We start from the raw sequence: 57,671 nt of genomic DNA, 5'->3' as shown, positions 1-57,671 counted from the left end.
CATGGTCAAATTACGGAAATTAACGTAGCAGAGACTCTCAAGGAAGTTCGAAGGGCTTTATTGGATGCCGATGTCAACTTTAAAATTGCCAAGGAGTTTACCAATACGGTAAAAGAAAAAGCACTGGGCCAAAATGTACTGACCTCTTTGCAACCAGGCCAGCTTATGGTGAAACTGGTAAAGGATGAGCTTACTCAACTTATGGGTGGTGAATCAGAAGATATAGACCTATCGGGCAACCCCTCGGTAATTCTAATGTCGGGTTTACAAGGTTCAGGTAAAACCACTTTTTCGGGTAAACTTGCCAATTACCTTAAAAATAAGAAAACAAAAAAACCACTTTTGGTAGCATGTGATGTGTATCGCCCTGCGGCAATAGATCAGTTGCATGTAGTAGGTGACCAAATAGGGGTAGAGGTATATTCGGATCGTGATAATAACGACCCCGTAGCCATAGCCAAGGCAGGTATAGCCCACGCAAAAAGTACAGGGTGTAATGTGGTGATCATTGATACCGCTGGTCGATTGGCCGTGGATGAACAAATGATGACCGAAATTTCCAACATCCATAAGGCGATAGAGCCGCAAGAAACCTTGTTTGTTGTGGATTCCATGACTGGGCAAGATGCTGTGAACACTGCCAAAGCCTTTAATGATGTCTTAAATTTTGATGGAGTTATTCTTACCAAACTCGATGGTGATACTCGAGGAGGTGCCGCAATTTCCATTAAATCCGTAGTGGATAAACCTATTAAGTTTATCGGTACAGGTGAAAAAATGGAAGCTATCGATGTGTTCCATCCATCCCGTATGGCAGATCGTATCCTTGGAATGGGAGATGTGGTATCATTGGTGGAACGTGCCCAAGAACAGTTTGATGAAGAACAGGCACGCAAAATCCAAAAGAAAATTGCCAAAAACAAGTTTGGGTTTGACGATTTCTTAAGCCAGATTCAACAAATCAAGAAAATGGGGAACATGAAGGACCTCATGGGAATGATTCCAGGTGCAGGAAAAGCTTTGAAAGGATTGGATATTGATGATGACGCCTTTAAGCATATTGAAGCCATTATCCATTCCATGACCCCGGAAGAACGATCTACACCGGCCATGCTAAATGCCAGTCGTAAAAAACGGATTGCTTCTGGTAGCGGAACCTCTATTCAAGAAGTGAACCAATTGTTGAAGCAGTTCAATCAGATGAGTAAAATGATGAAGATGATGCAAGGAGGCGGTGGCAAAAAAATGATGCAGATGATGCAGAACATGAAATAATCATATTCAGAAGTAAAACCAACACAACCCATGGAAATCCTTGACGGAAAAAAAGTATCAAATCAAATAAAAGAAGAAATCACCGTTGAGGTGGCCCAAATGAAGGAACGGGGCGAAAAAGTTCCCCATTTGGCCGCAGTTTTGGTAGGTAATGATGGAGCCAGTTTAACCTACGTGGGCAGTAAGGTAAGGTCGTGTAAAAAAATAGGTTTCGAATCCACCTTGATTCATCTTGCTGAGGAAACCACTGAAGAAGAATTACTGAAACAAGTACACCAATTGAACAACGATCCGGACATCGATGGCTATATTGTTCAATTGCCATTGCCAAAACATATTGATGAGGAAAAAGTATTGATGGCTGTTGATTCCGATAAGGATGTGGATGGATTTCATCCCACCAATTTTGGAAAAATGGCCTTGGATATGGAAACCTTTATCTCGGCAACTCCTTATGGTATTATGGAACTTTTGAAAAGGTACAATGTCGAAACGGAAGGCAAGCATACGGTAGTGATTGGTAGGAGCCATATTGTGGGTAGGCCCATAAGCATTTTAATGAGCCAAAAGGGCAACCCTGGAAACTCAACGGTAACCTTGGCGCACAGTAGAACCAAAAACCTAAAAGAATTGACACTTCAGGCCGATATTGTGATATCTGCTTTGGGAGTTCCAAAGTTTTTGAAAGCAGATATGGTAAAGGAAGGCGTAACCATAATAGATGTGGGTATTACCCGTGTTCCGGATGAGACTTGCAAAAAAGGGTATTACATTACAGGGGATGTAGATTTTGATAATGTTAGTAAAAAGGCATCGTATATTACCCCGGTACCTGGAGGAGTAGGGCCAATGACCATTGCAATGTTACTCAAAAACACATTGTTGGCACGGGAGCGTCACAACGCGTAAAACCTAGTTTACGTTTTCTTGTTTTGTTTTTAAAGCCATTTGTTGCTCCTCTTCGGGGTTCAGATGTTCAAATTCCGAGTCACCTTCATCATTGGTACAGCTGGATACCGCGAGGCCAGAAAAAATTAGCGTGATCAAGAGTAAAATTGTTTTCATAATTGTAAGATTTGGGTATAGCTTTTGAGCCTAATCGTTACTCTTATAACGAATTACAGTGAAGATTCTTGTTTTTATAGCCAAATAATCGATAACTTACTTCTTGCTAAATCAGGAAGTATGGCGCAAAAAGTTAGAAATAAAGTAGCTTGGGTGGTTTTTGTTCTACTTGCCATTGGAATAGGTCTTTATCCATTGATTTACATCTTCGCAACTGATGATTATGGACTTTTGATGAACAAATCGGACGACTTGTTATCTAGTACAACATGGAACGTTGCCTTTTATAGCCATATAAGCTTTGGAGGTTTGGCACTATTGATAGGTTGGTCACAATTTGTAAGGAAATTTCGTGCCGAACGATTGAACCTGCATAGAAACATTGGTAGAATATATGTAACAGCAGCTTTGATCAGCGGATTGTGTGGTGTGTATCTTGGTTTTTTTGCAACAGGAGGAATTGTTGCTTCATTGGGTTTTATTTGTCTTGGATTGATTTGGATCTATAGTACCCTTAGAGCGTATATTGCAATTAAAAATCAAGACCTTTCCCTTCATCAAGGAATGATGATTTACAGTTATGCCGCATGTTTTGCAGCAGTAACCTTGCGTATTTGGTTGCCAACTTTGACCATCATTTTTGGAGAGTTCCTATTGGCCTATAAACTGGCCTCTTGGTTGTGTTGGGTGCCCAATATGATTTTTGCTCATTTGTGGGTAAGAAAAAAAGGCTTGAATCTAGCCTAACTATTTAGTAAACAACTGTTCCATGTCCCTAAAAGCTTTAAACTCCAGAGCATTACCTGCAGGATCTAAAAAAAACATGGTTGCCTGCTCCCCGGGTTCACCTTTAAACCGGATATAGGGTTCAATTACAAAATCAATGCCTTTCGCAATCAGTTCTTTGGAAAATGTTTGAAACACATCCCATGGTAAAACCACACCGTAATGTGGCACAGGTACATTTTTGCCATCAACAGGATTTGTATGTGTGCTTTCCTGAGACATGGGCTTATAATGAATCACGAATTGATGACCGAAAAAGTTAAAGTCTACCCACTGGTCGGCACTTCTACCTTCTTTACACCCCAATACATCTCTGTAAAAGGTTCTACATTCATCTAAATTATGTACCGGTACGGCAACGTGAAAGGGAGTTAGATTTTGCATGGTCTATTTTTATTGAAAATTAGGACAACTTTTTCAACCTTCCAAAAAAGATATGATCTGGTCGTTTACATCGTCTTGATGCATCGAATGGCCAAGACCTTCAGTACTCACCAAACTACTGTCTTTCCAGTTTTTATTTACCGATACCGAAGCATTGTAGGGAGCGATCTTATCTAGTTTGTCGTGGAAAATCAACCCTTTTTTACTGATAGATCGTGCAAAATCTGCAGTTGAGAACTCATCTATTTTAAAACCAAAGCGCTCCAGAATATAGTTGTCCAAATGCTTCATCACTTTATTGTTCAGTTTCAGTAAGTCCTGATAGTGGTTTAAAAAATCTTGGATTTTGGCAGGGGCTCCAATGGTCACTATTTTTTCCACTGAATCGGTAGGGTTTTTATATTGGTTGTAAACAACGGTCATTCCGCCCATTGAATGCCCAATTAAGTGTTTTGGGTCATATTTTTTAACCATATAATTTACTACTTCTTCATATAGCGGCACGTATAAATGTTTTCCAGAAGAATACCCATGTGAAGGAGCATCAAATGCAATAATATTAAAATCGGCATCCCTTAATTTTTTAATCAGATTGCGCCATCTATACGTATTACTCTCCCATCCATGTACCAACAAAACGGTTTCTTTGTTGCCTTGCCAATGGTAAGATTGTATGTTGTGCCCTGCAACTTGCTCTACAGCAAATTTGGAGCCATCCAAAAATTGGGCCTGTTCCGGTTTAACCCTACCTTTTCTGACAGTGCTAAAAGTATGAAAGGCCTTATCTGCCGCTTTCTTTGGGTTTATGACCGTGTAGGCATTATAATATTGCCCATAGGCCAATGGAATTACTTTATTAAGTAGTTTTTTCATTTTTGGGGATATGATGAATCAAGGCTACTCCCAGCCCAACATTAAGTATTTAATTTTAGCCTCGTCTGGTATTTGCACTGCCTCGATATTTGAAGACGAAAACCTTAATCCTTCGGGAAGTTCTTCCTTATCAATGGTGAAATATAGGTTGCTTCCCTTTGGGAAAACCACAATACTGTTTAAAGTGGTTACAATCTTTTTGATCTCGTAGTTATCCTGAATATCCTTAAAGGTACTTTGTAACCCGATACCTTTTTCCGATACATACCGAGAATCTAAAATTCTCACATTTTCGATGGTTGGAATGCTGTCAGAGTTTGCGGTTAGCGTTAAAAGGAGCTTGCCCCCTTTTTCATAGATTTCAACCTTTTTAGGAGAAACACCTAAATTGATTTGGGCAGTGTCCCCGACCACGGAATCTTGAACAAATGTGGATTCTATTTCATTTACGGTGGTGGTCTGGGTCAAAGGCCCAACACTGGTTTCTGTAATTAAAAATCTAGTATCTTTTTTGCAAGAATAAACAAATACAATTCCAAAAATTAAGGTAACTACTTTGATTGTCTTTTTCATATGTATTATTTGATCACTTTCTTTAACACTCCTAAAACTCCTCGGATAAATGTAGCACTGGTCAACACTTTGACCACTGGATTCATTCGGGTACTCTTTCTACTTGTTGATTTGCGGGATGTTGTTTTTTCTTCTTGCTCTTTTTTGGCCTCTTTTTCGGCTTTCTCAATTTTTTCGTTAAGGATTTCATAGGCACTTTCGCGATCTATTTCCTCATTGTATTTTTTTATCAATTTGGACTTGTCCAAAACCTCTTTAATTTCTGAATCGTTTAAGACATCCATTCGGCTCATCGGAGCACGCATCATGGTTGCTGCCAAGGGCGTTGGGCGTCCTTTCTCGTCCAGAGCGGAGATAAGAGCTTCCCCGGTTCCCAATGAGGTCAATACTTCTGCAGTATCATAAAATTCTGAAATGGGATAGTTCTGGGCAGTAAGTTTTATAGCTTTTCGATCCTTGGCCGTAAAAGCTCTCAAAGCATGTTGCACCTTCAGTCCTAATTGAGCCAAAACGTCGTCTGGAACGTCAGTTGGGTTTTGAGTTACAAAATAAAGCCCTATTCCTTTAGATCGAATCAATTTTACTATACTTTCGATTTGATCTAAAAGTGCTTTGCTCGCATTGTCAAAAATAAGGTGGGCTTCATCAATGAACAGGACCAATTCAGGCCTGTCACTATCACCTTGTTCGGGAAAGGTGGCATAAATTTCAGCCAAAAGGCTCAACATAAATGTTGAAAATAGTTTTGACCGGTCTTGAATATCGGTCAAGCGGATAATGTTCACATAACCACGCCCATTTTCATCAATCCGCACCAAATCATCCACATCAAAGGATTTTTCCCCGAAGAAAAGATCGGCACCTTGCTGTTCCAGTTCTATGATCTTCCTTAAAATGGTTCCGGTGGAACTGGTGGATATTCGACCATATTCTTTTCGGAACTCTTCTTTTCCTTCACCAGTGGCATATTGTAATACCTTTTTAAAATCATTTAGGTCAAGCAACGGAAGTTTATTGTCATCACAGTATTTAAAAACTACTGCAACAATTCCTTCTTGGGTAACACTAAGATCTAAAATTCTAGAAAGTAGCACAGGTCCAAACTCGGAAACAGTGGCGCGCAAACGAACACCTTCTTGTTCAGAAAGCGACATAATTTCAACAGGAAACCCCTTGGATTCAAATGGAAAACCAATTTTTTCATGGCGTTCATCAATTTTAGGGTGTCCTGGGCTGGGCTGGGCAATACCGCTCAGGTCTCCTTTTAAGTCCATTAACAGTACAGGAATACCTTTGTCTGATAGGTTTTCCGCCAGAACTTGTAAGGTTTTGGTTTTGCCGGTACCAGTTGCACCTGCGATAAGACCATGTCGATTCATCATTTTTAATGGAATCTTCACATAGGCGTCGGTCATGGTTTCACCATCCAACATCCCGGCACCCACGGTAATATAATCGCCTTTCGTGGCGTATCCTTGTGCTATATGCTCAAAGAATTTTTCTTTGTTGCCCATCACTGTTCAATTTGCGATAAAAATAGGCTAATTTTAAGCAAAACTAAAAACGAGATTATGAAACCTTTTCAATACGCAATATTGGCTATTTTGTTGAGTGGCTTTGCAGCTACTTCTTATGGACAAGAATCCACGGAACTCATTTTTCATAATTCGCACGAGGTCAAAAAGCAAAATGCACCATTTAGCGATGCCGTTCAGGCTGGTAATATGTATTTTTTGGCTGGACAGATAGGAATGGACCACACTACACGTACTTTGGTTAATGGTGGGGTGCAAGCAGAGACAGGACAGACCATAAAAAATATTGAGGCTGTTTTGGGGCAACATGGGATGACATTGGACAATGTTGTTAAATGTACCGTGATTTTGGCCAATATTGAAGATTTTGCCGCGTTCAACGAGATCTATACCCAATATTTTACAAAGAAACCAGCTCGAACCACTTTTGCGGCCAAAGCAATTGCAGCCAATGGTGCCATAGAGATTGATGTTATAGCCGTAAAATAGGTGAAACCATTGAAGAGGGCTATCTTTGCACCATGGTAAAGGAAAATGTGATGGACTTGGTAGAAAAAGGCTTGATGTTGCCCTTAATGGAAGAGTTTTATACCATTCAGGGAGAAGGCTACCATAAAGGAACAGCAGCTTATTTTATTAGGGTTGGTGGATGTGATGTGGGTTGCCATTGGTGTGATGTAAAAGAAAGCTGGAATGCAGAAACGCACCCGCCTACCGCAGTGGATGATATAATTGCCAATGCCGAAAAATACTCGGACACCATTGTAATTACAGGAGGCGAACCACTTACTTGGGATATGGGTTCACTGACCAAAGGTCTAAAGGCAAAAAATATGAACGTGCATATTGAAACCTCGGGTGCCTACCCTTTGACCGGGATTTGGGACTGGATTTGCCTTTCCCCAAAGAAAAACAAGTTGCCTGTGGGCGACATCCATAAAAAGGCTCATGAACTAAAGGTGATTGTTTACAATAAGCACGATTTTATTTTTGCGGAAGAGCAGGCTGCCCAAGTGGGAGGGGATTGTATTCTTTACCTACAACCGGAATGGAGTGTGAGCGACAAAATGGTTCCCTTGATCGTGGAGTATGTGATGAAACATCCGAAGTGGAAGATTTCCTTGCAGACCCATAAATATTTGAATATTCCTTAGAATTTAAGGATTAACGTCCCCCGTATTTTTGAAGATCTAAAATACATTCTGCATCAAAATCTGGTATGGAACCCAAGCCTTTGGATGTATTTTTCTCCATCTGTTTTAACATTGATGAGCCAAATTCCAATTCTGAACGCATTAAACAGCCATCCACATTGCAATGGTTACTACCTTCCTCCTTATCATCATCATTTATGATAATTTCTTCGTGGTCGTTCACAGATTCTGTCGATAAGTTGACCAGTCCGAACAAATGACCAAATTCATGGAACAAAGTGGCTGTTTCAACATCTGCAATGGATACAAAAGAGCTCCTATTGGCAATCTCCAGTATGGTGGATTTGTATATAACCATAGAGGTGTTTCGATAAACTGCACCTAGTGTAACAAGCCCTTCATCTTCATCGTCGCTATCTGCAGGTGCGTCGGCAAAATAAATATAGATCGCCAAGGTGTTCCCATCATTGTATTCGCTCCTGTTTTCTTCTTCAAGATCAACAACTTCTTCCAATGTCAATGTTTCCTCCGAAGGTGAAGAAAGCGAACTGTATTTGAATTCAATATCCTCTTTGTATGTTCTTTCTCGCAAAAATGCCTCAAAGTTTACAATAGCTTCGTCTGTTGGGGCAAAACCTGTAACATAATCAATCTCGATCAAAAACTTATCATAAATATCGGTGGATAATAAATCCCTGGCCGATGCACCTGTGGATAAAAGATTCCCGGCTTTAAGGTTTGCATTGGAACCTGTTGATGAGATATCTGAATCCTTAGAACAGCTTAGCATTAACCCAAAACTAAAAAGAAGGTAAACAACGGCTTTTTTCATAATAAGGTAATATTAACTAAAACGTCCCGAACCGGAAACTATTATTTTTTTAACGTAAGCTTGGCCAAATAGTCGTAATGCTCACCGGAAATTACAAGTTCACAAACAAAACCATTCGAAATGCAAGCGTTTTCTAAGGTATTGAAATCTACATAAACCCAATCAAACGGTTCACTTTTGTGGTCTTTGTATTCCATTTCAAAAGTGACCTCACCATAGTATGATCTATCATTGGGGACCCAATAGCCTCCATCTTCGTCTTGTTCAAACATATAAACAATATCACTGGAGTCCATCAAAATTTGCCCGTTCGGTTGCAACAACGAAGATAAATGCTGTAAAAATTGACTTAAATTATTCAGCTTTCCAGTTAACCCAATGCCATTCATGAGTAGGAGTAGAGTGTCGTAGCGATCATTGTTGTAATCTAAGATATCACTCAAAACAGTGGACTGTACACCTCTTTCCTTGCAAATATTAATGCATCCTTCCGAATTGTCCAAGGCAGTCACATCTAGCCCTTTGTTTTGAAGGTGCAATGCATGACTTCCGGCACCGGCACCTATATCCAATATTTTTCCGCGTGCCAATTGCAGTGCCTTTTGTTCAATTTTTGGCATTTCATCATACGTTCGGAACAAATAGGGAATGGGTATAATATCCGCTTCATCTAAAGATGAATAGGTTTTTATGTCCTCCGAGTACTCTCCTTTTTGATAATCTATTAGGGCCATTCCAAAAACATCTGCCATGTTTGGTAATTTGTTTGTGCAAAGGTGGGACTTTAATTGGATAGAAAGGTTTAAAATGGATAAGTTTGTGCGCTATGGATGAAATACTTAGGGAATTACCACAACGAGCACGGGAAAAACATTCAGAGAACAAAAAGTTTTTTGCCAAGCTAAAAAAACGTCCGCCAAAAAATCTTGATTATACCATGCAGGAATTGCACGAGGCTGAGTTCGAACGTACCGACTGTTTAACTTGTGCCAATTGCTGTAAAACTACGGGGCCGTTGTTCACCAATACGGATGTTGAACGAATTGCAAAGCATTTTAGGATGAAACCTTCTCAATTTATTGATGAGTATTTAAGGGTTGATGAAGAAAACGATTATGTGCTGCAAAGTGTTCCTTGTACTTTTTTGGGTGAGGACAATTACTGCTCTATTTATGATGTAAGACCAAAAGCTTGCCGTGAATTTCCGCATACGGATAGAAAGAAGTTCCAACAGATAGCCAACCTTACCTTGAAAAATGTAGCTATTTGTCCTGCTGCTTTCAATATTGTGGAAGAAATGAAAAAATCCATAAAATTTTGATGATTTGTTATATTTGAAGGGATGGAACAATTAATTTCTTATTTTGAGACTATTCCAACGCTACATCGAAGTCTGATTTTGGTGGGAGGAATCACTTTTTTTTGGATTTTGGAGGGGATAGTTCCCTTGTTTAATGTGTCCTATAAAAAATGGAAGCACTCCATTCCCAATTTCTTTTTAACGCTTACCACCATTATTGTCAATTTTCCGTTGGCTTTTTTACTGCTTAAATCGTCAGATTGGGCGGTAGAGAATCAATTTGGGATAATTAATTGGTTACCGGAAATGCCTTTGTGGCTTTACGTTCTCCTCGGTGTAATGCTGTTGGATTTGATAGGGGCCTACACGGCACACTGGGTGGAACACAAGGTAAAACCCTTATGGATGGTTCATTTAGTACACCATTCCGACCATTATGTGGATACCACAACTGCCAATAGGCACCACCCGTTGGAAAGTTTGATACGCTATGCTTTTACGTTGGTAGGCGTTTTAATTGTGGGAGCTCCCATCGGAATCATCATGTTGTACCAGAGTTTATCTGTGGTGTTTTCCCAATTTAATCATGCCAATATTGGGCTGCCCAAAAAAGTGGACAAGGCCATCAGCTGGTTCATTGTGAGTCCGGATATGCACAAAGTGCACCATCATTATCAGTTGCCATACACCGATTCCAACTATGGAAATATTTTTTCCATTTGGGACAGACTCTTTGGTACTTATAAGTATTTGGACGTAAAAGATATTGTGTACGGTGTAGATACTTTCCCCGATGAAAAAGAAAACAGTAGTATTAAAGGACTGCTAAAACAACCCTTTCATAAATATCGTAGGCCTACTACCGAGGGGTGAGCGGTTATTTCTGCATCGAATATGAAACCCCGATTATGCTTGATATGACATTTTCCAATCAATCATAGATCAAATACTTCTTCCGTATTTTTTTGAAGTTTTCCAAGTCATCTTGCCAAGTAGCCTTGATTTCTTCGTTGGTCATACCCTGTTCAATTTGTTTTTGCAGCAAAGGGGTGCCGGCATGTTTGGTAAAACCGCTCGTTAAAAAGAATTTGGACTTGTCCAAGGTATTGTTATAGGCATCAATGATCCATTCCATGGTCACTTCGTTCATTCTTGGAGTTTGGGATAGGTCACGGCCATAGCAGGTTTTACCTTCTTCTTTAGGGTGTTTTGACCCAAAATTAGGATTCGGTACATAACTGAAATCGTACGCCGTACTATCCATAAACGATGCGCCATAGCGTTGAAATTGAAATTCTGTGCCCCGTCCAGCGTTCACATTGGTCCCTTCGAACAATCCTAAACTCGGGTAAAGTGTAATGGATGTGTCGTTGGGCAGGTTGGGTGAAGGTCTAATAGGCAAGTGGTATTCTGAATCGTGGGTGTAATTTTCCAGTGCAATCACAGTTAAGTCAGCTTTACTGCCATTTTCCAGCCAGCCTTCACCATTCAATAGTTGCGCGTATTCACCCATCGTCATACCATACACCAAAGGAATCGTGTTCATCCCTAAATAGCCTGCATGTTCTTCCATCATAGTAGGGCCATCCACGTAATGTCCATTGGGATTGGGTCGGTCCAAAACCATTATGGGTACGTTGTTTTCGGCGCAGCCTTCCATTACCAATTGCAAGGTCGCAATAAACGTATAGAACCGTACGCCCACATCTTGAATGTCAAAAATGATAAGGTCGAGTCCACTAAGTTGTTCTTTTGAAGGTTTTCGATTTTTACCGTAGAGCGAAATAATGGGCAATCCTGTTCGGGTGTCCAAACCATCTTTCACATGTTCTCCAGCATCTGCCGTACCCCTGAAACCATGTTCTGGAGCAAAAACTTTTTTTACGTCAATACCAGAAGAGAGTAGGGAGTCCACTAAATGTGTATGGCCATGCTCATTAAAAATAACACTCGTTGGATTGGCAACGATACCCACTTTTTTCTCTTTTAGTAGAGGAAGGTATGCTTCGGTTCGATTGGCCGCCACTTTTATGGGTGCGGGGGAAGCAACTTGAACTGTTGAAACCGAGTTGGTTTCTTTTTGTTGTCCCTTACAAGAGGAAAACACTAAAAACAACAATAAAACTGTACTTTTGAAAATAGATAAAATGGGCATCCGTTGAATTTAGAATTATTTATTGCCAAACGCCTGGTCACAGGGAAGGAACATAAAATTAGTATTTCCGCCCCGATAATAAAAATTGCCATCGCAGCGATAGCAATCGGTGTTGTTATGATGCTCATTGCCATAGCCACGGGTGTTGGCTTAAAGAACAAAATACGGGAAAAGGTCGCAGCTTTTAATGGCCATATCCAAATTTCCAACTTTGATAACAATAATTCCGAGGTTTCACTTTCCCCGGTTTCCATTAATCAAGATTTTTATCCCGAATTTAAAAATGTTGAGGGAGTAAGGCATGTGCAAGCTGTTGCCACCAAAGGTGGAATTATCCGCACTGCTGATACTTTTGAGGGGATGTTGGCCAAAGGTGTGGGCACCGATTATGATTGGTCCACTTTTAAAGAATATTTGGTAGAGGGAATATTGCCCGATTACAGCGGAAAGCTCAATGATGAGGTGTTGATCTCGAGTTTGATGGCAAACAGGTTGCAATTGAAGGTTGGGGATAGCTTCTTTTCTTTTTTTCTAAAGGATGGCGACCCCTCCCAAATGCCAAACAACCGAAGGTTCAAGATTGTGGGTATTTACGACAGCGGTTTTGAGGAGTTTGATGAAACTTATGTGTTTGTGGATATCCGTCATATTCAACGTATGAACAAATGGGAGGAAAATCAAGTCGGGAATTTTGAAGTTTTTCTGGACGATTTTGACCAACTGGAGGAAAAAAGCAATGAAATATATGGAAAAACAATATCGGTTTTGGATACCCAAAACATAAAAAGTAAGTATTACCGTATTTTTGAATGGATAGGTCTTTTTGATTTTAATATTGCTCTGATCATTGGTATTATGATTATTGTGGGTGGTATCAATATGATTACGGCCCTACTGGTGCTTATTTTGGAGCGGACCCAAATGATTGGAATTCTCAAGGCCTTGGGTTCTGCCAATTGGAGTATCCGTAAAATCTTCTTGTACAATGCCGCCTATTTGATTGCCATTGGACTCTTTTGGGGCAACTTGATTGGACTTGGCATTATCTTTCTTCAGAACAGGTACCGTATGTTCAAGTTTCCAAATCCAGAGGAATATTATATAGAATACATTCCCGTGCATATGGATGTGCCCACTATCTTGTTTTTAAATATAGGTGTGATGCTACTTTGTCTGTTAATGCTATTGATTCCGTCGTACATCATTACCAAAATTACGCCGGTAAAGGCTATTCAGTTCGAATAGAACTGAGGGTTTATCAAACTAAATTGATAACTTGTGGCGCAAAATAACCCGCCATGACAATTAAACAGTATTCAACCCTATTTGCTTTAATTCTTACAGCATCTATTTCCGCACAAAAACTTTCCAGAACCGAAAAAAAGATTGTTTCCACTATTGAGAAAAATAATGATGGCGCAATTGACTTTTTGGAGAAAGTAGTGAACATCAATAGTGGAACCCTTAATTTGAAAGGGGTCGAAGAAGTGGGGATGGTTTTTAAGGATGCCTTTGATGGTATTGATTTTGAAACTACATGGATAGAAATGCCGCAAGAAATGAACCGTTCAGGTCATTTGTTTGCCGAGACAAAGGGCACTAAGGGTAAAAAACTATTGCTTATTGGTCATTTGGACACCGTTTTTGAAGAAGACAGTCCATTTCAGACTTTTGAAATGGTAAATGATAGCATTGCCCATGCCCCGGGAGGTAACGATATGAAGGGTGGCAACGTAATCATACTCTACGCATTAAAAGCTTTGCAAGACAATGGTCTTTTAAAAGATGCACAGATTGTGGTGGCTTTTACAGGTGATGAGGAGAGTACTGGTAAACCTTTGTCCATAAGCAGAAAAGATTTAGTTGATGCCGCCAAACGAAGTGATATTGCCTTGGGGTTTGAAACTTCTACCGGAATGAACTATGCAACAGTGGCCAGACGAGGTTCATCGGGTTGGGCCGTAGAGGTTGAAGGTAAACGCGCCCATTCTTCCGGGATTTTTAACGAAGAAACAGGAGCAGGGGCTATTTTTGAAATGTCCAGAATCCTTCACGAATTTTATACGGATGTTAAAGGAGAAGACTTGCTGACTTTCAATCCGGGTGTATTGCTTGGTGGAACATTTGTGAACTATGACGAAATGACCAGCAAGGGAGACGCTTTTGGAAAAACCAATGTAGTTGCCCAAAAAGCAGTGGTAAAAGGTGGGCTTCGATTCATATCCGAAGAACAAAAAGCGCGTGCTAGGGTTAAAATGAGGGAAATAGTTGCCAATAACCTACCGCAAACCTCGGCATCTGTTAGTTTTACAGATAGTTACCCGGCCATGCAGCCTACGGAGGGAAACCTAGAATTGTTGAGTATTTTGAACCAAGTGAGCCTAGATTTGAATCAGGGCGAGGTTTTGGCCTATGATCCAGGAAAAAGGGGCGCAGCCGATGTTTCCTTTGTAGCCGAATATGTAGATGGATTGGATGGATTGGGCACAATGGGCTCCCATGCACATACCCCACAGGAAACCGTTAACCTGAACACCATTGAGGCATTGACGAAACGTACCGCTCTTTTAATTTACCGATTGATAAACACGAAATAATGATCGTGCTTAAAAATGAAAATTCCCAAGTAGGTATTGATGCCGGCGAATTGGTAAGCTACGTGGTCAATGATCATGAGTTCATTCATCAAAAAGGAAGTCCTGGATGGGGAAGCGCTGATACAGAAATGTTTCCTATCATTGGTCCGGTCAACGAGGCAGGCTTCAGAGTTAGTACACCAAAGGGAGATGCCATTCAAGATCAGCATGGACATCTGCGCCAAATGCAGTATCAATTGGAATCTCAAACAGATGCTTCAGCCGTTTTTACAAAGCAATACAAAACTGGAACCGAGGTTTTCAATGCAAAATTCCCTGAAAAATCTACAGAGGAAGCACTTACATGGCCTTATGATTTTCGATTTGAAAAATCGTTTAAGTTGAAAAGCGATTCATTGGAAATTAATTTTAAAATTACTGGTGAAAAGGGAATGCCGTTCATGCTTGGTTATCATCCTACTTTTAAATTGTACTCGCAATCACCCATTATAGAAGCCAATCGCAATGAAATTACATTGGATGATATTTTAGCTGTTGGCAGCAAGGCCTTTCAAGTGCCGGATTGTACTTCCATAACACTGAAAGATACCAAAGAAATAACCATTGAGACCGAAGGTTTTGGTAATTTTATGTGTTGGACAGAGGTGAGAAATATGGTATGCATCGAACCCATTTCATTTTATCCTAGCGCAGTAGACCAGAACGAACTGCATAGCGGGTTTCAAAAACTGGGTGATTCAGCACATTTTAAAGTAGTTTTGAAACCCGAAGTATAGCTTAATACGCTATAGGGTGAGCACTTGACTCATATTATGTTTTAAAAAATACTGTGCAAGAATACTTTCGGTTTCCACCGTGTTTTTTTGTGGTGATATAAATGCCTCAACATCATCTAGGGTTGATATTTCGATATCGGTATCAATGAAACCAAACCCTTTGTAGGTGCCGTCAGCAATTAAAATGACAGCACTTTCAGTATCGTTTCGTCCTTTTTCTTTGATGACTCTGACTTCAGAATGTAGCATTTTCATGTGTGCAACAGCTTCGCCAACTTTTTTATTATAATTGTCCACACTTTCCATATTCCTGCAAATTCCTTCACATGTATTAATTTCATGATGGGAACATGCTGCGCTCGTTTGTTGTAAGTGACAGTATCTGGGGCAGAGCGAAAAACTTTTGCATACTTCTTCTAAGTAAGCGCGACATTCTGTTTGGTTATGGAATATTTTCAACGGGTTCGGAACCCCTTTATTAGTATTGTAAGCAATGTGCATAATCCCATTTCTATCTTCGTAAGAAAAAATGGCATAATGTTTCCCGGTTCTTTTTTGCGCACGATTATAATTCGGGAACAGTCTTTTAATCTCGGCAGATTCCATAAGCAGGGCAACCAGTTCACTACCGGTAAGTTTAAAATCTATATTAACCGTCTCACCGCACATTTGGATTTCTTTACGCTTCTTATCGTAAAAATGCCCCAACACCCTTTTTTTTAGGTTGATTGCTTTCCCTACATAAATGACCTCCCCTTTTTGGTTCATAAAATAATAGATGCCCGGTTTTTGGGGAATCTTATCAAAAACCGATTTAGGCAGGTGAGGTGGCAAAGTGGCTTCTTGACTACGTGCATTTAAAAACTTTTTGAATACCGGCTCCGAATCAGGTTGACGTAAAAGTTTTTCAAACAAAAGGACTGTAGCATGTGCATCTCCACGGGCACGGTGGCGATCCACTAAGGGAATTTCCACTGCGGTACACAGTTTTCCCAAACTATACGAATGGAGACCAGGTATCAATTTACGGGATAAACGCACCGTGCAAAGCTTTTTTCGTGTAAAGTCGATACCGATCTGTCTAAACTCCTCTTTGATTACCCCATAGTCAAAATTAACGGAGTGTGCTACAAAAACACATCCCACAGTAATTCGTTGAATAGTACCTGCAATTTCTTGAAAGATAGGTGCGTTTTGCACCATTTGGTCATCTATTCCTGTAAGTCCGGTTATAAAATAGGGGATAGGACTTTGAGGGTTTACCAAAGATGTAAATTCATCCACGATCTGGTGACCATCATATTTAAAAATGGAAATCTCGGTAATCTTGTTTCCCTTGATTCCGTTTCCCGTGGTTTCTATATCGATTATCGTGTACATCTTGTATTTTCCGAATTAATATCGAGTTATATATAAAGTTTCCAGCAAGTAAAACCCAAGTGCATTGGTATTAAAATTGGTTGCGGTACTGCGTCGGGGTACAACACTTAAAGGCTTTAAACTTGCGGTTAAAATTTGCAATGTTGTTAAATCCACATTGTTCCGCAATGGAGGCAATAGATAGTTCAGGTTTGTTTAATAAAAACTTACAAGCATTTTCAATACGTATTTCAATCAAAAATTGAAAAAACGTCTTGTTTGTTCGCTTTTTGAAATATCGGCAAAATGCATTTTTGCTCATATTGGCCTTTTCTGCTATTTCATCTAAAGTAATGGGTTCCGGATATCGTTCCATGGCGTAATCATAAACTTTACTCATCCTTTTTCCCTCATCGTCCGAAAATGATTTACGGTAAACAAAAGAAGAAAGTGGACTTGTTTTCGCTTTACTGATTTGACTAATGATCATAAGCAATGATGCAATTTGCTCTACCCTGTTTTGGTTGGACAAAGCAAGGAACAATGGAGCGATATTGCTTCTCCTTGAGAGAACGCGCATGCCAAATTCCGATTTTCTAAAGAAGTTTTGTAAAGGAGAAAGATCAGTCAGTTGGAAAAATTCTTGTCCAAAAGAACCCTGGTTAAAAAATAGAGTGTGCATTAAAGATGCTTCTTTGATTCGGGTATCACTGCGAAACACATGTGGAATAAAACTACCTATCACCAAAATATCTCCCGCTTTGTATTTATTAATGCTATCCCCAACAATAATTACTCCAGCTCCTTTTTCTATATAGCTGATTTGAATTTCCCCATGTTGGTGCAACTGATCATAAAACACCTGTTCCCTATCAATTTGATAGACAAGAGCTTCGTTCTTGGGTTTAGGTATTTTAAAGGGGAGGACTTTCATGTATGAACCTAAATTGCATTAAAAAAACATCTTCACAGCTAAATTAGGGTAATATAGTATAAAAATACGCTAATAATTGTACAAAAAACAGCCATGGACTCTTCGTAATTTTAAATTAAAATAATGAAACGTATTATGGTGAAATGGGAAGGTGTAATGCCTGCAGTTACAACAAAGTTTACTAGTGATGATGAACTGGATCTTGTAATGTTTGAAAAAAACATCAAGGCACAGATTGATGCCGGTGTGCATGGGATTATATTGGGCGGTACCTTAGGCGAGGCAAGTACCTTGGAACAAGATGAAAAAGAAGCATTGATAAAGAAATCCTTGGAATTGGCCGATGGACAAATTCCGGTGATTATGAATGTGGCCGAACAAAGCACTAAAGGTGCTATTGAGGCAGCACAACAGGCAGAAAAAGTTGGAGCCCATGGATTGATGCTGTTGCCACCAATGCGTTACAAATCCACCGATTACGAAACCGTGGCTTATTTTAAAGCGGTGGCAAAAAGTACTTCATTGCCCATTATGCTTTACAATAACCCCGTTGATTACAAGATTGAGGTGACATTGGAAATGCTGGAAGAACTCATTGAATGTAAAAACATTGAAGCCATTAAAGAATCTACACGGGATATTACTAATGTTATACGAATTCAGAATAAATTTGGAGACAGGGTAAAAGTGTTCACGGGTGTGGACACCCTTGGTTTGGAAAGCCTCGTTATTGGTGCAGTAGGTTGGGTAGCGGGACTTGTTTGTGCTTACCCTGCGGAAACCGTTGCCATATACGAATTGGTAAAAGCGGGTAGAATCCAAGAAGCATTGAAGATATATAAATGGTTCATGCCACTTTTGGAGTTGGATATTAGTCCACAGCTGGTCCAAAATATAAAGCTGGCTGAGGTAGCCACGGGAATTGGAACGGAACATGTACGAGCACCAAGATTGCCTTTGCAAGGTGCGGAACGTAAACGGGTGCTAAAGGTTATTGAAACCGCAATGAAGAATAGACCGGAATTACCGGATTATAAAAACATAAATAGTGTAGTATGATTACAGGTAAAAACTGTATTGGAGGAAAATTTAAAGCCACTGGAACTCTTGAGTTTAGAACAATAGATCCAAAGAAGAACCAACATAACCCAACAGTGTTTATAGAGGCCACAAAGGAAGAAGTGAATAGTGCTGGTGAACTCGCTTGGGAGGCTTTTAAAACATACAGAAGAATACCGGGTATACAGCGGGCAAAATTTCTGAATTCCATCGCGGATGAAATCATGGCTTTAGGTCCGGAACTTTTGAATATGTATATGTTGGAGTCTGGATTGCCTGAAGGACGGGCGGTTGGAGAAAGGGGAAGGACCATATTCCAATTGCGCTCGTTTGCGGAACTGGTATCCAACGATGATTGGCGTGGAAACACCTTTGATGCAGCTCAACCGGATAGGAAACCATTGCCCAAGGACGATTTAAGAAAAACCATGATTCCCTTGGGCCCCGTAGCTGTTTTCGGTGCCAGTAATTTTCCATTGGCCTATTCCACGGCGGGAGGGGATACGGCTAGTGCCTTGGCTGCGGGTTGTCCAGTAATCGTGAAATCACACCCCATGCATGCAGGTACCAATGAGTTGGTGGCCTCGGCCATTGTAAAGGCAGTTGAAAAAACAGGGATGCCAAAAGGTGTGTTTTCCAGTATAAACGGTAGCGTGCAGGTTGGTATTGATTTGGTGAATCACCAAAAAATAAAAGCAGTTGGTTTTACAGGTAGTATTGGGGGAGGAAGAGCACTTTTTGACCTTGCGGCCAAACGGGAAGAACCAATACCTGTTTTTGCCGAAATGGGGAGTATCAATCCTGTGATTATGACTCCAAATGCCATTTCTAAAAGAGGTAGCGAACTGGCAAAGACCTATGCAGGTTCCATTACATTGGGCACGGGTCAGTTTTGCACCAACCCAGGACTTTTGTTAACGGTGAAAGGTGAAAGTACGGCGGCTTTTGTACAAGAGTTGGCCAAAGAAACCATAGCCATAGTCCCACAGACCATGCTGCACCCTAACATTAAAAAAGGTTACGAGTCCAAAGGCGGGGATGTTACCTCTCAAGATGGAGTTGAAGTTGTTGGAAAATATAAAGGTGATTTGGATGCAAATGAAGCTGCTTCGGTCATTGCCACTGTGTCAGGAGAGGCATTTCTGAAGAACCCTAAGATGCACCAAGAAGTTTTTGGGCCATTTTCCATAGTGGTACAATGTAAGGATGAAATGGAGTTGATTCAGATTATCGATGGATTGGAAGGTCAATTGACAGGAACATTGATTGCTGAAAAAAACGATGACCTAAATCTTGTTGGAATCGTGGATTCCCTTCAAAATAGAGTGGGAAGAATTATTTATAACGGAGTGCCTACGGGTGTGGAAGTATGTCCCGCCATGCAACACGGAGGGCCTTATCCGGCATCCACGGATTCTAGATTTACAGCGGTTGGAACCCATTCCATTAAACGTTGGGTAAGACCAATAAGCTATCAATCGTTTCCAATGGGATTGTTACCGGACCATCTAAAAAAATAACGAGTGGCCAGAAAAACTTTTTTTTGTGTAGATGCTCATACCTGTGGAAATCCAGTAAGAGTAGTTGCTGGAGGCGGGCCCAATTTGATGGGTAAGGATATGAGTGAAAAACGTCAACATTTTTTAAAAGAATACGATTGGATTCGTAGAGGGTTAATGTTTGAGCCACGAGGTCACGACATGATGAGCGGTAGCATTTTAATGGCACCTCATGACCCAGCAAATGATTTTGCAATATTGTTTATAGAAACATCGGGCTGTTTGCCAATGTGCGGTCACGGAACCATTGGAACCATTACAGTCGCCATTGAAGAAGGCATAATTACACCACGGACGCCGGGAAAAATCAGGATGGAGGCTCCCGCAGGATTGGTGGAGATAACATATGGACAAACAGGGAAAAAGGTGGATTGGGTAAAGTTGGTAAACGTAAAATCGTACTTGGCGGCGGAAAACCTTAGTATTGATTGTCCTGAATTGGGTGAGTTGTCTTTTGATGTGGCCTACGGGGGGAATTTTTATGCCATTGTAGACCCACAAAAGTTTTTTTCGGGATTACAAAACTATACTGCCGGACAGCTTATTCAATATTCACAAGTAGTTAGGAGATTGATCAATGAAAAATATCCGGATCTATTTGTCCATCCAGAAAACCCGACTATAAAGGATGTAACCCATATGATGTGGACTGGGGACCCATTGGATTCACGTTCATCAGGTAGAAATGCTGTTTTTTATGGAGAAAAAGCGATAGATCGTTCCCCTTGCGGAACAGGAACATCAGCAAGAATGGCGCAATTATATGCTAAAGGGAAGTTGAAGTTGGGAGAGTCTTTTGTTCATGAAAGCTTTATTGGGAGCAAGTTTGTGGGAAAGATTGAAAAAGAAACCATTTTGGACGGAAAACAAGCCATTGTTCCAAGTATACAAGGTTGGGCGCAGGTTATAGGATATAATAATATAATTATAGATGATGATGATCCTTATGCCCATGGTTTTCAAGTTATTTAAGCTGAAATCATATAGAAACATAGCTGAACAAGTATTTTACACAGAACACTATTGATTAGCTATTGATACTGGGATAAGTGTGCCACAACTTAGTGGATTAAAGGTATGCTCGATACGTTGAGGGCCGTTCGGAAAGAACCACTTCAAATCAAATTTTATGATTTTTGTCCAAAATCAATTTTAATATGTTGCTCCAACAAGATTAGGAGTACATTATTCTTTTACAATAGCAAAGTGCCCATCTAAACAGGTTTAAAGAAAGGGTATTGTTTGTGATGAAAATATCCTTTCACTATGCTTTATTCTTCATGTGACTTGACCAATATCATTTCTTGTCAGCATGTTTCATCATATTTTTGGACAAAGCCAGAAGGATATGAAAGCCATATTGATTCCTACAGATTTTTCAAAAAATGCCTTGCATGCACTGCAATATGCACAAGAACTTTTTAAGTGTGAGAAGATTTGTTTTTTTGTCTTGCATGCTTATTCAGAAGAAGTATACGGACAGTATAAAACTGCGGAAAAAGAAAGTATAGAAAAACTGAAGCAAGAAAAAAAGGAACAAACCCAGAAAAAACTGGATGCATTATTGGGCACCGTTATCGGTACACCTCCAAATCCCCTGCACAATTTTGAGACCGTGCCGTGTTTTGATAACCTTGTTGATGGAATAAATGACTTTGTTGATGAAATGAACATTGATATGGTTGTTATGGGAACCAAAGGGGAGACCAGTAACCACAAAACTACATTTGGCAGTTATACCGTAGAAGTTTTTAAATATGTAAAGTGTCCAGTACTTGCGGTGCCAGAAGGTTTTGAATATCAACCACCTAAGTCCATCCTTTTCCCTACGGATTATTTGCTTCCATACAAACGAAGAGAACTAAAACTATTGGATGAGCTGGCCGGCAAATTCAAGTCCAAGGTACATTGTTTGTATATTACTGATTTTGAAGGACTCAGTCCTAGACAAGAGGATAATAAACTTTTTTTGGAAAATACACTCAATCGGCCCTATTTATATTTTGAAACGGCTCCCATCAGGAATAAAACAGAGGTTATTTTGGAGCATATTGAGAAGAAAGGGGCGGAAATGCTTGTAATGATGAATTCGAGACATTCCTTTTTTGAAGATATGCTTTATAGGTCAACCGTTGATTTGTTAAGCCTGAAGATTAAAATACCTTTTTTAGTGATGCAAAATTTAAAGCGATAAGAAAATGAAAAAAAAGCGAATTATATTACCAACTGATTTTTCCAATAATTCTTGGAATGCGATTGTCTATGCTTTGACCGTTTTTAAAGATGTGCCCTGCGATTTCTTTATTCTGAACTCATATGAGATTGGAGCATCTGGTCTGTCTACCAAAATGGCTGGAGCCAACGAAACTCGTTTGTACAATTTAATAAAAGAGCAATCTGACCGCGAATTAAAACGCGAATTGGAAAAAATACAAGGCATAAGCAAGAATCCTAATCATGAATTTATAATACGCTCTGTTGCAGGCACACTTGTTAATGCTGTTGGAAAAACGGTGTATAACGAAGAAATCGATTATATCATAATGGGTACCAAGGGGTCGTCTGGGTTAAAAGAGGTATTCATGGGAAGCAATACCTATAAGCTAATCAAGGAAATAGATTTTTGCCCGGTTATAGCCGTTCCCGATGATTACCAACCAGATGGGAAAATAGATTCTATATTATTGGCAACAGGGTATGAACATCTCTTCGAAAATTACGAACTAAAACCAGTATTGAACATAGCGGAACACTTCAATGCCAAATTATGGATTACACATGTGGGTAGCTTGGATGAACTTACTTCTACACAAGAAGCATCCAAACTTGCATTGGAAAAACGACTGAAAAGCATCAATTATGAGTTTGTTGAGGTGGAAAAGGAAACTTCTGTTAACCAGACCATCCAAAAAGTGGTAGACACAGATAGGGCTATTGATATGGTTGTTATGATCAATCAAGATCATACTTTCTTTGAAAGATTAACACGGGAACCTGTCATCAAAAAAGTTACCTTTAATACTACAGTGCCATTTTTGGTAATTCACTTATTTGAGTAAATAATGGTAAAAGAAATATTATAGGAACGATTTTGCCAATTGTACCAGTTCTGCTTTTTGGAGCACCCCGGATTTTCTCCACAGTTGTTTACCGTTTTTGAAGAATATAATGGTTGGCACTCCCTTAACTTGATAGGTGGTGGCTAGGTTTTGGTTCTTGTCAACATCTATTTTTACAATTCTCAAGGAATCACCCATCTCGTCCTTTACCTGTTTTAATATAGGTGCCAGCATTTTACAGGGTCCGCACCACTCGGCGGAAAAATCAATTAGTGTTAATTGGTCGGCGTTGATCAACGTTGCAAAATTTCCTTTCATGGTTTTAAAAGTTTACAGTGCAATTTATAAAAACCCATTTTTTTAAAAAGTGACTTTAGTCACGTTATAATTAAGAGGTCTAAGTATAATATCCAGATAATAGTCAGAAAAATTCTTTTTTCTATCTTTAAAAACTGCACAATCAAGCAACTGATATTATAAATGAACACTAGAATTATTGGATTAATTATTACGTTTCTGGTATTGGCATCTTGCAAGAACGGAAATAAAGAAGAAGAAAGCGAAACGTGGCGAACCAAAAAAGCTGCGGTCGAAAACGCCGTTCATAACCAATTATTGGAGGTGGAAAAAGAACAGGGCTGGAAGTTACTATTTGATGGCGAGACAATGAAAGGATGGCATGTATACAACAATCCTAAAGGTAGTTCGGTATGGGAAGTGGTAGATGGTGAACTTCATAGCAATGTGAACGACGAATCTTTGGTGGCAGGTGATTTGGTTACCGACACTACTTATTCCAATTACGAACTTTCATTGGAATGGAAGATAGCTGGAAACGGAAACAGTGGAGTTTTTATAAATGTACAAGAATTGCCAACTGTACCAACGGCATGGCAAAGTGGTCCAGAATATCAGATTTTGGGAGCAAGCCACATGGATTACAATGTTCCTGAAAAGCGGCCAGGGTGTTTGTATGTTTTCTCACCCCAACAGCACAGCGTAGAAATGAAACAAGGCAAGTGGAATAAAACACGTATAAAACAAGCGGATGGTAAAATAGAATTTTACTTGAACGGAGTTCTCACTGCAACCGAAGATTTAAGTAGCCCTGAATGGAAAGAAAAAATTGCTGAAACCCATTTCTCCAAATACCCCGAATTTGGCAAAACCGCCCAAGGTAAAATAGGATTGCAATATTGGTATTTTGAAACTTGGTTTCGGAATATAAAAATTAAGGAGATATAGGCCTAGTTCCACAACCTAATAATATTGAAAGTATTTAGCGTTAAACTTTTATTTTGGTTTGGTATTTTTTGTTCTTAGTGATAGCTAAATAAAAGAATGAAAGAAATGTTGCAGAAACTTGATACTTCTCATTAAAGTTTAATTGATCATTTCAAATGCTATATCCGCATTTTTCACAGTAGATAATGGGAAAATTATCAGGATTTTAATGCCTTTTATATAATCAACTTAATTTTAACATTTTGTTTAAAATCCAAAGGGTTTACTTCTTATTCATTTTTTGATTCTATTTTTACCCTATCGGTTTTGTTGTCTACAATATTTTTCTACAAAATCACCTTGCTAAAATATGTCGAATATCCTTAATAATGATTTGATATTACAAGTTTGGTGCAACTAAAAGATAGTATATATTGTGGATGTAAAATAGGTTGGAAATTATATGATAATCAGCCATGGTTTAAAACCATTTGTTTCACTGATATTCATATGTCAAAGCAGTCAGTATTTATAAGATAAAAAACACCATGGAGATTAAAAAAGTATTAGTTGCCAATAGAGGGGAAATTGCTATTCGAATTTTTAGGGCATGCGTAGAAATTGGATTGAAAACCGTAGGTATCTACACCTACGAGGATAGGTATTCCCTACACAGATATAAAGCCGATGAATCTTACCAGATAGGGGAGGACTCCGACCCGTTGAAGCCATATTTGGACATGGATGGCATTATTGAAATTGCAAAAAAAAATGGAGTGGATGCTATTCATCCAGGATATGGATTTTTATCCGAAAATTCGGAATTCGCTCAAAAATGTGCTGATAACAATATCATCTTTGTAGGTCCAAAAGTTTCAGTTTTAAGAGCTTTGGGCGATAAAATAAAAGCTAAGGAAGTGGCCGTCTCTCAAGGGGTGCCCATTATCCAAAGTAGTCAAGAAAATCTTGATAGTTTAGCAATTGCCGTAACCGAAGCGAACCGAATAGGTTATCCAATTATGCTAAAAGCTTCTTCTGGCGGAGGAGGTAGAGGAATGCGTGTGATTAGAACTCAGGAGGATTTGGAAAAGGCGTACCCCGAGGCAAGGAGGGAGGCATTGAATGCGTTTGGGGACGATACCGTTTTTCTGGAAAAATATGTTGAGAATCCCAAGCATATTGAGATTCAGATCATGGCCGATATGCACGGCAACATAGTGCACTTATTTGAACGGGATTGCTCGGTACAACGACGATATCAGAAAGTCATTGAATTTGCACCCTCTATTGGATTGGATGATGAAAGTAGAAACAAACTTTATGAATATGCTATAAGTATATGTAAAAAAGTAGATTATAATAATATTGGTACCGTAGAGTTTCTGGTAGATGATGACGGAAGCATCTATTTTATTGAGGTAAACCCCAGGATACAGGTAGAACATACGGTCACTGAAATGATTACCCAGATTGATTTGGTGAAAGCGCAGTTGTTCATAGCTGGGGGATACAAACTTTCCGATGAGCAAATCAAAGTAAAAAATCAAGAAGCGGTGGTAGCGACTGGATATGCCCTACAATGTAGGGTAACCACCGAGAATCCACTTAATGATTTTAAACCGGATTATGGCGTGGTTACCACCTATCGAAGCGCCTCAGGAAATGGAATCCGTTTAGATGCGGGAAGCATATATCAAGGCGTGCGTATTTCTCCGTTTTTTGATTCCATGCTGGTAAAGGTATCGGCACAAAGTCGGACCTTGGATGGTTGTTGTCGGAAAATGAGAAGGGCACTAGCTGAATTTCGTATTCGTGGTGTAAATACCAATATTGCATTTCTAGATAACATTCTGACCCACCAAACATTCCGAAAAGGAGAAGTGACGGTTAACTTTATTAAGAACGAGCCTGGTCTTTTTGAAGTAAAGGAGTCTCGGAATCGTGCCAATAAATTAGTAGCATATTTGGCAGAAATCATTGTCAATGGTAATCCTGATATTAAAAAAGTAGACCCAAGCCATACGTTCTCAAAAGCCCATGTTCCAAGCTATCCAAAGAGTTCGGACTACCCAATGGGAACTAAGGACTTACTTACCGAAAAGGGGCCGGAAGGTTTTGCTCAATGGCTTAAAAATGAAAAGAAGGTACATTTCACGGATACCACAATGCGGGATGCCCATCAAAGTTTGTTGGCAACACGGATGCGAACTATGGATATGCTCGCAGTGGCAGAAGGTTATGCCAAGAACCATCCTGAAGTATTTAGCATGGAAATATGGGGAGGAGCCACATTTGACGTATGCCTCAGGTTTTTAAGGGAAAACCCATGGGAACGATTAGCACTTCTTAGAAAAGCTATGCCCAATATATTGACCCAGATGTTGATCAGGGGATCTAATGGTGTTGGCTATACTGCTTACCCAGACAACCTTATTGAAAAATTTGTTGAGCAGGCATGGGAAACCGGAGTGGATATTTTTAGAATATTTGATTCGCTAAACTGGATGAATTCTATTGCCCCATGCATTGAACATGTCCGCACCAAAACCCAAGGGCTTGCAGAGGGGTCACTTTGCTATACTGGAGATATTCTGAACCCCAAAAAAAGCAAGTATGACCTAAAGTACTATGTACAATTGGCAAAGGATATTGAGAACGCTGGCGCTCATATTTTAGGGGTAAAGGATATGGCCGGACTTCTTAAACCTCAGGCGGCCTTCGAACTTATAAGTGCTCTAAAGTCAGAAATAAATATTCCAATTCATTTACATACCCACGACACTTCCTCCATTCAGGCCGCAATGTATTTAAAAGCTATAGAGGCTGGGGTGGATGTGGTGGATGTTGCCCTAGGTGGTTTGTCCGGACTTACATCACAACCCAATTTCAATTCTTTGGTGGAGATGCTCCGTTTTAATGATCGGGAGAATCCATTGAATAGAGAAAAGTTGGCAGAATATTCCAATTATTGGGAAACTACACGTAATTATTATTATCCTTTTGAATCTGGGTTGAAATCGGGTACAGGCGAGGTGTACTCCCATGAAATACCCGGAGGACAATATTCAAACTTAAAAGGACAGGCCATTGCATTAGGACTTGAAGACAAATTTCCAGAGGTTACCAAGATGTACGGGGAAGTGAATGAATTGTTCGGAGATATAATTAAAGTAACGCCCAGTTCCAAGGTAGTTGGAGATATGGCACAATACCTTATTAGTAATCAGCTTACCATTGAAGATGTAATAAATCGTGGAGATACTATTTCTTTTCCAGATTCCGTAAAAAGCTTTTTTAGAGGAGATTTGGGTCAGCCCGTAGGTGGATTTCCCAAAAAACTCCAAGAAATTGTCCTTAAAGGGGAGAAACCATACACAGAAAGACCCAATGCTCATCTAGAACCGATTGACTTTGATAAAGAATTCAAAACTTTTAAGAGAAAATATCAAAAGGATATGGGAAGGTCATTGGAGATTACTGATTTTCTTTCATATAAATTATATCCAAAGGTATTCCAGCAAGCACATGAACACCATGCACTTTATGGAAATGTGGTCAATATCCCAACAAAAAACTTCTTCTATGGTATGGAGATCGGTGAAGAAATCATGGTTGAACTTGACCAAGGTAAAAGGATATTGGTGCAACTACAACTTGTAGGAAAGCCGGACGAAAACGGAAATGTTAGTCTATTTTTCAAAGTCAATGGACAATTAAATCATGTTATTGTAAAGGACAAATCCATCAAAGTTGACAAAAAAGAAAACGTCAAGGCCGATTCTGATGATCCAAAACAGGTAGGTTCACCGTTACAAGGGCTTCTTTCCAATGTTTTGGTAAAAGCGGGAGATGAAATAAAAAAGAATCAACCATTATTTATTATAGAAGCTATGAAAATGGAATCGACCGTTACGGCTGTTACAGAAGGTGTAGTTAAAAAAATACATTTATCTGGCGGAAGTATGGTAGACAGTAATGACTTGATTTTGGAAATCAAGTAAACATGATGTTATCAAGATGAAGAATGTCAAATAGAGTTATGTGTGGAAGAATATCAGCCTTGTAATAATAACACCTCCATTTGATTAGATATACGATGTACAACAAAATTAGAAACAGTTAACTAAATACAAATGGGAAAAGCAATTGTTCAGATTATCGATTTAGGGAAAATCAGAAAAAAAAGGTTGGTAAAAGGAAAACATAATGCGCTAGTTGCAATGGTAATGCTATTGGTGATTGCCTCTTGCAAGAATTCCGATACACTATTTCAAGAAAATTCGAAAAATTGGGATGCTTATGGTGATGCTAATTGGAGCTTTTCAGATAATGAACTTATTGGGGAAATTAGCGGTGAGGTTGGATTTGTTATGACCAAACAGTCCTACAGCGATTTTATCTTAGAGCTAGAATTTAATCCAGATAATACCATCAATTCAGGAATTTTTGTTCGTTGTCAGAACACAGAGATTAGTGAAGTGGATTGCTTTGAAATGAATATTTGGGACTCAAATCCAAATCAAGACTACAGAACAGGGGCAATTGTGGGAAGGACAAATCCTCTCGAATTTGTAGAAACTGAAGGCAAATGGAATACTTACAAAATTAAAGCTGAAGCAAATCATATTCAAGTTTGGGTAAATGATAAATTAACTTCGGATGAAAACTTTGGAGAACTTAAAGCCGGATTTATTGGTTTACAAGCCAGTGGAAATGGCATAATTAAATTTCGAAATATAGTAGTGACGCCATTATAGAAAAAGTCAATTTGTTCGATTTCTTTAGTCGTTGAAACTAAATACTCTAGGTATATTTGAAGATATGGAGAATATACTTAAAATCAACGCGGACTTTATTGAAGAGAACACTGGTTTTCTTGATTTGATTAACGCTTTGGAACTTGGGTTCTCAGAACAACAGGCCATTGTTCCCATGCGACATCATCATGACTTCCCAAACCCAGAGGTCGGCAAGGAGTCAACCCTATTGCTAATGCCCGCATGGAATCCTAGTAAAGAAGCTGGAGTCAAAATTGCAACCGTAAGTCCAGCCAATGGAGAATTTAATCTTCCTGCTATACAAGGATTATATGTTTATCTGGATGCACTAAATGGGAGTATTAAAGCTTTGATTGAAGCAAAAAGTTTGACAGTAAAACGTACTGCTGCGGCTTCTGCCCTTGCATCCAAATTTTTGAGTAGGCTCGATACTAAAACTATGCTCATGATTGGAACAGGGGCATTGGCGCCAAATTTAATTAAAGCCCACGCCTGTATACGACCAATAGAACAGGTGTATATATGGGGCAGGGATTTCAAAAAAGCAGCACAAATTTGCGCTAGCCTGAAAGAAGAGAACTATACAACAACCCCCGTAAAGAACATTGAAGGCATAATAGGTCAAGTGGATATTGTTTCTGCAGCTACTCTTTCTAGCACACCACTTGTTTTAGGAAAGTATTTGAAACCGGGTCAACACGTTGACTTGGTGGGAGCATATCGTCCTGATATGCGGGAGGCAGATGATGAGGCCATAATCAAGTCCGAAGTGTTTGTGGATACCTTTGAAGCTGGACTGAAGGAAAGTGGAGATATAGTCATTCCATTAAAAAATGGAGTTTTGAAAAAAGAGGATATCCATGCCGATTTATTAGAATTAAGCTCAAAAAAACACCTTGGTCGGGATAATGATAATCAAATTACCGTTTTTAAATCAGTAGGACATGCGCTGGAGGACTTGTCCGCGGCTTCGTATTACTACAGTTTGTACAAAAACATGGAAAAATAAACTTGTAGACACCACGCTGTAACCTAAATCAAGTTAATCAAGCTTTTTGATTACTTGTTAATTTGTTGTAATTCAAGAATTGTAAAGAGAATATGGTAAATGTTTTGTTTCTTAATTTTTGGAATCCATCAAATAAAAAGAGCGGCCAATGATATTCTTTTCCATTGGCCGACCTTTCAATACCTCATTTAATACAATTAAAATGTTACTTTAACTTAATCATACAAGAGTATTTTTAAAACAACCACTACCATAAATTTAGGTTAGTGCTACAAACCTTTTCTAGATTTACGCTTTTTCATTTTCTTCTCCTCAAGTTTGCGTTGAATTTTTTCTTGTTTTTTTGCCTTTAAATCAGCTTTGGAAGCTTTTCGCTTTACAAGATTCTTTGCCATTTTATTTTAATTTAAAAATTGGGAATAGTTTGAAATAACCTTGACCTTGTTGTGTTCTTTTTTTTGCGAGTAACTAACCAAATTAGAAATTTTGGGAAGGAGTTTATAAAAAAGAAAAAGGTGTTAAAGCACACTCGCAAGTGCTTAGGAATTCGGAAAGATAATTTTCAATTTTAAATATATTCCAGTCATTTTATATAAAATAAAAATTTAGACATAGAAAGTTAAACATACCCCTTATTTTGGGTATAAACAAATAATAATGAAAACTTGATACAGACCTTAGTTTAGCATATAAATTAAAGTCGCAATAGAAACTTCGTTTGGTTGAATCGTCCCATTTTTCATTCATCCTTTTTAGAATTGATCATTGGAATTCCAAAGCTTACAATTTAATAAGGTTGAGCATATTGCCATTAGAACAACTTGATTATAGCATATCTTCAAAACCTATTCAATCAACTATTTTTTATTGATTGTGAAACAACAGTAAAATGTCCAAAGAAAAGCTGCACACTGTACTTTTCATAAAACCATATTAGGATAGTACCCAAACCTATAAAATCCATTATATTTCATTGAAGATAATTAAAGGGTAATGGTGTTTTAGTGCTTTAACGTACGACTAAAGTTTAATAATGTTCATTTAAATGGTTTCGCCATATTTCTTACTGTTCCAGCTCAAGAAATAGTAATTAAAATAAAGCAAAATAATTGTTTTCCATTGTGGGAATCACAATAATAAACGCTCAGAGAAAATTATTTTACAATAAATTAATTTTTTTTTTGTCTATAAATCATGAAAACATTACTTATGTTAATATAAAGTGAAGATAACTGTGCAAAACACCCAATCGTATGTATAAAAGTGGAGGGCCAGAGCCAATTTTAAACGTTGATGATGAAGATGGGCTATTGGGTTCAATCGAAGAAAATGGTAGGAGACAAGAATTGTTTGTGATAAGAAACACAGAGGAGGAACTTTGGAACAAACTTAAAAAGGGAGACCAGAGTGCTTTGGGGGAATTGTACAAGCTTCATATAGATTCATTGTTCAGTTACGGTGTAAAAATCACGGATGATAGGGATTGGGTTATGGATTGTATCCATGACTTGTTTGTGGACCTCTACAAATACCGCAAAGGCCTGTCCAGTACCAATAATGTAAAATACTACTTATTTAGCTCATTAAAACGGAAGATTGTTAAAAAACACAACCGTAAAACCATACCGGCCTCTAGAATTAATGCTTCTTCACATTTTGAAAACAAGAAGCATTCGACCGAGTCTCACGAAGAGGAGCTTATTAGTGCGGAACGTATTTCCGAAAAAAATAAAAAACTGGATCGCGCACTAGACTCGCTCACCCGAAAACAAAGAAAAGGGCTTTTCTTAAAGTTTAAAGAACAACGAAACTATAAGGAGATTGCAGAACAGATGGATATTTCCATAGATAGCGCAAGAACGATGATTTACAGGGCATTAAAAAGTTTACGATGATTTATTATACCCACATGGAGATCGATTTTTCATTACTTATGTCTATAAAACAAGAACAACTTGCTTTGGCTAATAAGAATAGAACTTCGCCTTAGTGCTGAAGGGTAGTAATTGCTCGATAAATTAAAAATGAAAAATAAAGACCTACATAAAGACAAGACAAATAATCCATCTATTTCGGAGTGTGAAAAGGCATACTTAAAAGATAGGATTTTGGATACAATCCAGAAAAGCAGGTTGAGAAAAAGAAGGATGCACTATTTTTTGGGCTCGGTGGCCACCATTGTGATATTGGTCAGTGTATCATATCAGTTTATTGTGCCAACTCCCGAAGCTCCTTCTATTACTGATTTTGTGAACACATCGAAAACAAATAGTCAAACTACGGACAAAATAGTTCTTATGCTTGGCGAGGGGGAGAGCTTGGACATTGACGAGGAAATGACTGAGGTACAATATTCCGATAATGGGAAAAGTATAACTATCGGCAATACCAAGGATGTCAATCAATCCTTAAGTGAGGACGAAACTCCTGTTTTCAATACGCTAATGATACCATTTGGCAAAAGGTCAAAACTGAGACTTTCCGATGGTAGTATAGTATGGTTGAACTCTGGGTCAAAATTGGTCTACCCTGCGGTCTTCAAAGGTGATAAAAGGGAGGTGTACATAGAAGGGGAGGCAATTTTTGAGGTTGCCCATAATGAGGACAAACCTTTCTATGTTGTTTCCGAAAACCAACGGGTCAAGGTTCTGGGCACGGTCTTTAGTGTCACCAATTATTCTGATGAGAGTTCAATAAGTACCATATTGGAAAGCGGAAGTGTGGAAATAAGTTATCGTGAAAATATCTCATCATCGGAATCCTTGGAAAAAATCAATATTACGCCGGGTACAAAAGCAAGCTATAACAAGATGACCAAAGGAATGATTTCTGAAAAAGTTGATGTTGATTCCTATTTCTCATGGCGTAAGGGCTACTTGGTATTTAAAAATGATAACCTAAGCTATATACTGAAAAGAATATCGAGGTACTATAATCTAGATGTCAAAATCACCAATCGAGGAGATGCAGAAAAGGAAACTTTTTCTGGTTACTTAAACCTTAATGAAGATATAAGTAAGGTTATGGCCAGTATAAAAGAAAGTGCAGATATTCAATACGAATTAAAAGAAAACGAAATAATAATCAATTAAAACATAAAGTGCCTATGATATAATTATTTGAGTTAGTTCAGTTTATTGAAAGCCAGAAGATGTTGGAGCATCTTCTGGCCAATACACTAACATTGCCAATTTGAAGCAACATTAATAACCAAAACAAAGATATGAAAAATACCTTAAATGCAGTAACCACAACAGTTATGCGAATCTTTTTATTGTTTATTGGTATTGGACTTACGGCAGTATACGGTAACCCCGCATTTGCCCAAAATGACATACAAATAAATGTAAAAGATGCTACCGTTGAAGAATTTTTTGAAGAAATTCAAAACAACAGTGATTTTGTTTTTTTCTATAACGATGAGGTTTTAAAATCCAATAAAAAAATCTCATTAAAATTAAAGAAAGCCAAGATTTCAACGGTACTAAATAAAGCTTTTCTAGATTCTCAATTCACCTATAAAATTATTGGAAACCAAGTTATAGTTAAAGTTTTACGTAAACCTTCATCGTCCGATACTGAGGATATTGACGAAGATGCGGCCCTCCAACAGACCGTGACAGGAACTGTAACAGATGCCCAAGGTACACCACTGCCGGGTGTAAATGTAATAGTAGGAGGCACTACGACTGGGACACAGACCGATTTTGATGGTAACTATACAATTAATATGTCGGGAGAGAGCACCGTTTTGATCTTTTCATATATCGGAATGCTATCCCAGACTATTGAAGTAGGAGGTCAAACCAACATAAATGTAGTGCTCCAAGAAGATGTAGCATCATTGGATGAAGTTGTGGTTGTTGGGTACGGTACTCAATCTAAGGAATCGCTTACAGGATCTGTCGGAGTCGTGGAGAGTGAACAACTTGAACAAGCGCCAGTATCAACTTTTGAACAAACGCTCAGGGGAAGTACGGCTGGTCTGCAAGCTACGGCTGTAGACGGTGCCCCAGGAGGGAATACGCAAGTTAGGATAAGGGGGATAGGGTCGATAACCGCTTCTTCTGAACCGCTATATGTGGTCGATGGAATTCCAGTTCAAAGTGGGAGTATCGGAACAATTGATAACGGAGGTACCAGTACCAATGTAATGGCCAGTATAAACCCCAATGATATTGAATCTGTGTCGGTATTAAAAGATGCAGCTTCCACTGCCATATATGGTTCTAGAGGAGCCAACGGGGTTATTTTGATTACAACAAAATCAGGAAAATCTGGTAAGCCTACAATTAACTTTAAGGCTTTGACTGGTTTTAACTCACAAGCATATAATAATATTCTAAAACCTTTGAATGCTGCGCAATACACGGAGTTGTTCCTAGAAGGGTATGTCAATCAGGGAGATACCCCGGCTGAGGCGCAAGCCAAATTTGATTCCACATTCCAGCAGCTTATCGATCCATCTACAGGTGAGCCAACAGATACCAATTGGTTGGATGCAATAACAAGAACAGGTATTACCCAAAGCTATGATTTAAGCGCAAGTGGAGGTACTGAAAATTTAAAGTATTTCTTTTCTGGTGCTTATTTTGATCAAGAAAACTATGTTGTAGGATCAGGATTTACAAGGTTGAGCGCACGTAGTAATGTTGAATTTAAAGCAACGGACTATTTGACAATATCCAATAATATATCTGTGTCCAATCTTACATCAAATACTTTTTTTGATGGTGGATCATGGAACAACCCATTTAAAAACTCACTCGAATTATCTCCACTCATTCCAATTTATGATGAACAAGGTAGATATAATGGTGAGCACGCTAGCTACTTTCCATTAGGTGGTGCTAATCCTTTAGGTAGTTTAACTGGAGATGATCAATGGGAAAATAAACAAACAAGAGTAATAGATAATTTTGCCATATCGATTAACCCAATGGACGGCCTTACATTTCGCTCCCAGTGGAATTTTGATGTATTGACCCTAAACGAGTATAGATATCAAAATCCAAGATATGGTGGAGGAAGAAACTCAGGTGGAGATGCCTATGAAGCCAATACCAGTATTAAGACATGGGTTGGGACACAAACATTGAACTATGATTTTAAGCTTGGAACAGACCATAATTTTAATCTTCTAGCTGGATATGAAGCTCAAAAAACCACCAATGAGCAGTTCAGTGCTTCTGGCACACAATTTCCCAATCAAAAACTGAGAACATTGAACAGTGCCTCTGCAGAATTTGCCATCAGTGGCTCCAAATCAGAATATACATTTGTATCTGCTTTTTCCAGGGCCAATTATAATTATGATGGTAAATATTATTTATCAGCAAGTATTAGAAAAGATGGATCGTCCCGTTTTGGTTCGGATAATCGATGGGGTACTTTTTATTCCATTGGAGGGAGCTGGGTTGTTTCAAGAGAAAAGTTTTTGGAAAACGCTTCATTTTTAGATCTATTAAAAGTGCGAAGTTCTTGGGGACTTACTGGAAATGCAGCTATTGGTAACTTTCCTTCACGCGGACTGTATGTATATGGTCAAGATTATGATGGAAGTCCAGGCGGTGTGCCTAGTCAGGTTTCAAATCCAGACCTTACATGGGAAACACAGAAAAACTTTAACCTAGGGATGGATTTTAGCATTTTTTCCAAAGTTAGTGGAACAGTAGAGTACTTTAAGCGTATATCTTCTGACTTGATTTTGAATGTACCAATTTCACGGACAACTGGATTTACTTCGTTGACCCAAAACTTTGGGGAAATGACCAATTCTGGTTTGGAATTGAGTATTAATGCTGATATTATTGATAATGATGATTTTACGTGGAACGTAGGTTTCAACACTACATTCCTTAAAAATGAGATAACAAAACTTACAGAAGACTTCAACAGCGGAGCCTTTAGAAGACAGAAAGGTCAAGACTTTCAATCATTTTATTTGTTTGGTTGGGCAGGGGTTGATTCAGAAAACGGAAACCCGCAATGGTATACCGATGCAACCAAAACAGAAGTTACTTCTAACCTTAGTGAAGCCGAACGTTTTTTAGATGATAAATCTGCTACACCTGAATTTTTTGGAGGTTTTAATACACTTCTTTCTTATAAAGGGGTTAGTTTAAGTGCCAACTTTGTTTATTCCTATGGAAACTACATATTTGATGCGAGAGCACGAGGTAGTTTGGGAGACGGCCGGTTAACTCCACGAAGTACCGCAACTTTTATTTACGATAATAGATGGGTGCCAGGTAAAACGGACGCTTTGGCTCCAAAGTTTATTTGGGGAGGTAGTCCTGGAAGTGGAGAGTCTGCAAACTCTAGATGGTTGTATGACGGTAGTTATCTTAGACTAAGAGATTTGACCATAGGATACAATTTCCCAGATGAAATTGTCTCAAAACTACATTTAGGTTCTCTTAGAATCTTCGCAAGGGGAACCAATATATTGACTTTCGTAAAAGAAGATATATTGTACATCGACCCCGAACAGGCTATAGACGGTAACTATACCGGACAAACCCCTGCTATGAAAACAATTTCCCTTGGCTTGGATATTCAACTTTAAAATTAAAAAAATGAAAAAATATAGAATTATACCTATGGTGGCCATACTATTCTTTTGGTCATGTTCAGAATCTTTTTTAGAGCTTGAGCCACAGCAATCAGTGGCAGACACTGAGGCCTTGGAAACACTTGGTGATTTCGAATCATCCATAACAGGTGTTTATAATACCATTACGGGATCGGAATACTATGGACGCTATATGATGATGATACCAGATGTAATGGCCGACGATGTTAAACAAAATGCACAGGCAAATAGAATTGAAGATTATGCTGAGCATATTGTAAGAGTATCAGATGGCGATGCCAATAGCTTATGGACATCTATGTATGAAGGGATAAATGCAGCAAATTCAATTATAAACTCTGAAACACAACTCGCTGATGCGGTACAAGATGAATATAATCATATTTTAGGTGAAGCATATGCGTTGAGAGCGCAGATTTATTTTGATTTAGTAAGATTTTTTGCGCATCATTATACCTTCACTCCAGAAGCCAGTCATTTAGGTGTGCCACTTATTTTAGAGTTTGATGTGGCTAACAAACCTACAAGAAACACTGTCAAAGAGGTTTATGATCAAGTAATTGCAGACATGAAAACAGCACTTACTTTGATGAATGATGTATCTCGTACAGGAAATTCAAACACATTGTCAACCATTTCAGTAAAAGCACTTTTGTCCAGAGTATACTTGTATAAAGAAGATTGGCCAAATGCTGAAGAAATGGCTACAGATGTAATCGAGTCAGGAGAGTTTGAACTTATTTCCAACGCAAATTATTATGATTTGTGGACAACGGACAATAGCTCGGAATCCATATTTGAAATTTCAATGACAGAAGTTGACAATGTTGGGGGACAAGGTATTGCTGGATTGTACCTGCCCGAAGGCTTTGGTGACTATCTACCATCAAATGATGTTGTATCCTTGTACGATTCTGAAGATGCACGCTTGAGTACCTTTGAAATTGATCCACTTTTAACAGGAGATTTTGCTTCACATAGAATGGTTAAGTACCCAGACATAAATGGATTTGATAATGTAAAAGTGATTAGACTGGCAGAAGTGTACCTTATAAGGGCAGAAGCCAGAGCAAAGATTGGAACTAACATTTCTGGTGCCCAAGATGATTTGGACATGGTGCATCAAAGAGCAGTGGCGACTGCGGCCGACAATGCGGATACAGGTCAGGATCTAGAAGATGCTATATTTCTAGAGAGAAGATTGGAGCTTGCATTCGAAGGACAACGTTTATGGGATTTAATGCGAAATAAAATGGATATAGTACGGACCAACTGTACATCCCAAACTTGTAGCATATCGTACGGTAGCGACACTGTGATATTACCAATTCCCCAGAATGAGACTGATGCAAATCCAAATATTGAGCAAAACCCAGGATATGGGAGTTGATGGATGTTATTAGTAGAATTAATTATTAATGTTGTGCTGTAAACTTATACATTGGAGGTTCTTGTTTTTTCATTGATTTCCTCCAATGTATAACAGTATAATATATCCATAGGCTAAACTAAATTTAAGCATATAAACCATAAGAATTATGGATAAAAATCGTAGAAATCTTGCAAAAATGTTGTCTGTCGGAGCTGTATTCCCTAGCCAGATGGCATATTCATTCTCCTCGATCATGGAGTCCATACCAGAGAGTTCAGGTACACGCAAATATGGAGTGGGAACACTTTCCCAGACTGATATCGAAGAACTATATAATAAATCAATCGTTATTGATGGATTGGTGATTCCACGTGGATGGAATGAAGATTCATTTAAGGCATTGGAAGAATCCGGATACACTGGTTTTTCTGCGTCTCTGGCTTCTGGTAATTTAAAAGTGGCAATGAAAGCACTGGCAGAATGGAGGGATAGGATAGATGACAACCCGGATACCTTTATTTTCGCCAATAGTGCCGATGATTTCGTTCGTGCCAAAAATGAAAATAAAACAGCTGTTTTACTTGGTTTCCAAAACGCCACAATGATGGAAAAGTCCATCGACAATCTTGACACGCTATACAATGCAGGTACACGTTGGATTCAACTTACCTACAACCAAAGAAATTTGTTGGGCGATGGATCTACCGAACGTACTAACGCAGGCCTATCGGATTTTGGAATTGAAGCTGTTGAACGGATGAACGATCTAGGCATTATTATAGATCTCTCACATTGTGGAAGGCAAACGACCTTGGATGGAATAAAATACAGTAAAAATGGAGCCTGTTTTAATCATACCATGTGTGAGGCTTTGTATAATAACCACCCACGTTCAAAAACAGATGAACAGATCAAGGCCATGGCCGATAAGGGCGGTGTTATGGGAATAATCAGTCTTGGTTATATGATAGGCCCCGATCCGGGAGGAGAAACCACTATTGAAACCTACGTGGATCATATAGATCACGCAGTTAAAATAGCAGGAATCGACCATGTTGGTGTAGCTGCTGATTTTGCAATACAAGGGATGGTTGCAAATGGAGCCACTCGAGAGAATTGGTACGTGCCGCGCTTAACCCGGTTTAAGCCATCCTACCAAGTAAGATGGCCTGCTTGGATACCTGGTTTGGACGAACCAAAACGGTATTTGAATGTAGCTAAAGTATTGGATAAAAGAGGCTACAGTACAGGTGAAATTGAAAAGATCCTTGGTCTTAACTGGTTGCGCTATTTCAAGGAAATTTTAAAATAGTCCTACCCATCTGGTTTACATACGAATTATGAACAAATAATTTTATTCATGAAAAACCATATAGCTACCGCATTAGTTATACTTACCTTATCAATAGGTTGCAAAGAAATCAATCTAACTGATAATGATAGTTCACAAGAAATATTATATGAGGTAGTTTTTAGGGAGAACCCTGCTGGCGAATATAAGAAAATGACAACGGGGGATAATAGTTTTGAATATTACTACGCATACGCCGACCGAGGGCGTGGACCTGAGTATAAAGAAACAATAACCCTAAATGATCAAAACTTCGTTATAAATCAAGCGATCAACGGTGTTAATTATCGAAAGGTTCCTGTAAACGAATCCTTTTCGGTCACAGGTACAAGTGCATCTTGGCAAAATCCTAAAGGAAACGATACTGGTGATATCGAGGGAGACCAATTGTATTTTAGGTATGATGGTTCTCCGGCAATCTACGAGATACTGGCACAACATTTATTAGCGTCCGATACCGAAAAAGTAAAGCTATTTCCTGAAGGGGAAGCAGAATTGGTTAAAAGAATTCCAATGACCCTGGAAAATGGGACAACTCTTGACCTGTTGATGATAAAAGGATTGGATATGAGTCCAACCTTTTTGTGGATGAAGGAAGATCAATTGATTTGCAGTATTGATGGAAACCTGCATATTGTTCAAGAAGCGTACAAGTCGATGCGCTCAGAAATGAAAACGCTACAGGATAAGGTGGAGGATGATTACCTAATCGAGATTACCGAAAATCTGACCCATGATTTTGATAAGTTGGTCGTCCAGAACGTTAATGTATTCAGTGAAGAAGGTTCCTTGCTCGCAAATCAGGATGTTTTCGTTAATGGAGAAATAATTGAAGGGATTCATCCAACTGGTGTAAAAACAATTCCCGGAGATGCTGAAATTGTTGATGGGTCTGGAAAAACCCTTATGCCGGGCATGTTCGATATGCATACCCATAATACCAAGTTCAGAGGGATATTGCATTTGGCAGGAGGTATAACTTCGGTACGGGATATGGCCAATAATAAACAGCTATATCTTTTAAGAGATCAGTTTGACAATAATGATATCATAGGTCCGCGTATTATTGCATTTTGCGGTATAATCGATGGTTCGGGACCATTTGCAAATCAACGCAACGTGGTCAATTCACTGGAAGAAGGGTTAGCGGAAATTGAGGACTATAAAAATTTAGGATACCAGCAAATAAAACTATATAGCTCTATTAGACCAGAATGGGTGAAACCTATGGTGGATAAAGCTCATTCACTGGGTATGCGGGTAAGTGGGCATATCCCGGCGTTTATGACAGCCTCCCAAGCAATAGATCAAGGGTATAACGAGATTCAGCATATGAATATGTTGTTTCTCAACTTTTTGGCCGATAGTATAGACACCAGAACACCTCTGCGTTTTACCATGGTAGCGGAACATGGGTTGGACCTCGATCTTAGATCCCAAGAGTATTTGGAATTTGTAGATCGCTTAAAAACAAATGAAATCTTGGTAGATCCAACGATGGCCATTTTTGAAAATATGTTTGTCTCGCAAAAAGGGGAGCCAAGTCCAACTTTCAGTAAAATTATGAACAGACTACCAGTAATAAGTCAACGACAGTTTTATGCTGGAGGACTTCCAAAAACAGAAGAGACCACACCAATTTATAAGAAAAGCTATGATAAGATGTTGGCTGCACTCCATGATCTTTTTCAGAAGAACGTGGCCATTGTGCCAGGTACCGATGGACTCCCTGGCTTTTTATACCATAGGGAATTGGAATTGTATGCAAAATCTGGAATTCCTGTCGCAGAGGTATTAAAACTGGCCACTATAAAATCCGCAGATTTCATGGGGGTATCTAACTCTTACGGTTCAATTGAAGAAGGTAAAATGGCAGATCTTATTTTAATAGATGGTAATCCTTTGGATGATATTAGCAACATAAGAAAAGTTGAATGGACCATAAAAGGGGGTAATATATACTTTGCCAAGGAACTTTATAACGCCATGAGTATACAACATTTTAAATAGATCCGTGGATAACGGATAAACTCAAGAACCATTTATATAAAAACGATGAAACAGGTATATATATTTCTTTTTTCAATTTTTGCGGCCACCGGATATAGTCAGTCACATGAATTCTTTACCAGTGGCAGGTTGATTTTTGGCACGTACACAGAACGTACTGCATCCATGGGAATAGGTGATATTGATAATGATGGTGATATGGATGTTTTGGTTGCCAATGGACGTCATTGGCCAGGACAAAACCGAATATTCTTTAATAACGGTAGAGGAGTTTTTACCGTGTCACAGGTTTTGGGGGATGAGCAGGAAACAAGTTATTCCACGGAGCTTGCAGATTTTGATAACGATGGTGATTTGGATATAGCCGTAGGCAACGATATGGCGCCAAATTATATTTTCATAAATAATGGGAAGGGCAAGTTTACAAAAGGAGCAAGTTTTGGTGAATCCTATGCCCCTACACGAAATATTGTTGTTGCTGATATTGACAATGACGGTGATTTAGATATTTTGATAACCAATCGGGGCAAGGAAAATGAGATATGTTTGAACGATGGGAAGGGTAATTTTACAAAAACGATAGGTTTTGGTTCCCAGAAGGACTCTACCATAGATGTTGAAGTTGCGGATATGGACGGTGACGGCCATAACGACCTTGTTTTGGCCAACAGGGACGACCAACCCAATTTTGTTTATCTCAATGACGGCAAGCTTAATTTTTCTAAGAAAATCCCATATGGTACGGGTAAGGATAATACTAGGTCAGTTGCTATCGCTGATATGGACAAAGACGGTTATTTGGATATTGTAACGGCGAATATCGGAGAGCCCAATGTAATTTATTTTGGAAGCAAGAAAACTGATTTTGAAAGAAGGATGGTGTTTGATTCCAGTACCGATAGATCATATTCATTGAGTGTTGCAGATTTGGATATGGATGGGACCATGGATATTGTCATAGGTAACGTTAGGGCCTCAAATACTGTGTTCTTAAATCAGGAAGAAGGAAGCAATTGGAAAAAAATAGTATTGAGTGATAAAGAATTTAATACATATGATATTATGATCAGTGATTTGAACGGGGATGAAAAACCGGACATTATAGAGAGCAATTCCGATGCACTCAATCTATATTATTTTAATAAATATGTGCCCAAATTCCCATAATTCACAGTGGTCAAAGGTTTAAGAAACAATCAGAAAAATATAAATTCAATGAAGAGTCTTTCAAGATACACAAAAGTATTATTGTCTGGTATATGTATCTCCATATCCTTAGTTTCATGTACATCAGAACCATCTAGGTGGGAGAATGTTAATGAGGAAGGAGCTTTTGTAGTACATAGAAGGCAATCTCCCATAGGGGAAGAAACGTATAAAATGTATACCAGTAACGATTCTATAATTATAGAATCGCTTCAAGGAGAAAATGAACGTGGACGTATTACCGGGGTTTTGTCGGAATTGCGGTTGACCAAGGATTTAGAACCGGTTTATTATAGTAGTAAAAGAATATCAAAGGATACTACCAATATTTTGGAAGTAGAGAAGACCGGACCAAATGAGATTACCATCTGGGAGAAACACTACGATAAGGTAACTAAGGAGGTGCCTTCACATTTCTTCCCTTTGCACAGTAATATTCCTGCAGGCATAGAAATGATGCTATATCACTGCTATTTTAAATTTGGGTTAAAAAGCTTACCAACCTTTCCAAGAGGAGAGGTGACGGTTACCCATAGGGGTAAGGATACAGTGACAGTAGATGGAACACAAAGAATATTAGATAGATATGTTACTACCGGAATAAACTGGGGAGGTAGGACTGTTTGGTTGGATGAATCCCAAGATTTGGTTGCGTTGGTCAAAGCAAATACCCAAATCAGGGAAATGATCAAAAAGGAATATGCGGAAGCATTACCAACATTTATTCAAGGGAACGTAGTAGAACAAATGGCTCAACTATCAGAATATACAGAATCACTTAAAGGACCAGAATACCCTGTTGTCGCATTGGTGGGAGGAAATATAGTTGATGGTGTCAGTGAAGATATTAAAGAAGATATGACAATTATTGTTGAAGATGGCAAAATTGTTGAAATCGGAAAAAGTGAATCAATCACTATATCTAAAGGAGTTAAGGTAATTGATGTAAAAGGAAAAACTTTAATGCCTGGAATGTGGGATATGCATGCACATTCCAATCAGGTACAATGGGCGCCTGCTTATTTGGCCGGCGGTGTTACTACCATCAGAGACAATGGAAATGAGCTGGAGTTTGCTACTGCTTTCAGGGATGCCATTGCCAACGATGGAGCAACGGGCCCTGATATTCTTTTGGCAGGTATGACCGATGGTGCTGGAATAAGAGGTAATGGTGTTGTACGTGCAAGATCTAAAGAGGAAGCCAAAGAGGTGGTGGCCATGTACCATAAAAATGGATATAAGCAAATTAAGATATATACTTCTATAGACCCGGAAATCTTAAAAGTATTGGCAGATGAGGCACACAAAGTAGGAATGACCCTTACCGGTCATGTACCTGCTGCTTTAGGTAATGCTATATCTGCTGTAGAAAGTGGTATGGATATGTTGAGCCACTATAATAGAATACTAACTCCATTATTTCCGGATAAAAAAGTATCTGAATTGGGAACATATTACATGGCGGAAAATGAAATTACCGATGCTCAAATAAACAAAGCTATAACATTTTATAAAAAACACGGAACCGTATTAGACCCTACACTTGGGCTGGGAGCTATCCGTACCATGCGTAAAGGAGAAATAATGGAATCCATTGAACCGGATGCTGGTAGGATGGCCTACGAACTTTTTGAAGGTAAACGTTTTAGGAGAGGATTGAGCGAAACAAGAGCAAAAAAATCTAAAGAGAACTTCTTAAAATCTGTAGAAGTCATTGGTAAGTTTTATAAAGCTGGTATTCCAGTAGTGGCCGGTACTGACAATTTTGCACCCGGTTTTGGACATTTTCTTGAGATAGAAACCTACCAAAAGTATGGTGGTTTAACGCCCTTGGAGGCAATTAAAACAGCAACTATTGTTCCGGCCAAGGCTATGGGGATGGATGATGTAACCGGAACATTGGAAGTTGGTAAGCAAGCGGATATTGCCATTTTGGACAAAAATCCATTAGAAGATATAGACAATATTAGAACGGTGTCCGCGGTAATGACCAACGGGAATTATTATGAAAGCGAACCACTGTGGATAGCGGCAGATTTTAAACCAAATAGAGATAATTAAACTTAACAATGCAAAATAAGAATTACGACCCAGAAGCGAGGTTAAAAGAATTGGGCATTGAGTTGCCAAAGGCTCCAAATCCTGTAGCCAACTATGTTAATGGCGTGCGTACCGGAAACCTAATTTTTCTTGCTGGAAAAGGACCTAGATATGCCAATGGCATAGAAATTACTGGAAAATTAGGCGATGATATTTCCATAGAAAAAGGGTATGAAGGAGCACGGTTAACAGCCATTAACCAAATAGCTGTCCTTAAGGAAATGTTGGGTGACCTAAAAAAAGTAAAAAGAATAGTAAAGGTCTTGGCCTTGGTGAATTCCACACCAGACTTTTTAGAACAACCCAAGGTAATCAATGGTTTTTCTGATTTGATGGTAGAAGTTTTTGGAGAGAGGGGCATACACGCCAGAGCAGCTATTGGAGTTGCAACATTGCCGAGGGCACAGGCCGTTGAAGTGGAATGTGTGGTTGAAGTGGAAGACTAGCCGTTTTACCTGATGCTAAGGAAATCCTCCAGTGCATTTACAAACTATAATCATTAACTGAGGAGAGCTTTTAAGGTTATCATCTCTTAACTCTAATAAATTTATATGATCACAGAAACCCCCGTCAATCCACTTTGGAAAGAAAGTAAGATCAAGAATTATTTGCCCCATATGACGGTTCCTGAAGTGGAAGCTTTTCTTAAAAAATCAGACTTAGTAATTATTCCCATCGGAGCATTGGAACAACATTCGAGCCATTTGCCCATTGGAACCGATTTTATCAATGGTATAGAGCTTTGCAAGCTTATAGCTCAAGAGCGTGATATTTTGGTGGCACCTGTGTTAATGGCGGGCCAGTCCCCTTATCATATGGCATTTGCGGGCACCATTACCCTAAGTGCTGAAACGATACTACGTGTGCATATGGAAACGGTGGAAAGTCTTATAAAACATGGGTTCAAACGCTTTATGTTGATGAATTCGCACGGAGGCAACACGGCTATTACTACTTTTTTAGTAGATCAAATAAATCAAAAAACTTCGGCTGTTGCGGTCGATTTCAGTGTAGCTGTAAAACCGTATTTGGAAACTGAGGATAATAAGGAGGCCAAGGCGTTGGACCGACATGCAGGTACGGGCGAAACGTCTAATTCCATGTACCTGATGCCAAGCTTGGTACAGTTGGACAAAGCTAAACCAACTAAGTTGTCGTTGCCAAAGCATTTGAAGAATATGGTGCCGGCGGTCATTAAAGAAGAACCTACCGAAAAATTATTATTTCTTTCCGAAGGCTTAAAGGCCGAGGAAACTGGGAAAAATACCTCTACAATCGAAATGACAAAAACAGGCGTTTGGGGGGAGCTCGACCCTAAGGAAGCTAACGTGGAAAGAGGTGAAAAAAACACAAAGAAAATGATAAATGCATGTTCTGGTTTTATTGATAAGTGGAATGAGTTGATAACAGCTTGAGATGTGAAATAGTGCATTGTGCTACCGAAAATCGATAATGAAAATGAAAAATAATCTAATACTGACTATTTTAATTCTATCCAACTGCGTATTCGCAATTGCACAAGACTCCAACAGATTTCCAGAACCGAATGTTGTATTGGAGATTGAGCCATCAAATACCGATTCAAGAATTGAAAATGCGGATACACCACACTTTGTGGCTTACAACCCGAGTAACAAACAAGGTAAGTTACTACTTTTTACTCCAGGTACAAACGGTATTGCATTAAGAGGTCCAAAGGATTTCTTTAATACCGCGGTTCATCAGGGATACTCCGTAATTAATCTGTCGTACATAAACACTCCTGCGATTGCACGGATATGCAAAGGAGAAGCATTGATAGAGAATTCCGATTGTGCAGAGGAGTTTAGAAATAGAAGGGTATACGGTGATACTACATTTACACTGATTGATGACAAACCCTATGATGCCATTGTTAATCGACTTACAAAACTTTTAGAATATCTGTCCGTGAATGATAGAAACCTAGACTGGAGCCGTTATCTGGAAAACGGTGCCCCAAAATGGAGCGAGATAGCACTTGCCGGTCAGTCGCAAGGAGGAGGAATGTCGGCTTTTATCGCAAAGACCCATCTCGTTGCTAGAGTTATCGATTTTTCGGGTGGATGGGACTATTCCGCAAAGAACAAAATAGCCAAATGGTATTTTAAAACTAGTAAAACACCAGTTGATCGTTGGTACGGAACTTACCATGCGGAAGAGCCTACAGCTACCACCATAATAGAGACATATAAAGCAATGCATATTCCGGAAGATCATATTTATGCATTTGATCTAGAAGTACCAAATGGTAAAAGAGCCCATTCCAATGGAATAAGAAATATTCGATACAGAGACCAATGGATAGAACTCTTAGGTAAAGGCAATTAATACTGGATTTAGGATGAATATTTGTTTTTTACAACTTTTGAGACAGAACATGATAACAAAATTATTTTTTTATCCTTTATCTAGTGTAGGCTTTGCATTGTGCAATTGTCGCATTCAAATCCAACCTAAAGACCTCTCAAATCTTAAAAAAACAATATACAAATGAATGTGTTGGGATTGATAGGGGGAACTTCATGGCATTCCACGATAGAATATTATAGTATAATAAACCAATCTGTGAACGATTATTTTGGAAACAATACCAATCCACCCTTATTGGTCTTTACGCTAAATCAGGCAAGGATACATCAGTTTCAAATAGAAAATAAATGGGAATCTATAGCTTACATGTTGGTAGACGCGGCACAATCGCTGCACAAAGCAGGGGCAAATACCGTTCTTTTCTGTGCCAACACCCCACACAAAGTATTTGATGCCGTTCAGGAGAAGTTGGATTTTCCCATTATACATATAGCCGATGCCACGGCGAAGGCCATTCACGAAATACGATTGAACAAAGTACTTTTTTTAGGTACCAAATACAGTATGGAAGAGACCTTTATAACAAAAAGAATTGAAGACAACGGCATTCAAGTATTGGTGCCGGAAGATAAAAAGATAATCAATGAACTTCATAGAATCATTATCGAAGAGCTTACCTATGGCAAAATAGTTGCAACGTCAAAAATCTATGTTATGAAGGTTATTGAAAAAGCTATGAAACAAGGGGCAGAAGGTGTTGTTTTAGGGTGTACGGAGTTTCCATTAATGATCTTTAAGGAAGATGTGGATATTCCTATTTTTAATACAACCGAAATTCATTCTAAAGCGGGAGTCAATTATATTTTAAAACAACAATTATGCAGATAACGAAACATAAAATAGGTCTTGTTCTTGGGCCATTGTCATTTTTCTATATATTCTTTTTTTTCCACCCAGAAGGGTTGAATGATTCGGCCAACGCCGTACTTGCGACAGTGGCTTGGGTTGCCATTTGGTGGATAACAGAAGCTATTTCTATATCGATGACTGCCTTGCTGCCTATTGTGCTTTTCCCACTAACTGGTGGTTTAAGCCTTGGTGAGACCACTGCATCCTACGGGCATAAGTATATATTTTTATATATGGGCGGGTTTATCTTGGCACTTGCCATTGAAAAATGGAACTTACATAGAAGAATCGCTTTGTCCATTATTAAAGTTGTAGGGACCAATATTACAAGTATTGTGCTAGGGTTTATGTTGGCAACGGCTCTTTTATCCATGTGGATTTCCAATACAGCTGCTACAGTAATGATTTTGCCTATGGCAATGGCTATTGTAACACAATTAAAAGACAATCCCCAGACCATTGAGAACGAGAATATTAATTTCGGAAAAATTTTAATGTTGTCCATAGCTTATAGTGCTTCAATTGGTGGAGTGGCTACCTTAATTGGAACCCCTACCAATTTAGTGCTAGCAGGTGTAGTGCAGACAACATTTGGTGAAGAAATTACATTTTCTCAATGGTTTGTATTTGGTTTCCCTATTGCATTTATCTTACTATTTATTGCTTGGAAGTATCTTACCAAGTTCACTTTTAAATTCACGAAGGAATCTTTTCCTGGAGGTCGAGAAGAAATCGATGTTCAATTGAAAAAATTAGGTAAAATGTCCTTTGAGGAAAAAATTGTGCTAACAGTATTTATTATGACTGCTTTGGCATGGATATCACGTTCGTTTTTATTACAGAACATAATACCTGGAATAGATGATACGGTAATTAGTATTTCATGTGCCATTCTACTGTTTGTATTACCTACAAGTAAAAAACGAAAACGAATAATGGTTTGGGAAGATGCTGTAAAATTGCCTTGGGGCATAATACTTTTGTTTGGTGGAGGATTGGCTTTGGCAGCTGGTTTTGAAAGTAGTGGACTTGCTTTATGGATAGGTAATAAACTGATAGCATTAAAAACAGTGCCTTTTGTAATTTTACTTTTAATTTTAATAGCTACGGTAAACTTTTTAACCGAAATCACATCCAATATTGCCACAACAGCAATGCTTCTGCCTGTTTTGGTGTCCTTAGCTCCAATTTTAGGGGTACATCCATATTATTTAATGATCAGTGCAACTGTAGCAGCATCGTGCGCCTTTATGTTGCCAGTAGCAACACCCCCAAATGCAGTGGTTTTTGGTTCCGGGTATCTTAGTATGAACGATATGGTAAGTAGGGGTATTTGGATGAATATACTATCCATTATTATATTGACAATAATTGTATACTTTGTGCTCCCACTAGCCTGGGATCTTAGTTAAAAAATAATCATATGTAACAAACCATAGTTTTATAATGTTTGGCAAAGGAAGACTCTGTAAGAACTCGACCCCCATTGTTTTTGATTTTTTTTAAAAAGGAGGTCGTGTATGTTTACCTTGAGGGTATTTTTTTCCTAAGTCTTTCGCTATAGGCACCGCCTATGGTTTTGTCAATGAAATCTAAGATTAAGTCTATTGTTAAAAAGGATGATGATACCTTAAGAAAGTAACTTTTTAGTGTATTGATTTTTCTGCACTATGCTGTTTTAATCACCACTAATATGTGTAAAAAATCTCTAAGTGGTGTTTTTCAGTAAATTAAAAGGAAATATCTAAAATGAAAAACCTTTACTTAACTCTGTGGACATTTGTATAATTAAGTCTTTGTTTTCAGGATTGTTGGCTATGTTAATATTTTCCTGTGGATCAATTTCATGATCATAAAGTTCCCGGGTAATTAAATCACCTTTTTCCTTTTCTTCTTTTTCCCAAATATACCATTCTACATATCTATAGCGATCTGTTCTAACGGTATACCCCATACGTTCAATTTTTCTATCTTCTGGCGGACCAAAACGGCCTAATAAAAATTGACTGAAGGCTGCATCTTTAACAGTTGAGTCGGGGTTTTCAAGAACTGGACTTAAGCTTTTTCCATGCAAGTGTTTTGGTGCTTCAAATCCGGACACATCCAATAAAGTAGGGTATATATCTACGAATTCGGTTAAGGCATTACTCATTTTCCCCCTTGTGGTTAATTTGTCGCCACTTATAATGAGGGGTGCTCTGGTATCAATTTCGTAATTGGATTGTTTGCCCCAACTGTTATGTTCCCCAAGTTTCCATCCATGATCGCCCCAAAGAACTACAATCGTATTTTCTTTAAGCCCTAATCGCTCCAATTCATCCATAAGTCTACCTATCTGTGCATCGATGTAAGATACACATGCGTAATATGCATGTAACAATTCTCTTTGCTCCTTTTCACTCAGAGGATTATGATCAGGTTTGGGTAATCCGTTGCGTCCATGGTAATTTCTTAATTCTGCGTCACCATGAACTGCAAATTCAGGACTATCTTTAGGTACAAATTGGTTGGTGGCTAAAGGAATATCTTCAGGGTTATATAGGTCCCAGTATTTTTTAGGAGCATTAAACGGCAAATGGGGTTTGTAATAACCAACAGATAAAAAGAAAGGTTCATTTTTATCTTTTAATTCTTTCATTTTTTTTATGGCCATAGTGGTTTGTGCACCGTCATAATAGTCGTCATCATCAGCCTCAGCCATTTCAATTGCTTTTGCTTTAGTATAGATAAAGCCATATTTATCAAACTTCGCTGTTCCCTTTTTTACCAAGTTTAATTCTTTCTCCTTTTGTATTATTAAATTATCCTGGTTTAGGTACACGGCATCGGGATCAAAAGGGAAACTATCAACATGTAAATATTCGTTCCAAGCTATGGAATCTTGTAAAGTATTATGAAACGTCTTTCCAGTTCCAACGGTATAATAACCATTGTTTTTAAAAAATTGGGGTAAAGTAACCACGTCTGGCAAATAATCCCTAAAATCTGTTTTTAAATCCCAAACTTGAGTTGAATCGGGTCTTAAACCGGTTAATAGACTGGCTCGCGATGGATTACAAACAGCTTGTTGGGTATATGCACGATTAAAAGTTACCCCATTACTGGCAAGAGCATCAATATTTGGAGATTTTACGATAGTATTGCCGTAAGCGCCTAAATCTGGCCTTAGGTCGTCTACGGGAATAAATAGAATATTAGGCCTATTTTTATTTTCTGTCACTTGACCCTTTTCTTTAGCATTTTGACAAGAACTTAAAACGAGGAAAACAAGCCAAGCAATTGTGCTAAGAAATTTTAGTTTTTGTACTATCATAAAAAATTGAGTTTAGGGTTTGTGGTTTCAATGTTCAGGGATACTATTATTTTTTAGTAAGGCAACTTTTTTAATGGTATTGTCATATCAACACCATTTTATTCATATCTAAGCAATGAAATTGCCCTAACAAACCGTAGCTTGATAATTTGTATTAACATAGGCCAATTGTTATAGTATCGATTATATATTAATAAGAGCTGTAGTGAGAATTTATAGACAAAAATTAACTTTTTCACTTTTAGCTATAAAAATAAAGTCTGAAATAGTGAAGAATGCCAATACACCGTACATTTATAAACGAATGGATTGCAAATTGTCATCAAATGAGTTCTTGACTTTTTGTTTAAGAATGTAAACTAAATTCTATCCACTAAGATTTATACAATATTCACTTTGTGGTCTCGGGTGATTGATGGTCTGTATTAGGATATTCTTTTATTCAACAAACAATTTACTAGAAGCGTATTATCATCCAATACAATACTATTATTTTTTTAAATTTTGGTAGTTTTACGCGAAGTGTTCTATCATGAACTGTAGCATAGGAATATATACAATGAGAAACAACATAGCGGTTAGAAGGTTAAAAGCAAATTAAAAGGTATTGTTCTCTGTTTCATTAAATATATGGCTTTCATTGATAATCTACCTCAAATAAAAAACACTAAACATCATAAATGTAGTTGATAATGAATTTAATCAAAAAAATTTGTTTTACCCTGATTCTTTTATTGGTTTGTTCGGGATGTATTAATTCTGACAAAAAAAACGAAATAAAGCCGAATATCAAAAATGAAGAACCAAGGCTGACTAAACCACCGATTACCCCGCCCGCTGGAATGATTTGGGTTCCTGGAGGTGATTTTATGCAAGGTGCGGTTGACGAAGATAATATGGCTATGATGCAGGAAAAACCAGCACATAGAGTATCTGTAGATGGGTTTTTTATGGATGCTCACGAAGTTACTAATGCACAATTTGCCAAGTTTGTCCAAGAAACAGGATATGTTACCGTGGCGGAACGAGAGATAGAGTGGGAGGAAATGAAAAAACAGCTGCCAGCAGGTACAGAAAAGCCTCATGATTCGATTTTGCAACCAGGTTCATTGGTCTTCAAGAAAACGACTAAAAGTGTTCCCAATTTATATGATTTTTCGCAATGGTGGGAATGGAAAATTGGTGCGAGTTGGAAACACCCCAATGGTCCCGACAGCAATATTGACGGTAAAGAAAATCATCCGGTTGTCCATATTGCCTTTGAAGATGCCCAAGCTTATTGCAATTGGGCTGGCCGCAGATTGCCTACGGAGTCTGAATGGGAATTTGCTGCGCGGGCAAACCGAGTAGGTAGTAGATTTTTCTGGGGAGACGATATCTCACAATTAAGTGCCCATGCCAATTCTTGGGAAGGTGAGTTTCCGGTTGAAAATACCCTGGAAGATGGATTTGAAAGGAGTGCACCAGTTATGAGCTACCCTAAAAATGATTTCGGACTTTACGACATGGCAGGAAATGTATGGGAGTGGACCAGTGATTGGCACAATACCAATTACTATCAAGAACTGGCAGCCAAAGGGGGAGTGGAACACAACCCCAAAGGGGCGGCAAGTCCTTTTAATGCCAGTAATCCTTATGCAAAAGAACGGGTTATTAAAGGAGGGTCCTTTCTATGTAGTGCCTCCTACTGTGCAAGTTATAGAATCTCGGCCCGTATGGCCACTAGTCCGGATTCTGGGATGGAACATTTAGGCTTTAGGACAGTTTTTACACCTGAAATGGCAGCAAATAATTAATACTGTCATGTCTTAAAAACAAACCGCAAAGAAAACAATACATATCAATAAAGCTGAACGATAGTACCATTGTTCGGCTAATCCTTTAAAAATCCCTATCCGTTATGGGTGCTGAACAGAATCCGCAACGCAGTTATGGGTAATCGTGGAGCCATAGGCACTAATGTAGACCTCTTAAAACCTATGCAAATAAAGACTTTTTATCCTTCAATAATTTATGATTACCGAAAAGCTAATTTAGTATACTGCCCTAATCGGATGAAAGTGAGTCAACAAAAAGATTGATTCAAGTTGATGTGTTCGATTGTTTCTATTGTAAAAAAGACAATGGCGAATAAACTGATAGATTTTTGCAAAGTAAAAAGGATTTACAAATTGTATAGCGAGGGACTCGGAAATAACACATCAGTAAGGACTTTGGCATCTCCCACAACATAATGCCAAATACATTAATTTCTTCAGAGTTGAGGTCTCGGAAATGACCATGGCGGAGATATAAAGGCTTTTTAAAGGCCGACCAAAACCCAAGAAGTGACAATTAAGGACTCTTGAACCGTATTTCCACTATTTTGACAACTCCTGGTAACGAGGTCATTTGTCAGTTAATTTGAAGGGAATATTGAAGCAATCCTAAGGATTCAAGCTCTCATAGTTCAGTTATTGGTTCCGTGAATGGACCAAAGAGACCTCCCCGAGAGATGCTCATCGAGTAAAAACGATTGCAGATACCATCTACACAAGTCCGCCATAAAAGGGAGATAGATGAGAAAAAACTTAGAAAGGTATTAAATTCAGTGCCAAAATGAATTGATTATGCGCACCTAATACGCACTGTTCACTTTCACCCACCGCAAGTGGAAAGCATTGATTACCCTATCCAGTTATATCCCTTCCTCATCGTCAAGTTGAATTTTCATCATACAAGTGAATTTGTTTAATGATTTACTCTAATTGCAGCGTATCAGCAAACAATTGACCGATTAGAGAAAAAGAATTTTTCTCTATAATTCGAAATTGCACCAAGGAATTATACGCTATGAAAAATATGAACTAATCTTTGATATGATATCAATGTGTTTGTTTTTCAAAAGCAACGTGAAAATTTAATACAACCACTACATAATGAGAAACCTAATTTATTTATTTCTTGGTCTTATGATTTTTACCTCCTGCAAAGATTCAAAGGGGGATGAAGCAGCCAAACCTGCAGAAGGTGAGAGACCTAACATCCTATGGATTAGGAGCGAAGACAATGGTACCTACATTGGTCCTTACGGAGACAAAGTAGCCCAAACCCCCAATTTGGATAAATTAGCGAAAAATGGGCTACGCTATACAAATGCTTTTGCCAATGCACCGGTCTGTGCAGTTAACAGGAGTTCTATAATCCTTGGCATTCCAGCGATTACCACGGGGACCCAACATATGCGTAGCAGGTTCCGGGTTCCGGATTCGCTAGTTGCATATCCTACACTTCTAAAGGAAGCTGGATACTACCTCACCAGCTACGGCAGAACCGACTATAATAATTCCAGCTTCGATAAAGAAATTTATGATGAATATGGTAAAACCGCACATTATAAAAATCGGCCAGCTGGAAAACCATTCTTTCACGTATTCAATATTCTGGCAACCCACGAGGGACAGATATTTGAAATACGAGACTATCCTGAGGCGCAGACACCAGCTGATGGGATTGTAATACCTCCCTACCAAGTGAATACACCTGAAAACATTCGGGATTGGCAATTGGTATATGATAGGGTTGCGGATATGGATAAGCAAGTTGGAAAATTCCTTGCTGATCTTGAGGAATCTGGAGAAGCAGAAAACACTATTGTTATCTATTCTTCAGACCATGGCGGTATAACTCTGCGCTCTAAGCGATACCTTTACGATAGCGGTACACGAGTACCTCTGATTATTTCCGTACCTGAGAAATGGAAACATCTGGCACCGGACAAGCCCGGATCGGTCCTGGATCGCTTGGTACAGATGAGTGACATTACGCCTACCATACTTTCACTAGCTGGAGCAGAAGTTCCCGACCGTATGAATGGGCACGTTTTTATGGGACCTTCAACTGAGCCTGCCCCGGAAACCGTTCTGCTTTTCTCCGACCGTTTTGTTTCGGCACCGGAAATGAGACGGGGCATTACCGATGGACGTTGGAAATATATCCGTAATTACGAGCCAGACCGTCCAAGATTTCAAATGATCACTTATCCGATTCTACAACATGGGCAGCTTTCCCAGGTCAAGGAGTATCAGGCTGGAAGAACCAATCCTGCCCAGTCGGCGTTTTTCCTGACCCAACCTCCTGAAGAACTTTATGACACACAGGCGGATCCATATGAAATTAAAAATCTTGCTGGTCTTCCCGATTATGCAGACAAACTTAGGATGATGGGGCAGAAACTTAACGACCAATTGTTGGCAGCCCGAGATGCAGGATTTATTCCTGAGCCAATGATGGCAGCAATTGATCAGGACACTACCACAACTATCTATGATTTTAGCCAATCCACAGAGCGTTATCATTTAGATGAAATTTTTACAATTGCGAACAAGGCCCAGAAAAAGGATCCGAAAATGATTCCTGATCTGGTTCAGAACCTGAAACATAATGATCCTATAATAAGGTACTGGTCCATATTAGGTCTGCGTGTGTTGGGGAAGGAAGCAAAACAAGCGCTTAAGGATATTGAAGTCGCACTTGAAGATACAGAAGCAAGTGTCCGCATAAATGCAATGATAACATTGGGAAATATAGGTCTGCGTGATAAAGCATTGACATTACTTATAAAAGAAGCAAAAGCAGCAACCACAGATGCACATGCCAACTGGGCGCTCGATGGTATAAAATATCTTGATGCACCTGAGGCCATAGTTGGTTTTGAAGAGAAAGAGCTTGTTAAGGGTAGTGACTCTAGAACAACTTATCGAGATCTTGCAAATGGTGGCACCATGTATCGCCCAGCTGTATATAAAGAATTTCCATATAAATAATTAATTGGAATTTCAAATATGAAAAACACCATCTTAATATTATTCCCGGTTGTGTTCATTTTATATATGAGCGTGCAAATATTTAATCAGAGACAAACTTCCTCTGAGGCGATTGATTACACTTCGATAAAAATGGGTTTGATTAGTTCCAGTATAAGTAGGGATGTAAAATCAGTTCATAAATCATTAGAAGTAAGTCGACTGGAGGAAGATGAATTCGATTTTGGTGCTTATCCTGATACTTTAACTGCATATCTAGGCACTACCCCAAAACTTGATGGCTTTATTAGTAAAGGTGAATATGATGATGCTGAAAAAATAATTGGGGTCAAAGGATGGCATAGTGACACCCCTCCAGCTTCTGAAAAAAAAGAAGACCTGTCCGTGGTTGGTTGGGTAAAGCACGATGGGAGAAGCTTGTATTTTGCATTTGATGTTACGGATGATATTATTTATGGATTTGATACTAAACGTTGGCTGCCTTCAAACAATCCTGATGCCAATAATTTGAACATTGAAAAAGGTTGGCCTTTTTGGGGAGATGGTATTGAACTTATGATGAATTCAACCTACCAATGGGAAGACAATAGCAGATGCGTTGGAGATGGTAGAAGTTGGCAGTTCTGCTGTAGTACGAACAAATCTATTCTTGGCGGCTTAGGGGTTGGGGGATTATCATCGGGATTGCCTCTCAATACAGAAGTTTGGGAGCGTTATGAAAAATGGATTAGAAATGGAGATATGGAAGCTTCTGTCAGGTTAAAAGACAAAGCTGAGGGTAGGGGGTATATCATAGAGTGGCGCATTAATCCAAACCCATGTATGAAGATTGATGAAACCAATTTTGTCGATTTATCAAAAGAAACCAAAGTAGGGTTCAATGTTGAGATTCAGGATCTTGACGAGAAAGAAAACGGAGAAGGTAATTTCTCGAATATGCACCATATCGATTATTGGTCAAAGGTTTCTACAAACAGAAAAACTGATCTTAAATCATTCGGAACATTAATCATAAAACCGATAAAGATGAAGGTTGCAGATCAACATTAAAAATAACTTGACTCAAGAAAAACTCGGATTAAGAAGTGTAATTATACTATAAGGTATTATCGAGTAGTTGAAGACTATCAATTACGTGTAGAATAGGCTTAAACCATTATAATAAATTACGGCAGGTATCCCCAAAAACGCTTTGCAACACTTTGTTAATGCTAATGATTTGCAAAGGATTGTGCGTGGCATTTCTTTGAATATGAGGACATATGCTATGAAACATAATATTAAACAGAAAATAAACAGACATCAATTATAAAAGAAATAATATGATTCGAAAATACAAGAATACGCATTTAGCATTCCTGTTGTTGGCATTTTTATTAATCCATGACCATTC

Annotated in this window: 49 protein-coding genes (2 of these 49 running past the window's edge); 36 read left to right on the top strand and 13 right to left on the bottom strand. The window is 38.7% G+C overall.

Going from position 1 to position 57,671, the window contains the following annotated elements:
- Together ffh and MWU56_RS07975 are read left to right on the top strand one after the other, a co-directional pair.
- Positions 1–1,275 carry the 3' portion of a signal recognition particle protein gene (ffh, locus tag MWU56_RS07980; protein WP_247043522.1) on the top strand. Its footprint begins 54 nt before the window's first position, so 1,275 of the gene's 1,329 nt are visible here — the last part of the coding sequence; its start codon lies off the left edge, out of view; it ends in the stop codon at positions 1,273–1,275.
- Between the two features lie 30 nt (positions 1,276–1,305).
- Entirely contained in the window at positions 1,306–2,184 is an 879-nt protein-coding gene (locus MWU56_RS07975; protein ID WP_247043521.1) for a bifunctional 5,10-methylenetetrahydrofolate dehydrogenase/5,10-methenyltetrahydrofolate cyclohydrolase, read from the top strand.
- A 3-nt stretch (positions 2,185–2,187) separates the two neighbouring features.
- On the opposite strand, the gene MWU56_RS07970 is transcribed toward MWU56_RS07975, so the two are convergent.
- Positions 2,188–2,340: a hypothetical protein gene (locus tag MWU56_RS07970; protein ID WP_247043519.1), complete on the bottom strand. Its 153-nt coding sequence runs from the start codon at positions 2,338–2,340 to the stop codon at positions 2,188–2,190.
- Positions 2,341–2,460: 120 nt separating this feature from the next.
- Between MWU56_RS07970 and MWU56_RS07965 the strand changes: the two genes are divergently transcribed.
- Positions 2,461–3,087 (top strand): DUF2306 domain-containing protein, encoded by a 627-nt coding sequence (locus tag MWU56_RS07965; protein ID WP_247043517.1) that lies wholly within the window; start codon positions 2,461–2,463, stop codon positions 3,085–3,087.
- Here the strand turns inward: MWU56_RS07965 and MWU56_RS07960 are convergent, their stop codons facing one another.
- Genes MWU56_RS07960 through MWU56_RS07945 form a run of 4 tightly spaced genes read right to left on the bottom strand, consistent with a single transcriptional unit; the run spans position 3,088 to position 6,470 of the window.
- A complete protein-coding gene (locus MWU56_RS07960) occupies positions 3,088–3,510 on the bottom strand; it encodes a VOC family protein (RefSeq protein ID WP_247043515.1) in 423 nt (140 codons plus the stop codon).
- Between the two features lie 33 nt (positions 3,511–3,543).
- A complete protein-coding gene (locus MWU56_RS07955; protein WP_247043514.1) occupies positions 3,544–4,383 on the bottom strand; it encodes an alpha/beta hydrolase in 840 nt (279 codons plus the stop codon).
- 24 nt (positions 4,384–4,407) lie between these two features.
- A complete protein-coding gene (locus tag MWU56_RS07950; protein WP_247043511.1) occupies positions 4,408–4,956 on the bottom strand; it encodes a hypothetical protein in 549 nt (182 codons plus the stop codon).
- A gap of 5 nt (positions 4,957–4,961) precedes the next feature.
- Positions 4,962–6,470: a helicase HerA-like domain-containing protein gene (locus tag MWU56_RS07945; protein WP_247043510.1), complete on the bottom strand. Its 1,509-nt coding sequence runs from the start codon at positions 6,468–6,470 to the stop codon at positions 4,962–4,964.
- Positions 6,471–6,527: 57 nt separating this feature from the next.
- Between MWU56_RS07945 and MWU56_RS07940 the strand changes: the two genes are divergently transcribed.
- Together MWU56_RS07940 and MWU56_RS07935 are read left to right on the top strand one after the other, a co-directional pair.
- Positions 6,528–6,980: a Rid family detoxifying hydrolase gene (locus MWU56_RS07940; RefSeq protein WP_247043508.1), complete on the top strand. Its 453-nt coding sequence runs from the start codon at positions 6,528–6,530 to the stop codon at positions 6,978–6,980.
- A gap of 32 nt (positions 6,981–7,012) precedes the next feature.
- A complete protein-coding gene (locus MWU56_RS07935) occupies positions 7,013–7,645 on the top strand; it encodes a 7-carboxy-7-deazaguanine synthase QueE (RefSeq protein ID WP_247043506.1) in 633 nt (210 codons plus the stop codon).
- A gap of 10 nt (positions 7,646–7,655) precedes the next feature.
- Here the strand turns inward: MWU56_RS07935 and MWU56_RS07930 are convergent, their stop codons facing one another.
- Positions 7,656–8,477, bottom strand: coding sequence for a hypothetical protein (locus tag MWU56_RS07930; protein ID WP_247043504.1), 822 nt, complete (start codon positions 8,475–8,477; stop codon positions 7,656–7,658).
- Between the two features lie 41 nt (positions 8,478–8,518).
- Positions 8,519–9,229 (bottom strand): class I SAM-dependent methyltransferase, encoded by a 711-nt coding sequence (locus MWU56_RS07925; RefSeq protein ID WP_247043503.1) that lies wholly within the window; start codon positions 9,227–9,229, stop codon positions 8,519–8,521.
- A 74-nt stretch (positions 9,230–9,303) separates the two neighbouring features.
- Here MWU56_RS07925 and MWU56_RS07920 point away from each other — a divergent pair, with 74 nt between their 5' ends.
- Positions 9,304–9,798 carry a YkgJ family cysteine cluster protein gene (locus MWU56_RS07920; RefSeq protein ID WP_247043502.1) on the top strand — a complete coding sequence of 165 codons (495 nt, stop codon included), beginning with the start codon at positions 9,304–9,306 and terminating at the stop codon, positions 9,796–9,798.
- A 21-nt stretch (positions 9,799–9,819) separates the two neighbouring features.
- Positions 9,820–10,650: a sterol desaturase family protein gene (locus MWU56_RS07915; protein WP_247043501.1), complete on the top strand. Its 831-nt coding sequence runs from the start codon at positions 9,820–9,822 to the stop codon at positions 10,648–10,650.
- Between the two features lie 58 nt (positions 10,651–10,708).
- Here the strand turns inward: MWU56_RS07915 and MWU56_RS07910 are convergent, their stop codons facing one another.
- Positions 10,709–11,932 carry an exo-beta-N-acetylmuramidase NamZ domain-containing protein gene (locus MWU56_RS07910; protein ID WP_247043500.1) on the bottom strand — a complete coding sequence of 408 codons (1,224 nt, stop codon included), beginning with the start codon at positions 11,930–11,932 and terminating at the stop codon, positions 10,709–10,711.
- Between the two features lie 3 nt (positions 11,933–11,935).
- Here MWU56_RS07910 and MWU56_RS07905 point away from each other — a divergent pair, with 3 nt between their 5' ends.
- The 3 genes from MWU56_RS07905 to MWU56_RS07895 are packed head-to-tail and all read left to right on the top strand — an operon-like array spanning position 11,936 to position 15,305.
- A complete protein-coding gene (locus tag MWU56_RS07905) occupies positions 11,936–13,177 on the top strand; it encodes an ABC transporter permease (RefSeq protein WP_247043499.1) in 1,242 nt (413 codons plus the stop codon).
- Positions 13,178–13,230: 53 nt separating this feature from the next.
- Positions 13,231–14,529, top strand: coding sequence for a M20/M25/M40 family metallo-hydrolase (locus MWU56_RS07900; RefSeq protein ID WP_247043498.1), 1,299 nt, complete (start codon positions 13,231–13,233; stop codon positions 14,527–14,529).
- Positions 14,529–15,305 (top strand): aldose 1-epimerase, encoded by a 777-nt coding sequence (locus MWU56_RS07895; protein WP_247043497.1) that lies wholly within the window; start codon positions 14,529–14,531, stop codon positions 15,303–15,305. Before MWU56_RS07900 ends, MWU56_RS07895 begins: the two co-directional genes overlap by 1 nt.
- A gap of 9 nt (positions 15,306–15,314) precedes the next feature.
- On the opposite strand, the gene MWU56_RS07890 is transcribed toward MWU56_RS07895, so the two are convergent.
- Both MWU56_RS07890 and MWU56_RS07885 read right to left on the bottom strand, forming a co-directional pair.
- A complete protein-coding gene (locus tag MWU56_RS07890) occupies positions 15,315–16,685 on the bottom strand; it encodes an exonuclease domain-containing protein (RefSeq protein WP_247043496.1) in 1,371 nt (456 codons plus the stop codon).
- 70 nt (positions 16,686–16,755) lie between these two features.
- Positions 16,756–17,598 carry an AraC family transcriptional regulator gene (locus MWU56_RS07885; protein WP_247043495.1) on the bottom strand — a complete coding sequence of 281 codons (843 nt, stop codon included), beginning with the start codon at positions 17,596–17,598 and terminating at the stop codon, positions 16,756–16,758.
- Between the two features lie 123 nt (positions 17,599–17,721).
- Between MWU56_RS07885 and MWU56_RS07880 the strand changes: the two genes are divergently transcribed.
- The 5 genes from MWU56_RS07880 to MWU56_RS07860 all read left to right on the top strand — a co-directional run bounded on the left by MWU56_RS07880 (position 17,722) and on the right by MWU56_RS07860 (position 23,275).
- Complete coding sequence (locus MWU56_RS07880) at positions 17,722–18,657, top strand: dihydrodipicolinate synthase family protein (protein WP_262917787.1); 936 nt, start codon at positions 17,722–17,724, stop codon at positions 18,655–18,657.
- Positions 18,654–20,177, top strand: coding sequence for an aldehyde dehydrogenase (NADP(+)) (locus MWU56_RS07875; RefSeq protein ID WP_247043494.1), 1,524 nt, complete (start codon positions 18,654–18,656; stop codon positions 20,175–20,177). The genes MWU56_RS07880 and MWU56_RS07875 overlap by 4 nt, the downstream gene beginning before the upstream one ends.
- A gap of 3 nt (positions 20,178–20,180) precedes the next feature.
- Positions 20,181–21,188: a 4-hydroxyproline epimerase gene (locus MWU56_RS07870; protein WP_247043493.1), complete on the top strand. Its 1,008-nt coding sequence runs from the start codon at positions 20,181–20,183 to the stop codon at positions 21,186–21,188.
- Between the two features lie 376 nt (positions 21,189–21,564).
- Positions 21,565–22,410 carry a universal stress protein gene (locus MWU56_RS07865; protein ID WP_247043491.1) on the top strand — a complete coding sequence of 282 codons (846 nt, stop codon included), beginning with the start codon at positions 21,565–21,567 and terminating at the stop codon, positions 22,408–22,410.
- Positions 22,411–22,414: 4 nt separating this feature from the next.
- A complete protein-coding gene (locus MWU56_RS07860) occupies positions 22,415–23,275 on the top strand; it encodes a universal stress protein (RefSeq protein WP_247043489.1) in 861 nt (286 codons plus the stop codon).
- A gap of 18 nt (positions 23,276–23,293) precedes the next feature.
- Here MWU56_RS07860 and trxA read toward each other — a convergent pair whose 3' ends face one another.
- Entirely contained in the window at positions 23,294–23,593 is a 300-nt protein-coding gene (trxA, locus tag MWU56_RS07855; protein ID WP_247043488.1) for a thioredoxin, read from the bottom strand.
- Between the two features lie 162 nt (positions 23,594–23,755).
- Between trxA and MWU56_RS07850 the strand changes: the two genes are divergently transcribed.
- The 4 genes from MWU56_RS07850 (at position 23,756) to MWU56_RS07835 (ending at position 30,286) form a co-directional block, all read left to right on the top strand.
- Positions 23,756–24,520, top strand: a complete 765-nt coding sequence (locus tag MWU56_RS07850) for a DUF1080 domain-containing protein (RefSeq protein WP_247043487.1) — start codon at positions 23,756–23,758, stop codon at positions 24,518–24,520.
- Positions 24,521–25,047: 527 nt separating this feature from the next.
- The gene (locus tag MWU56_RS07845; protein WP_247043486.1) at positions 25,048–28,500 is read left to right on the top strand and encodes a pyruvate carboxylase; all 3,453 of its coding nucleotides are present in this window, start codon (positions 25,048–25,050) and stop codon (positions 28,498–28,500) included.
- A gap of 132 nt (positions 28,501–28,632) precedes the next feature.
- Positions 28,633–29,256, top strand: a complete 624-nt coding sequence (locus tag MWU56_RS07840) for a DUF1080 domain-containing protein (protein ID WP_247043485.1) — start codon at positions 28,633–28,635, stop codon at positions 29,254–29,256.
- Between the two features lie 64 nt (positions 29,257–29,320).
- Complete coding sequence (locus tag MWU56_RS07835; protein WP_247043484.1) at positions 29,321–30,286, top strand: ornithine cyclodeaminase family protein; 966 nt, start codon at positions 29,321–29,323, stop codon at positions 30,284–30,286.
- 269 nt (positions 30,287–30,555) lie between these two features.
- Here the strand turns inward: MWU56_RS07835 and MWU56_RS16550 are convergent, their stop codons facing one another.
- Positions 30,556–30,681, bottom strand: a complete 126-nt coding sequence (locus tag MWU56_RS16550) for a hypothetical protein (RefSeq protein WP_262917786.1) — start codon at positions 30,679–30,681, stop codon at positions 30,556–30,558.
- Positions 30,682–31,539: 858 nt separating this feature from the next.
- Between MWU56_RS16550 and MWU56_RS07830 the strand changes: the two genes are divergently transcribed.
- The 13 genes from MWU56_RS07830 (at position 31,540) to MWU56_RS07770 (ending at position 49,572) form a co-directional block, all read left to right on the top strand.
- Positions 31,540–32,181, top strand: coding sequence for an RNA polymerase sigma factor (locus tag MWU56_RS07830; protein ID WP_247043482.1), 642 nt, complete (start codon positions 31,540–31,542; stop codon positions 32,179–32,181).
- 129 nt (positions 32,182–32,310) lie between these two features.
- Positions 32,311–33,378 carry a FecR family protein gene (locus MWU56_RS07825; protein WP_247043480.1) on the top strand — a complete coding sequence of 356 codons (1,068 nt, stop codon included), beginning with the start codon at positions 32,311–32,313 and terminating at the stop codon, positions 33,376–33,378.
- A gap of 131 nt (positions 33,379–33,509) precedes the next feature.
- A complete protein-coding gene (locus tag MWU56_RS07820; RefSeq protein WP_247043479.1) occupies positions 33,510–36,854 on the top strand; it encodes a TonB-dependent receptor in 3,345 nt (1,114 codons plus the stop codon).
- Between the two features lie 10 nt (positions 36,855–36,864).
- Complete coding sequence (locus MWU56_RS07815) at positions 36,865–38,271, top strand: RagB/SusD family nutrient uptake outer membrane protein (RefSeq protein ID WP_247043478.1); 1,407 nt, start codon at positions 36,865–36,867, stop codon at positions 38,269–38,271.
- A 148-nt stretch (positions 38,272–38,419) separates the two neighbouring features.
- Positions 38,420–39,565 (top strand): dipeptidase, encoded by a 1,146-nt coding sequence (locus tag MWU56_RS07810; RefSeq protein ID WP_247043477.1) that lies wholly within the window; start codon positions 38,420–38,422, stop codon positions 39,563–39,565.
- Between the two features lie 48 nt (positions 39,566–39,613).
- Positions 39,614–41,614, top strand: coding sequence for an amidohydrolase family protein (locus MWU56_RS07805; protein ID WP_247043476.1), 2,001 nt, complete (start codon positions 39,614–39,616; stop codon positions 41,612–41,614).
- Between the two features lie 45 nt (positions 41,615–41,659).
- A complete protein-coding gene (locus MWU56_RS07800; protein ID WP_247043475.1) occupies positions 41,660–42,781 on the top strand; it encodes an FG-GAP repeat domain-containing protein in 1,122 nt (373 codons plus the stop codon).
- Between the two features lie 48 nt (positions 42,782–42,829).
- Positions 42,830–44,881: an amidohydrolase family protein gene (locus tag MWU56_RS07795; RefSeq protein ID WP_247043474.1), complete on the top strand. Its 2,052-nt coding sequence runs from the start codon at positions 42,830–42,832 to the stop codon at positions 44,879–44,881.
- Between the two features lie 8 nt (positions 44,882–44,889).
- Positions 44,890–45,366, top strand: coding sequence for a RidA family protein (locus MWU56_RS07790; RefSeq protein ID WP_247043471.1), 477 nt, complete (start codon positions 44,890–44,892; stop codon positions 45,364–45,366).
- A gap of 105 nt (positions 45,367–45,471) precedes the next feature.
- A complete protein-coding gene (locus MWU56_RS07785; RefSeq protein WP_247043469.1) occupies positions 45,472–46,335 on the top strand; it encodes a creatininase family protein in 864 nt (287 codons plus the stop codon).
- Positions 46,336–46,378: 43 nt separating this feature from the next.
- Entirely contained in the window at positions 46,379–47,269 is an 891-nt protein-coding gene (locus MWU56_RS07780; protein WP_247043468.1) for a BPSS1187 family protein, read from the top strand.
- A 162-nt stretch (positions 47,270–47,431) separates the two neighbouring features.
- On the top strand, positions 47,432–48,139 hold the full coding sequence (locus tag MWU56_RS07775; protein ID WP_247043467.1) for an aspartate/glutamate racemase family protein: 708 nt from the start codon (positions 47,432–47,434) through the stop codon (positions 48,137–48,139).
- The gene (locus MWU56_RS07770; protein ID WP_247043466.1) at positions 48,130–49,572 is read left to right on the top strand and encodes an SLC13 family permease; all 1,443 of its coding nucleotides are present in this window, start codon (positions 48,130–48,132) and stop codon (positions 49,570–49,572) included. Before MWU56_RS07775 ends, MWU56_RS07770 begins: the two co-directional genes overlap by 10 nt.
- Before the next feature lie 332 nt (positions 49,573–49,904).
- Here MWU56_RS07770 and MWU56_RS07765 read toward each other — a convergent pair whose 3' ends face one another.
- The gene (locus tag MWU56_RS07765; protein WP_247043465.1) at positions 49,905–51,380 is read right to left on the bottom strand and encodes a sulfatase; all 1,476 of its coding nucleotides are present in this window, start codon (positions 51,378–51,380) and stop codon (positions 49,905–49,907) included.
- 785 nt (positions 51,381–52,165) lie between these two features.
- Between MWU56_RS07765 and MWU56_RS07760 the strand changes: the two genes are divergently transcribed.
- The 4 genes from MWU56_RS07760 to MWU56_RS07745 all read left to right on the top strand — a co-directional run.
- Positions 52,166–53,269 carry a formylglycine-generating enzyme family protein gene (locus tag MWU56_RS07760; protein WP_247043464.1) on the top strand — a complete coding sequence of 368 codons (1,104 nt, stop codon included), beginning with the start codon at positions 52,166–52,168 and terminating at the stop codon, positions 53,267–53,269.
- Between the two features lie 1,122 nt (positions 53,270–54,391).
- Positions 54,392–56,278 (top strand): sulfatase-like hydrolase/transferase, encoded by a 1,887-nt coding sequence (locus MWU56_RS07755; protein ID WP_247043463.1) that lies wholly within the window; start codon positions 54,392–54,394, stop codon positions 56,276–56,278.
- A gap of 18 nt (positions 56,279–56,296) precedes the next feature.
- Positions 56,297–57,328, top strand: a complete 1,032-nt coding sequence (locus MWU56_RS07750; protein WP_247043462.1) for a hypothetical protein — start codon at positions 56,297–56,299, stop codon at positions 57,326–57,328.
- Positions 57,329–57,600: 272 nt separating this feature from the next.
- Positions 57,601–57,671: the 5' portion of an alpha-L-fucosidase gene (locus MWU56_RS07745; protein WP_247043461.1), read on the top strand. Its footprint extends 1,741 nt past the window's final position; 71 of the gene's 1,812 nt are visible here — the first part of the coding sequence; the start codon lies at positions 57,601–57,603; its stop codon lies beyond the right edge, outside the window.

Origin of the sequence: Allomuricauda sp. F6463D, assembly GCF_023015965.1 — a bacterium.
Taxonomy (GTDB): Bacteria; Bacteroidota; Bacteroidia; order Flavobacteriales; family Flavobacteriaceae; genus Flagellimonas.
This window is presented reverse-complemented; position numbering and strand designations above follow the sequence as displayed.

What these genes read in the sequence shown, in the direction of transcription:
- MWU56_RS07975 (WP_247043521.1), top strand. Translation starts at nt 1,306, where the DNA reads ATGGAAATCCTTGACGGAAAAAAAGTATCAAATCAAATAAAAGAAGAA.
- MWU56_RS07970 (WP_247043519.1), bottom strand. Translation starts at nt 2,340, where the DNA reads ATGAAAACAATTTTACTCTTGATCACGCTAATTTTTTCTGGCCTCGCG.
- MWU56_RS07965 (WP_247043517.1), top strand. Translation starts at nt 2,461, where the DNA reads ATGGCGCAAAAAGTTAGAAATAAAGTAGCTTGGGTGGTTTTTGTTCTA.
- MWU56_RS07960 (WP_247043515.1), bottom strand. Translation starts at nt 3,510, where the DNA reads ATGCAAAATCTAACTCCCTTTCACGTTGCCGTACCGGTACATAATTTA.
- MWU56_RS07955 (WP_247043514.1), bottom strand. Translation starts at nt 4,383, where the DNA reads ATGAAAAAACTACTTAATAAAGTAATTCCATTGGCCTATGGGCAATAT.
- MWU56_RS07950 (WP_247043511.1), bottom strand. Translation starts at nt 4,956, where the DNA reads ATGAAAAAGACAATCAAAGTAGTTACCTTAATTTTTGGAATTGTATTT.
- MWU56_RS07945 (WP_247043510.1), bottom strand. Translation starts at nt 6,470, where the DNA reads ATGGGCAACAAAGAAAAATTCTTTGAGCATATAGCACAAGGATACGCC.
- MWU56_RS07940 (WP_247043508.1), top strand. Translation starts at nt 6,528, where the DNA reads ATGAAACCTTTTCAATACGCAATATTGGCTATTTTGTTGAGTGGCTTT.
- MWU56_RS07935 (WP_247043506.1), top strand. Translation starts at nt 7,013, where the DNA reads ATGGTAAAGGAAAATGTGATGGACTTGGTAGAAAAAGGCTTGATGTTG.
- MWU56_RS07930 (WP_247043504.1), bottom strand. Translation starts at nt 8,477, where the DNA reads ATGAAAAAAGCCGTTGTTTACCTTCTTTTTAGTTTTGGGTTAATGCTA.
- MWU56_RS07925 (WP_247043503.1), bottom strand. Translation starts at nt 9,229, where the DNA reads ATGGCAGATGTTTTTGGAATGGCCCTAATAGATTATCAAAAAGGAGAG.
- MWU56_RS07920 (WP_247043502.1), top strand. Translation starts at nt 9,304, where the DNA reads ATGGATGAAATACTTAGGGAATTACCACAACGAGCACGGGAAAAACAT.
- MWU56_RS07915 (WP_247043501.1), top strand. Translation starts at nt 9,820, where the DNA reads ATGGAACAATTAATTTCTTATTTTGAGACTATTCCAACGCTACATCGA.
- MWU56_RS07910 (WP_247043500.1), bottom strand. Translation starts at nt 11,932, where the DNA reads ATGCCCATTTTATCTATTTTCAAAAGTACAGTTTTATTGTTGTTTTTA.
- MWU56_RS07900 (WP_247043498.1), top strand. Translation starts at nt 13,231, where the DNA reads ATGACAATTAAACAGTATTCAACCCTATTTGCTTTAATTCTTACAGCA.
- MWU56_RS07895 (WP_247043497.1), top strand. Translation starts at nt 14,529, where the DNA reads ATGATCGTGCTTAAAAATGAAAATTCCCAAGTAGGTATTGATGCCGGC.
- MWU56_RS07890 (WP_247043496.1), bottom strand. Translation starts at nt 16,685, where the DNA reads ATGTACACGATAATCGATATAGAAACCACGGGAAACGGAATCAAGGGA.
- MWU56_RS07885 (WP_247043495.1), bottom strand. Translation starts at nt 17,598, where the DNA reads ATGAAAGTCCTCCCCTTTAAAATACCTAAACCCAAGAACGAAGCTCTT.
- MWU56_RS07880 (WP_262917787.1), top strand. Translation starts at nt 17,722, where the DNA reads ATGAAACGTATTATGGTGAAATGGGAAGGTGTAATGCCTGCAGTTACA.
- MWU56_RS07875 (WP_247043494.1), top strand. Translation starts at nt 18,654, where the DNA reads ATGATTACAGGTAAAAACTGTATTGGAGGAAAATTTAAAGCCACTGGA.
- MWU56_RS07865 (WP_247043491.1), top strand. Translation starts at nt 21,565, where the DNA reads ATGAAAGCCATATTGATTCCTACAGATTTTTCAAAAAATGCCTTGCAT.
- MWU56_RS07860 (WP_247043489.1), top strand. Translation starts at nt 22,415, where the DNA reads ATGAAAAAAAAGCGAATTATATTACCAACTGATTTTTCCAATAATTCT.
- trxA (WP_247043488.1), bottom strand. Translation starts at nt 23,593, where the DNA reads ATGAAAGGAAATTTTGCAACGTTGATCAACGCCGACCAATTAACACTA.
- MWU56_RS07850 (WP_247043487.1), top strand. Translation starts at nt 23,756, where the DNA reads ATGAACACTAGAATTATTGGATTAATTATTACGTTTCTGGTATTGGCA.
- MWU56_RS07845 (WP_247043486.1), top strand. Translation starts at nt 25,048, where the DNA reads ATGGAGATTAAAAAAGTATTAGTTGCCAATAGAGGGGAAATTGCTATT.
- MWU56_RS07840 (WP_247043485.1), top strand. Translation starts at nt 28,633, where the DNA reads ATGGGAAAAGCAATTGTTCAGATTATCGATTTAGGGAAAATCAGAAAA.
- MWU56_RS07835 (WP_247043484.1), top strand. Translation starts at nt 29,321, where the DNA reads ATGGAGAATATACTTAAAATCAACGCGGACTTTATTGAAGAGAACACT.
- MWU56_RS16550 (WP_262917786.1), bottom strand. Translation starts at nt 30,681, where the DNA reads ATGGCAAAGAATCTTGTAAAGCGAAAAGCTTCCAAAGCTGATTTAAAG.
- MWU56_RS07830 (WP_247043482.1), top strand. Translation starts at nt 31,540, where the DNA reads ATGTATAAAAGTGGAGGGCCAGAGCCAATTTTAAACGTTGATGATGAA.
- MWU56_RS07825 (WP_247043480.1), top strand. Translation starts at nt 32,311, where the DNA reads ATGAAAAATAAAGACCTACATAAAGACAAGACAAATAATCCATCTATT.
- MWU56_RS07820 (WP_247043479.1), top strand. Translation starts at nt 33,510, where the DNA reads ATGAAAAATACCTTAAATGCAGTAACCACAACAGTTATGCGAATCTTT.
- MWU56_RS07815 (WP_247043478.1), top strand. Translation starts at nt 36,865, where the DNA reads ATGAAAAAATATAGAATTATACCTATGGTGGCCATACTATTCTTTTGG.
- MWU56_RS07810 (WP_247043477.1), top strand. Translation starts at nt 38,420, where the DNA reads ATGGATAAAAATCGTAGAAATCTTGCAAAAATGTTGTCTGTCGGAGCT.
- MWU56_RS07805 (WP_247043476.1), top strand. Translation starts at nt 39,614, where the DNA reads ATGAAAAACCATATAGCTACCGCATTAGTTATACTTACCTTATCAATA.
- MWU56_RS07800 (WP_247043475.1), top strand. Translation starts at nt 41,660, where the DNA reads ATGAAACAGGTATATATATTTCTTTTTTCAATTTTTGCGGCCACCGGA.
- MWU56_RS07795 (WP_247043474.1), top strand. Translation starts at nt 42,830, where the DNA reads ATGAAGAGTCTTTCAAGATACACAAAAGTATTATTGTCTGGTATATGT.
- MWU56_RS07790 (WP_247043471.1), top strand. Translation starts at nt 44,890, where the DNA reads ATGCAAAATAAGAATTACGACCCAGAAGCGAGGTTAAAAGAATTGGGC.
- MWU56_RS07785 (WP_247043469.1), top strand. Translation starts at nt 45,472, where the DNA reads ATGATCACAGAAACCCCCGTCAATCCACTTTGGAAAGAAAGTAAGATC.
- MWU56_RS07780 (WP_247043468.1), top strand. Translation starts at nt 46,379, where the DNA reads ATGAAAAATAATCTAATACTGACTATTTTAATTCTATCCAACTGCGTA.
- MWU56_RS07775 (WP_247043467.1), top strand. Translation starts at nt 47,432, where the DNA reads ATGAATGTGTTGGGATTGATAGGGGGAACTTCATGGCATTCCACGATA.
- MWU56_RS07770 (WP_247043466.1), top strand. Translation starts at nt 48,130, where the DNA reads ATGCAGATAACGAAACATAAAATAGGTCTTGTTCTTGGGCCATTGTCA.
- MWU56_RS07760 (WP_247043464.1), top strand. Translation starts at nt 52,166, where the DNA reads ATGAATTTAATCAAAAAAATTTGTTTTACCCTGATTCTTTTATTGGTT.
- MWU56_RS07755 (WP_247043463.1), top strand. Translation starts at nt 54,392, where the DNA reads ATGAGAAACCTAATTTATTTATTTCTTGGTCTTATGATTTTTACCTCC.
- MWU56_RS07750 (WP_247043462.1), top strand. Translation starts at nt 56,297, where the DNA reads ATGAAAAACACCATCTTAATATTATTCCCGGTTGTGTTCATTTTATAT.